Here is a 56,627-nt window from a genome sequence, read left to right as displayed (position 1 = left end):
CTCGACTGGCTGGTCCACCTCACCGGCAGGCAGGTCACCCGCGTGTCGTCGTTCGGCGGGCTCCACCACTTCCGCCCGGAGAACCGTCCCGCCGGGGCCGCCGCCCGCTGCCTGGACTGCGCCGTGGAGCCCACCTGCCCGTACTCGGCCAAGCGCATCTACCTCCCGCTGGCGGGCAAGGAGGCCTGGCCGGTGTCCGTACTCACCGACGACGTCTCGGAGCAGGGCATCCTGGAGGCCCTCAGAACCGGCCCGTACGGCAGATGCGTGTACGCCTGCGACAACGACGTCGTCGACCACCAGGTCGTGAACCTGGAGTTCGAGGGCGGCGTGACGGCAGCGTTCACCATGACCGCGTTCACCCCGTCCCTCCACCGCCAGACCCGGATCTTCGGCACCCGCGGCTCGATCGACGGCGACGGCGACCACCTGACCCTCACCGACTTCGTCACCGGCCGATCGGAGGTCATCGAAACCCGCCCGACCGGCGACGCCACGGCCAGGGGCGGCCACGGAGGCGGCGACCAGGCCCTGATCGAAGCCTTCCTGACGGCCGTCACCGCCAGAGACCCCTCCCCGATCCTCTCCTCCCCCACCGAAAGCCTGCACAGCCACCTCATAGCCTGGGCCGCCGAACACTCCCGCCTAACCGGCACAACCGTCACCCTGGCAGGAACCCCCCGCTGAACGGCGGATCACAGCTCCGTGAAGTACCAGCCCGCCGCGGAGGCCGGGGTCGTGGTCACGCTCGCCGCGCTGGCGGTGCCCCCGGCAGGGGGAGGGCGGCCCCGGCGGTGGCCCACTTCGCGATTCTCATCAAGTTTGACCTTTCTTCCTGAGCCAGGCATCCCGTGCGATGCGCCGCTCCGTACCGGTTCGGCCCCGGTGCGCTCACGCATCATCGCGGTGATCACTGTCACCGACCCGTCGCCCGGCTGTCTCGTCCGCCGGTCCTACAAGTCGGCCGGCGATGGATGCGACCAGCTCGTAGGACCGGCGGCGATCCGCGTGCTCGTACACCGGCGTGGTGATCATGAGCTCATCCGTGCCGGTGCCGTCGAGCACCGCCTGCAGGCGCTCGGCCACAGTGGCCGGACCTCCGACGAGGACGCCGCCGGAACGAGCGGCGATCTCGGCACGATCCTCCTCGGTGTACGAATACGCTGCCGCCTCCTCGGGGCTCGGCAACAGGATGCGCTCCCCCCGCACCCGGCTGAGCACCTTCAACCGGGTGGGACCGGCGAGCCATTCGGCCCTTTCGTCGTCCTCGGCGGCGATGACGGACACGCTGACCAGCGACGTCGGGACCGCGGCGTGCCCCGAGGGCCGGAACCGCTCACGGTAGACACACATGGCCTCCACCGCCGCCCCCGCGTTGAGGTGATGGGCGAAGGCGTAGGGCAGCCCAAGCTCCCCGGCCAGCTCAGCACTCCCGGCCGAGGAGCCCAGCAGCCAGATCGGCGGGACATTCCCCCCAAGAACGGGAATCGCCTTCACCCGCGCGTCCTCGACCGGATCCAGGTAGGCCCGAAGCTCGTCGAACTGCTCGCGAAAGGTCTTCGCGCCCCGCTCCGCCTCAGGACGAACCGCCTCCACGGCCGCCCGAGACCCGCCCGGCGCCCGCCCGAGCCCGAGATCGATCCGCCCCGGATGCAGCGCCACCAGCGTGCCGAACTGCTCGGCCACCACGATCGGCGCATGATTGGGCAACAACACCCCACCCGCACCGACCCGCAAGCGCTTCGTGGCACCGGCGAGATGCCCGACGAGCACAGCTGGAGCGGAGCTGGCCACACCACGCATCCCGTGATGTTCAGGCACCCAATAACGGTGGTAACCCAGCACGTCGGCCAGCCTCGCGAGATCCACCGTGTTGTGCAGCGCCTGCCTCGGCGTGGACCCCCGCACGATCGGCGAGGTGTCCAACACCGAAATCCGCACGCCGACGTGGCCGCACCCGCCCATGCCCACCCTCTCCGCTCACGTCAGGGATTTCATCTCCAACGCCCTGAGCATCCTCACCCGCCGGCCCCACCCGACGCGAGACGACGCCGGGGGCATCATTCTTGAAGTGACGCAGTCCCCCAGCGGACCCCAGCGAATCAGTGCGTGCCACGGAAGGCGTCGGCGTTGCGGGTGCACCAGTCGGCGAAGGTGCGGGGCTTGCGCCGGAGCAGGCGTTCCACGGTGTCAGTGCGGAATCCGGCGATGTCGGCGCGCATGAGGTGGAAGCCTTCGACGATGGCCTCGGCCAGCGCCGGGGGTGCTCCATTGGGGAAGCGGGCGGCGACGGCCTCCTCCGCGGTGGTGACCGCCCGGACCGCGATGTCCCGGCCGGCCGCCGCGGCGAGGATCTTGACCTGTTCGGCGACGGTGAACAGCTCCTCGCCGGTGAGGACGTACTCCTGCTTCTGGTGGCCGTCTGTGGTCAGGGTCAGGGCGGCGACGGCGGCGATGTCGGCGGGGTCGATCGGCGCGTACCGGCCAGGTCCGAACGGATCGAGGACGTAACCCGCCTTGCGGATGGTGGGCAGCCAGTCGAAGGCGTTCGTCATGAATCCTCCGGGCCGCAGGAAGGTGGCCGGGATGCCGGAAGCCCGTATGGCCTGCTCGCGCTCGTGGTGCCAGCGGCCCATGGCGGGCATCGGGTCGCCCAGCACGTTGAACGAGGACAAATGCACGATGTGGGCCACCCCGGCGGACCGCGCGGCGGCGACGGCGTGCCGAGCGTGGTCGAGGCCGATGCCAGGAGTGAGCAGGAACAGCCGGTCGGCTCCGGCGAAGGCGGGCGGCAGCGTCCCCGGATCGCTCAGGTCGGCCACGACCCGCTCGCCGGGCAACGCGGCGGCCCGGGCCGGGTCGCGGACCAGGACGCGGAACGGCACTCCGGCCTCGTCCAGCTCGCGGACGAGCTCGCGGCCGACGTTTCCGGTGGCACCGGTGACCAGTATCATGAGAACCCCAAAATCGTGTACCGGTTAATGATCGAGCGAAACGTTAACCGGTACACGATCTGCTGTCAATCGTGGAGGCCCCGACGTGCCCGAGTTCCTGGACCTGCACAGCAAGGCGTCGAAGGCGCTGCGCGCGGCGGCCGAGGCGGCCGTGCGGCGCCACGGGCTGCACCTGGGACAGGACCACCTGCTCGCGGTGCTGTGGCGGCAGGACGGCAGCACCCCGGGCGAGGTCGCCGCCGCACTCAACGTCACCACCCCCAACGTGGTCAAAGCGGCCACCCGGATGGCCGCGGCCGGCCTGCTCACCCGCCGCCGCGACGACCGCGACAACCGCCTGGTCCGCCTGTGGCTCACCGACACGGGACGCGCCCTGCAAGCACCCATCGAGGAGGAACGGCGGCACCTCGAAGACCAAATCACCGCCGACCTCAGCGAAACCGAACGCGAACACCTCCTCAGCGCACTGGCAAAGATCCACCGCTCGGCGACCGCCCTACTGAACGAAATGTCGTAGCCGACCTGGATGGGGCGAGTAAGGCGCCGTACCTCCCGAGGAACGGAAACGCTGAACCTCTCCTCGAAGCCCGAACAACGGCCCTAACCGTGCGCTCTGGAACGGATGGCCTTGAGCTCGTCGGCGATTCCGGCCGCCGACGAGGCGGGGTCCTCGTGCTCCCAAATACGGATCACCGTCCAACCGGCCTCACTGAGCAGCCGGTCCGTCTCACCATCCCTGGCCCGGTTCTTCAGCACCTTCTCCGCCCAGTAATCCGCGTTCGTCGCGGCTTTGGTGTGGTGCGCAGGACAGCCGTGCCAGAAGCAGCCATCCAGGAAGACCGCAACCTTAGTCTTGGTGAAGACCAGGTCAGCGGTACGGCGAACGCTCGGCGAGGGGCGGATGGAGACGCGATACCTGAGCCCCAGGGCATGAACCGCACGCCGAAGTGCCAGCTCAGGCTTGGTGTCTCGACCTTTGTTGGCCTTCATGCTCTTGCGGACGCCCTCGCTGGACGCGCTAGTCGGCCTTTCGACATACAGTATCGAGATCGCAAACTCCGAAATCAGATCTTGAGTCGCCTGAGGCACGTACAACGATATAGAGCATCGCCAGCGGCCCGCCATCGCGGACGAGGACGTATGGAAATCCCTTGCCGTCCTGGGCGGCATCAGCTAGATATGTGATCTTCCTATGTCTCTGAGGGCATGACATGACCAACGCTCCAATCCCGGGTCTCTACGACTCCCTACTTACCGGCACGCTCGACGCGAAGATCAACGCTTGGCAGCAAGCCGGCCATCTGGTCGAGGTGTCGAAGATCGACGTCGAGGAGGTTGCTCATCTGCTGGGCCGTTTCGTCGGCGAAACGGCAGCGCGGGCCTTCGCTGAGCTAAAGGGGCACCCTGACCGGCAGGTAGCACTGGCCAACCGGTTGCTGGCGCAGCTCACCGAGCCGGAGGCGATCGCGGAAGGGCCGAATCAGCTCCTGTCGATTGTGAAGGACGTTCCGGGGGCGGCTGCTCCGCGTCGGCCAATGACTTCGTTGTCGGAAGCGGCTCTGCTAACCAACGCCCGTGAGGACCCGAACCTGGCGCACGAACTAGCGGCCGAGCTGGCGAGTGCCGACCGCGTGGATTTGCTGTGCGCGTTCGTGAAGTGGTCGGGACTACGCATTCTGGAGAAGCCGCTGGCCGAGCTGCGGCGTCGGGATGTGCCGCTGCGGGTAATCACGACGACCTACATGGGGGCGACCGAACGGCGGGCGCTGGACCGCCTGGTCAACGATTTCGGTGCCGAGGTGAAGATCAGTTATGAGCGCAACTCCACCCGACTGCACGCCAAGGCATGGTTGCTGCGCCGCCACACTGGCTTCGACACCGCCTATGTCGGCAGCTCCAACCTTTCCCGCGCCGCGCTGCTGGACGGGCTGGAGTGGAACGTTCGACTGTCGTCGGTGACCACTGCTCGGCTGCTGGACAAGTTCGAGGCGACCTTCGACTCCTACTGGAACCGGTCCCAGTTCGAGCCGTACGACCCGGCGACCGATGCCGATCGCCTGGATGAGGCGCTGGCCCGTTCCCAGGCGGGCAAGCAGTTGTTCGACATCCCCGAACTGGTGCCGCATCCCTTCGACCACCAGCGCGAGATGCTGGCCGACCTCGACCGGGAGCGCACCATCCATGACCGGCATCGCAACCTGCTGGTTGCCGCGACCGGCACGGGCAAGACCGTGGTAGCCGCGTTCGACTACCGCAACCTGCAGCAGCGGCTGGGCCGGCAGCCGTCGTTGCTGTTCGTGGCGCATCGGCGGGAGATCCTGGCTCAGGCGATGCGCACGTATCGGCAGGTGCTGGCCGTACCGGACTTCGGTGAGCTGCATGTGGGGGAGGAGAAGTCGCGGCACTGGCGGCATGTGTTCGCCAGCGTGCAGTCGCTGACCCGCCGGATCCTGGAGTTCGAGCCCGGGCACTTCGATGTCGTGGTGATCGATGAGTTCCACCATGCCGCGGCTCCGACCTATCGGCAGATCATCAACCATCTGAAGCCGAAAGAGCTGCTCGGTCTTACCGCGACGCCGGAGCGGTCGGATGGTACGTGGGTGCAGGACGAATTCTTCGACCGGCGGATCGCCTCCGAGCTGCGGCTGTGGGATGCGCTGGATGCTGATCTGCTGTGTCCGTTCCACTACTTTGGGATCAACGACGGGACCGACCTGTCCGGGGTGAAGTGGACGCGCGGCTCCTACGAGGTTTCCGCTCTCGACAACGTCTTCACCGGCGACGACGCCCGTGCCCGGCTGGTGTTCAACGCGGTGCGCGACAAGGTGAGCAACCTGGGGACGGTGCGCGGGTTGGGCTTCTGCGTCTCGGTACGGCATGCGCACTACATGGCCGAGTTCTTCACCAAGCAAGGGCTGCCTTCGTTGGCGGTGGATGGAGCGACAGAAGACGGCACCCGGAAGGCGGCGCTTCGAGCGCTCGCGGAGGGGGAGATCAGGTTCCTGTTCGCGGTGGACCTGTTCAACGAGGGTCTGGACGTGCCCGACGTCGACACCCTGCTCATGCTGCGGCCCACCGAGAGCGCCACGGTCTTCCTGCAGCAGCTTGGGCGCGGGCTCCGCCGTACGCCGGACAAGGATGTGCTGACCGTGCTCGACTTTGTTGGGCAGCACCGTAAGGAGTACCGGTTTGCCAACCGGTTCCAGGCGCTGACCGGGTTTTCCCGAGGGCGGCTGGACAAGCAGGCCAAGGACGACTTCCCGCTGCTGCCGTCGGGGAGCCAGATCGTGCTGGATCGGGTGACCAAGGAGCGGCTGCTGGCCGATCTCAAGGTCCAGCTCGGGGCGACGGTAAACATGCTGTCGCAGGAGATCCGCTCTCTGGCGGAGCTGTCGCTCATCAGATATCTGGAGGAGAGCGGCCGCGACGTCAGCGACCTGTACCGCAATCGTCGCTATTGGACCTCGCTGCTGCGCCGTACCGGACTCTTGTCCGGGGAACGCTCGGCACTGGAGGAGGAACTGGGGCGACGCGTCCGCGCGTTGCTGCACGTGGACGACCGAACCCGGGGCGAAGCCTACGCTCGACTGCTGCAGCCGGATGGCCCCCGCTACGCGTCGCTGTCCCCAGCCGATCAGGCCTTCGCCCGGATGCTGTTCTTCTCGTTCTGGCGTGACGGGGGCGCGTTCCCCTCCTATGACGAGGCGCTGGACCGACTCCGCGGCGAGACACCGCTGTGCGATGAGATCAGGCAAGTGCTCGCTTATGGTGTCGACCGGCCACGGTATGTGGCCAAGCCGGTGGAGCTGGATGGCGTACCGCTGGCGGTCAACGCCCGCTACTCCACCGACGAGGTGCTCGCCGCGATCGGCTGGGCCTCGCTGGGTGGCCAGGTGCCCTCCACCATGCGCGAAGGGGTGGCCTGGAGCCCCGCGGCCCAGTGCGACGCGCTCTTCGTCACCCTACAGAAGAACGAGAAGGAATTCTCACCGCAGACGATGTACCGCGACTACGCCCTGACCTCGCGCCTGTTCCACTGGGAATCCCAGAACCGGACCAGCGCTACCTCGGCCACTGGTCGCCGCTACCAGAATCATGTGGCGGAAGGCAGCCACGTGCTGCTGTTCACCCGCGAGCGCAAGGAGAACGAGCTCGGCCACCCCGAGGCATTCGTCTTCCACGGCATGGTCCGCTACGTCCAGCACCGCGGCGAGCGGCCGATGGGCATCACCTGGCGGCTCGATGAGGAAATGCCTGCAGACTTGTTCCGCCGCGCAGCGATTGCCGGATAAGCGGCGCTTCGGCGATCTTGCGGGTCATCTCGGCCAGGGTGGGGCTGGGCTGGGCCTGGTGGGTTTCATCCCCAGGCGGGCCCGCTCAGAGATGAGGGCTGAGACGCTTGGCGATCCCGTCGATGGTCGAGACGAGGGACCTCACCCGACCGCGTGCCGCCTTCGGGCAGAGTGCCGGCGACATGGAAGTGAACATGGGGGACGGTCTGGTGCGCGGGCACCCCGTTGTTCTGCCAGACGGCGATGCCGCCGGGGTCGTAGACGGCTGCGATGGCCCGGGCCGCCCGCCGCACGGCGTTCATCAACTGCTGCTCCTCAGCCGGGGCCACGTCTATGACCGTCGGGCGGTGAGCAATCGGGATCACCAGCACGTGCCCCTGCCCACGCTGCTCACGGGTGACCAGGATGGCGACCTGCTCCCCCTGCTCCAGGACGGTGACGGGGTGCAGGCCGGCGAGGTAGTCGCAAAAGGGGCACCGATCCGCAGGTGGCATGGATAACGCCATCAGGAATGCCTGTAACGGCGCTTCGCGGTCATCGTCGTCGGCCCGTTCGCTCGGCCTGGTCGCGCTGGGCTCTCTGCCGCCCACGTCGGCGGGTCAGGAACCAGCCGATCCCCAGCACGATCAGGCCGAGCGGAGTGCGGGCCAACCAGCGTGCCATCACGAACTTGAGGAACTTCTCCATGGCGGCCACCACCACTGCCCATGAGCACATGGTGGTCCAGGACACACTGGTGGGCGTCGGGGCCGCAGCGCACATTGCGCGGCACTCTCCAGGCCGCGTCCTGGCGGACATCGCCGCGAAGGAGCGGATCCTCCTTCAGTACGAGCGTCTGCGGCAGCGTTGGGAGCAGGGCGAGGGGGCCGACGACGCGACGGCGGGAGCAATCGACAGTCTGGAGAAGGCCCTGCATGCCCTTGCCGCTGCTTACGCGGAACCGGTACCGGTCGCCGAGGCTTACGCCGACGAGCCTTTGTTCTGAAGCCGCCCATCACCGTGCGGACGGTTAGCTCCAGCCGGGAACTGGCGATTCATAACGGGCCATCATCCGACGTCAGGCAAACGTTTATCCGGCCTGCCGCAACTCGTAGGAGACCCGCAGGCAAGAACACGTCCAACTCAAGACATCCCCATGCCGAACCGGAAGACTCCATTCCAACCGCTCACAATGCGATGTCGGCGGACTCGGGCGAGGGTCGGCGCAGATAGGCGGTCTGTCCATCCGACTCCACCCCAACGGCCCCAAGTGGCCGTAGAGGTCATCACATCTCCACCACGCTGGCTGTCTCACTGGGCACGTCGCCCGCTCCCGTGTCCTGAGGGTCTTCTGGTACGGCGGTAACCACCTCTGCCCAGACCACCGTTCCGCCGACCGGCCCTTGGCTTACTCCCCACCGCACCGACATCGCCTCGACCAGCCTTAGACCCCGTCCATCGCAGTCGCTATCACGAGCCTCGCGGGGACGCGGCACGGAGCACGAGCCCTCGTCGACCACCTCGATGCGCGTCAGCGTGTCACCGATCGCCGACACCTCCACGATCACGCACCCGCCCGGCCGCCCCGATCGCGTGTGCGTCACCGCGTTACTGGCCAGTTCGCTGACCACCAGCTGTACATCGTCTACGTACCGATGCCCCGCGGCCGCCAGGATCCGCCCGACGCAGTGCCGCAGCAGCGGAACCGAAGCCTCTACCCCGGGCGCCAGCAGTTCGGCCAGAAGCCGCCGCCCACTCACGACGACACCTTCCGGAGCAGTAGTTGAGCCACGCCCTCGTCAACCGCATCGACCCGGCACCAGGGCCAGCCGTCCCAGGTGTAGACCCATCGCCCTCCCAGCAACGCGGCACGAACCGACGCCTGTTCGGACGGACCCCCTACCATCAGCCTGGCGGATCCCAGGTCCCACATGACCGGCTCCCCCTGGCGCACCAGGGCTCTTTCCAGTCGCGACAAGTGAGCGAGTCGTCGCAGATCGTGGTCGTGGAACGGCATGGCTGCTCCTATCCCCTTGATCGGGATTGTGCACTGAGATACCCGCCTGATCGGGGAGGACTTGCGGGTTGCTGATGCAAGGATGCACATGCCACAGGCGAATATGCAACCGTTGCATCTACACCGTTATAGATTTTCGGTACTCTTGCCCGCATGCCTCCACGGCCACAAACGCCAACGGTCCGCATGCGACGGCTCGCAAGGGAACTGCGTCAGCTTCGGGAAAACGTCGGCCTGTCTCGGGAAGAAGTCGGCGAGATGACCGAGATGAACCGGGCTACGCTCTACAGGATCGAGACGGCTCAGGTTCGGCCCCAGGTCCGCACGCTCCGGGCGTTGATGGGTGTTTATCGGGTAGCCGAGGATCGCCAAGCCGAGCTTCTCGCGATGCTCAAGACGGCACATGAGCAAGGTTGGTGGCAAGCCGCTGCTGAGCTGCCCGAACAGTACGCTACCTACATCGGATTCGAGGAAGAGGCGCAACGCGTACTCAACTACGAATCGTTGTTCCTGCCTGGCATGCTCCAAACGGAGGAGTATGCGCGCGCTGTCACGGTAGGGACCGGGCCCACCCTTCCCGAGAATGAGGTCGAACACCGGGTCGTCGCTCGCATGAGACGCCAGGCGCGACGAGACCCGCCCCTGGCGATCTGGGCGATCATCGACGAGGGCGCACTACACAGGCAAGTAGGCGGTGTTGGCGTCATGCACGCACAGCTCCAACACCTGCTTGACGTCAGCAAAGATCCCAACGTCACCTTGCAGGTTGTGCCCTTCTCGGCCGGCGCGCACCCGGGCATGCGTGGCTCGTTCGCCATCCTTCAGTTCCCGGAAGAACATCACCTCGACATTGTGTACATCGAAACGAGCACTGGTGACCTGTTTCTGGAGAGCCAGGAGGATGTAGCACGATATAGCCTGGAATTCGAGCATCTTCGTGCGATGTCGCATAGTCCTGATGCAACACGTGATCTTATTGCCGAAGTGCTCTCGACTATGAAATGAGGTCCGACTTGGAGAGCAAGGACGTTGATCTGTCACACGCGCAGTGGCGAACCAGCAGCCTGAGCGGAACCAATGGTCAGTGCGTTGCTGTGGCCTTCGTTGACGGCCATGTGGCAGTCCGACACTCCAAAGAACCGGACGGCCCAAAGATCATTTTCACTGAAGCTGAGTGGCTTGCCTTCACCGGAGGGGTTCGGCAAGGCGAATTTGACAGCTAGCCTTGATCTTTCGTGGTCATCGTGTGGTCTGGCCGATCAGGCGGGAGACGGTCGGGTCGAAGGCCACTGGACCAAACAACTCGGGCTGAGCCAGCAGGGCGATGTCGCCCAGGTAGTCCCCGCCCAGGGTGAGGCTACGGCGACTGCCTGCCAACCTCGTACGAATTGTGCGCCGCGGCGGGCCTCGGGGGACAGAATCAGCGAGAGTCCTTGGCTGCGTACTGCTGCTGTGATCCAGCTCTGGAAGGACGTCCTTCAGGGCCGGGCGTGGTAGGGGAGGCCGACGCGGCTGACCAGGTGCGCTCGGCCTCGCGGCGCCTGCGACGGCGGGCGAGGTACCAGCCGAGCGCCAGCGCGACGAGGCCGAGCGGAGTGCGGGCGAGCCAGCGGCCCACCACGAGCTTGAGGAGCTTCTTCATGAGACGGCCACTGCCCGTGACCGCGCGCTCGAAGCGGCAGGTCAGTAGCCGATCTTGCCCACTCCCGAGCCCGCCTGCACAGTGGCCGGGACGGTTGCCGGGTCGTCCAGCGTGTACGGGTAGTAGGTGCGGGGCTCGACCACGGTACCGGCTGTTTCCGGGGTGCCCGAGTTGACGTACAGGTTGCGTCGCTCCACCACGCGCCCCGGCGCGCTCTTGTCGTAGCCGACGTGGATCGGGGGGCGACGCTTTCGAAGTAGTTGCCCTCCACCAGTACCCCGGCGTTCTCTGTTGAGGCCACGCCGTAGAGGGCGTTGTTGCGGTAGTAGTTGTTGAACACGTGTACGGGCTCGGCGAAGCGGACGCGGGGGTGGCGCTGGTAGGTGCCGTCGAAGAAGTTGTGGTGGTAGGTCAACCGCAACCGGCCGGTGTCCTGCGGCCCGGCGTCCTCGTCATGGCTGAGCAGCAGCGTCTTGTCGTGGTCGTGGAACCGGTTCCACGAGACGGTGACGAAGTCCGAGCCGCGCTTGATGTCCACCGCCCCGTCATCGCCGTTGGAGAAGTCGTTGTGGTCGATCCAGACGTGGTGGCTGAACATCTGCACGTTGATCATGTCGTCGGTGGCGCCGGAGAACGAGATGTTCCGGATGATGATGTTGTGCACGGCGTTGGCCGGAGGGGCGGTGATGTCGTCCACCGGCAGCCCGATGGTGAGCCCGCCCCCGACCAGGGCCGCGTTCGCGCCGATCCCGATGATGGTCTTGTCCGAGGCCACGTGATCATTCACCTTCCCTCGCGCCCGGGGCGGGGATGGAGCCCCGGGCGCGGCTCGGGCAGGGGTCAGGCGCCGATCTTGCCGGTGCCCGCGCCCGCCGTGACGAGAGCCTTCACGGAGTTCGGGTCGTCCAGGGTGTAGGCGTAGTACGTGCTCGGCTCCTGTACGGTCCCGCCGCAGTCAGGGGTCCCCGACTCCAGGACGAATACGTTGTTCCGCGCCACGCACCGCCCCGCCGGACCCGCGTACGAGTCGCTCACCGGCTCCTCCACCCGCTCGAAATAGTTGCCCTCGACCACGCACCCGGCGTTCGCCTGGCAGGCCACCCCGACGTCGGTGTTGTAGACGTAGTAGTTGTTGAACACGTGCACCGGCTCCCCGAAGCGCACCCGCGGATTGCGCTGCGGCGTCTGGTCGAACCAGTTGTGGTGATAGCTGACCTTCAACCGCCCCACGTCCTGCGCGGCGTTGCCGTCGTCATGACCGAGCAGCATGTTCTTGGTGTGGTGGTGGGTGTGGTTCCAGGACACGGTGACGTACGAGGAGCCGCGCTTGACGTCGATCAGCCCGTCGTAGCCGGCGGACAGGTCGTTGTGGTCGATCCAGACATGGTGGGAGAACATCTGCACGTTGACCGAGTCGTCCGTGGCGTTCCTGAAGACCAGGTTCCGGATGATGACGTTGTGCACGGCGTTCGCGGGTGGCGAGGTGACCCCGTCCTCGGCGGGCAGGCCGATGTTGAGCCCGCCGCCGGTGATGCCGGAGCCGGCGCCGATGCCGACGATCGTCTTGTCGGAGGCGACGTTGTGCATGCCCGCCGGAACGGTGATCATCCCGCGGACGCAGATGTTCAGCGGCCCGCTCTGGCCCATCGCGGAGATCAGCTCGCTCGCCGTGTCCACCTCGACGGTCGGCCCGCCGGCGCCACCGGTGGTGCCGTTCTGGCCCCAGGCGTTCACCGCGGCGAAGCCGACCGGCGTCCCTGAGGTCGGGCACGTGCCGGGTGGTGGCGGGGTCGGGCTGGTCGGCGGCTCGCTGGGGCCGCCGAGGTCGGTCACGAGCACGTCGTCGTACGAGGCGCTCGCGTAGTAGCCCGCCAGCCCCGCCCGGCCCGAGGCGAGCGAGGAGTCGGTCGCCGAGACGACCTGTACGTTGCCCACGAACCCGCGCAATGACGTACCGAACGCCTCCAGCCGGAGCGTGTACCAGGTGCCCGCGCTCACGGTGGCCGCCGCCGTGGCGAGCGTCACGGAACCGCCGCCGGTGCGCTTGCCCAGCACGACCGAGCCCGCGTTGCTCAGCCCGAGGAAGTAGTAGCTGCTGGTGCTCTGCGCCCGGGCCAGCACCGCGACGTACCGGCCGGAGCCGCTGAACCCGATCGGCTTCACCCGCGCCCGCACCGCCTGGTCCGCCCATCCGGCGCCGGCCAGCGCCCTGGCGTCCGAGCTGGTGCCGGACTGCCGGTAGGCCCTGGAGCCGTCGGTCACCACCGACCAGCTCCCGCCCGACCGTGACCAGCCCGTGGCATCACCGTCCTCGAAGTCGTCACCGAACAGCGTCGCGGCGGACGCGCCGGGCAACGTCCAGACGGCGGTGACGAGAGCCGCGACCAACGCGGCGAGGAGTGTGATCGTCCTGCGTGCTCTACCTGTTCGCACTGGAGCCTCCGGTGCCTTGACCGGGGAGCCCGCCTGTCGGGGCTCCTCACTGCATGTGCTGGTGCCTGTGCGCTCGCGAGCTTCACCCCTTTATGCAACCGATTGTTAGACGCGTCAATGCGGTGGAGTGTGCAGTTTTGTTGCATGTGGCCAGGTCATCACCCTGGCGTGGGATGCACCGGTCCAAGGCCGGGGAAGTGAATCTTGCAAGCGATTGTAAGGCCATCACGGCCGACGAAAGGCCGGTGCCGGCGAGGCTAGCCAGGCAGGCGGCCGGTGGGGGTGAGGGTCGGTGAAGGCTCGCCGGGATCCGGCTCCTGCCGGCCCGCCTGCCCGACCACGATCGTGACAGTGGCGCCCGGCCCGGCACACGTACCCGGCCGGGGGTTCTGGCTGAGCACCTTGCCCACCCGCGACTCGTCCTCCACGACCTGTGCGCTCAACCGGGCCGTGAACCCCGCCGCGGCCAGCGCCGCCTGCCCGTCCTCCTGGGACCGGCCGACGACCGACGGCACCGTGGCGCCGGGGCGTGCCACCGTGAGGGACACCGAGGTGCCGCCCGCGACCCGGCTGCCCGCCTCGGGCCGGCTGGCGAGCACCTGCCCGGCAGGACTGTCCGAGCAGGAACGGGTGACGGCCCCGACGGTGAGACCCGCTCCGGTCAGCGCGGCCTCGGCGGCCTTGCGCTGCATGCCCGTGACGGAGGGCACGGCCAGCCCGGCCGACACCCCCAGCGAGACCCTGCTGCCCTTGTTCACGACCGTGCCGGGAGCGGGATCGCTGCTGAGCACCTGTCCGATCCGCTGCGGCGAGTCGACCTCGCTGACGGTCCCCAGCACCAGCCCGGCCCGTTTCACGGCACTGGACGCCTCCTCACGGTCCATCCCCACCAGCGCCGGGACGGGGACCGTGACCGGGCGATTCACCGGCGGCGTCGTGCTGGGCGGGCGGGCCCGCTCCGGCTCCCTGGTCCTGGTCGGCGTCGAGCTCTCCGACGGAGACTCGGAGGTCACCGGCGCCGGCTGCGTGGGCTGCGCCGACGGCCCGGCCGTCTCCGTGCTCCGCCGGTCCATCGCGGGCACGACCACGGCGAACAGTACGGCGGCCGTCACCAGCAGCGCCACGCTCACCGCGAGGGCCGCCCTGGACCACCTGTGCCCGGAACGCTCCGGCACCGCCACCCCACCGCCGACCCCGCCACTCCCCGACCAGTCAGGGCCGCCCCCAAAGAACCGTTCCTGCGCCACCGGCCCATCCCCGATGCTCTGCGGCCCGGTGGACCGCTCAGACGGCTCGTTCCCCGCCTCGGGCGCCGAGCCGGGCATCCGGTAGCCCCCGGACACGCCGGTGGCCTCCGCCTCGGCCAGCGGTGGCCGCGGTTCGGGCACGAGCGTCGACGGGGCGCGCAGGATGTGCGCCGGCGGCGAGCTCAGCACCTCGGACGGCACGTCGGGCGACTCCCCCAGCAGCTCGAACAGCAGGTCCCTGCTGGTCGGCCGGTTGCGCGCGTCCTTGTCCAGGCACGCCTCCACCAGCGTGCGCAGCCGCCCGTCCAGGCGGCCCAGCTCCGGCGGCGCGGTCAGGATGCGGTGCAGCACCGGCGCCACCGAGTCCTGCCCGAACGGCGCCGTGGCGTTGGCCGCGAAGCACATCGTGGCGCCCCACGAGAACACGTCCGCCGCCCCGGTGACGGCCAGCGCCGTGATCTGCTCGGGGGCCATGTACGCCGGCGTCCCCACCCCGCGACCGCTCACCGTGGCCGCCGCGTCCAGCGCCCTGGCCAGGCCGAAGTCGATCACGCGCGGCCCGTCGGAGCCGAGCAGCACGTTCTGGGGCTTGAAGTCGCGGTGCACGATCCCCGCGCGGTGGATCGCGGTGAGCGCGGTCGCGGTGCTGACCGCCAGCCGCTCCAGCGCGCCGCCCCGCCGGGGCCCGGTGAGCGCGACCTCCCGCTGCAGCGAGGGCCCGTCCACGTATTCGCTCACGATGTACGGCCGGCCCTCGTCGAACCCGGCGTCGATCACCTGGGCCGTGCAGAACCTGGCCACGTGCTTGGCCAGCTCGACTTCCCGTAAGAACGCCGCCCCCTCGTCCCCCACCGGGCCGTGCAGCAACTTGACCGCGTAGGTCTCGCCGTCCCTCGAACCGAGGAACACCGCCCCCTGACCACCCTCACCCAGCCGTCCGGAAAGCTCGTAGGCCCCCAGTCGCCGCGGGTCCCCCGTCCTGAGCGGCTGTGCCGTTGGCACGGGGCGCCTCCCCTCGCCGCCACCCCATTCCTGCTTACTACTGAAAGCAACCGGTGGCGATCAGTCAACGGTGCGCAGGGCAATCGCGGCCTGACCGTGACACAGCCCTGTCAGGACGTACGGGCGACCGTACCGGAATATGTCACTTCGTCCTGACCGTCGCGGATCACGTTGAAGCCCAGCTGGTTCGAGTCGTCCGTCGGGAACATCCGCAGCGTCCCCGGATAGCACTCCTCACCCGAGACCTGGCGGAGGGTGAACACCATGCCGCTGCCGGTCCGCCCGACGCGCCCCGAGCAGTGCAGGTCGGCGCCCCACCGCATGGCCCCGCCGTCGGAGTGCAGCCGCAGCTCGACGGGGAACACCCGGTTCGCCGTGTGGTGCTCGGCCGACCCCGTCCACGTCCCCTCCAATCCGGGACCCTGGGCACCGCGCGACCAGAACACGAACCCCGCCACCGCCATGACCACTCCGAGCACCGCCACCACGATCTGCCAGACCCGCACCCGCCGGCGACGGGCGACAGGGCGGACGACGGCCGGGAAGCTCGTGGTCGGGTCGGGGTCCTCGATCGGTCCAGGGTCGCCCGTCCCCGGACCGAGCGCGGCGATCAGCGCCCGGCCGGCCGCATCGCGGCGCGCGGACGCCGGCCGAGTAGGTGACACGGACCATCCGGTGCGGAGCCCGGACGTACCGACGGGCGGAGAAGCGGGCTCGGCGGACGGGGCGCTGACCGCGGCCAGCGCGCCGGATGACAGCAGGTCACCGTCCTCGACCGCGTCCTGCCCCAGCAGCCGCCGCAGCACCTCCTCCGCGTCCGGCCGCTCCGCCGGCTCCGGCACCAGGCAGTCCTCCACGATCTCGCGCAACCGCCCGCTCAGCTCGCCCAGGTCCGGCTTCCCGTACAGGATCCTGGCCAGCACCTCCTGATAGGTCCCGCCCGTGTACGCGTGCCGCCCGGTGGCCGTGTAGGCGACCGTCAGCCCCCAGGCCCACATGTCGGCCGGCGGTCCTGCGGGCTCCCCGCTGAGCCGCTCGGGCGCCATGTACGCCGGAGTCCCGACCGGGTTCAGGCTGTTGGTGACCGCGGAGTCCACCAGCCGGGACACCCCGAAGTCGATCACCCGCGGCCCGTCGAGCCCGAGCAGCACGTTGCCCGGCTTGAAGTCCCGGTGCACCACCCCGGCCCGGTGGATCGCCCCCAGCGCGGTGGCGGTGCCGATGGCCAGGCGGTCGAGCGAGCCGCCGGTCCGCGGCCCCTGGGCCTCGACGTGCTCGCGCAGCGAGGGTCCTTCGACGTACTCGCTGACCAGATAGGGCCGGTCGCCTTCGAGATCGGCGCCGATGACCTGCGCCGTGCAGAACGCCGCCACCCGCCGGACCGCCTCGATCTCGCCCAGGAACCTGCGCCGCACGTCGGGATCATCCGACAGCGCGGCGTGCAGCAGCTTGATCGCGACCTGCGTCCCGTCCGGCGAGTGGCCGAGGTAGACCACGCCCTGCCCGCCCTGGCCGAGCCTGCGCGACAACCGGTACTCGCCCAGCACCCGGGGATCATCGTCACTGAGCTCGGACATATACCGCCATTATGCCGCCCTTTACCTATAGGCCGCGTACGCGTCCAGGATCGGCAGCACCACCTCCCTGGGACCGCTCGGTAGGGCGGCCACCGCCTCCTCGATGCCGAGGTCGGCGAAATAGTCCAGTTTCTCCCTCGTCGGCCGGGTCCCGAACGGGATCACCTCGGCCATCGGCCGCCCGGCCTTCTCGCATGCCTCGCGCAACGCGGGGAGCGCCGCCCTGATGCCGCTGCCGCCGATCGGCATCCAGCCGGCGGCGTACTCGGCGACGTGGGCGAAGAGTTTCGGTCCCGCCGCCCCGCCGACGTAGACGGGCGGTGGCCCGTTGACGGGCTTGGGCCAGGACCACGAGGGCTCGAACCCGTCGAAGGAGGCCACCTCGTCCCGCCACAGGGCCTGCATCGCCAGCACGTTGCGCCGGGCCACCTCGCGCCGCCGCCGGTAGGGGACGCCGTGGTTCTCGATCTCCTCGACGTTCCAGCCGAAGCCGACCCCGACCACCACGCGCCCGCCCGAGAGGTGGTCGAGGGTGGCCACGGCCTTGGCGGTCACGATGGGGTCACGCTGGGCGGCGAGCAGGATGCCGGTGCCCAGGCGCAGCCGGGTGGTCGCGGCGGCGGCGAAGGACAGGGCGACGAGGGGGTCGAGCGTGTGACTGTACTCCTCGGGCAGCGTCGGGCGGTCGCCGGCCGGGTAAGGGGTGCGGCGCGAGATCGGGATGTGGGTGTGCTCCGGCACGTACAGGGAGTCGAAGCCGCGCTCCTCGGCCGCCCTGGCCAGGTCCTGGACCGGCATGGACAGGTCCGTGGCGAACATCGTGACCCCGAGCCGCATGCCGGCCTCCCCGGTCGTCAACCAAGCGATTGCTCGGCTAAGATTTCCAGAGTACCTTGCAGGAGACCATCCGCGGAAAGAGGTTCCCCGGTGAAGTTTTCCATCTTCCTGAATCCCCAGATTCCAGGCTCTGGATACGCGGCCGAGGACAACGCCAGGGCCAGGCGACCGATCGGGCGGGACACGGAGTCGTACCAGCGACTGCTGCACGAGGTACGCGAGATAGCCGTGCACGCGGACCGGATCGGGTTCGACGCGCTGATGATGACCGAGCACCACTTCCACTCGGAGGGCATGGAGTTCTCCGTCAACCCGCTGATGTTCCTGACCGACCTGGCCGCCAGGACCGAGCGCATCCTGCTCGCCCCGCTCGGGCTCGTGCTGCCCGCCTGGGACCCGATCAGGGCGGCCGAGGACGTGGCGCTGCTCGACCAGTTCAGCAAGGGACGGCTGCGGCTGGGCGTGGCCCGCGGCTACCAGAACCGCTGGATGAACGTGCTGGGCCAGCGCTGGCAGGCCGCCGCCGCGCGCTCGGACGGCTCGGCGAGCGACACGCGCAACTTCGACGTCTTCGGCGAGGTGCTGAAGATCATGAAGCTGGCGTGGACGCAGGAGACCCTCCGCTACAAGTCCGACGTGCTGGACTACCAGGTGCCCTATCCCTACGAGGGCATCGAGGGCTGGCCGGCGCAGGAGTGGACCCGGACGTTCGGCGCGCCGGACGAGCTCTCCGAGGACGGGAAGGTACGGGCCGTCTCCGTCTGCCCCCGGCCGTACCAGGAGCCCCATCCCGAGCTGTGGCAGCCGTTCACCATCTCGGACCGGTCGGTCATCAGGGCCGCGCAGGAGGACATCCTGCCGTGGATGTTCACCCCCAACCCCGACGACCACGCCGCCAAGGCCAAGCTCTACCAGGAGGAGTCCGCCAAGCAGGGCCGCCACTACAAGCTGGGCGAGCACACCGGCATCCTCAAGATCGTCGGGATCGGGGAGACCATGGAGGAGGCCGTCAACACCTTCGGCCGTGGCATCCCCAAGGACTTCGCGGCCTTCTTCGGCCCGTTCGGCTATCTGGAGGTGCTGCGCAAGAAGGACGACGACCGGCACCAGCCGATCTCCCCGGAGAAGGGCGACGCCAGGCGCATGCGGGACGTGGAGATGGCGCTGTTCGGCACCCCGGACGACGTCAAGCGCGGCATCCAGCGCATGCTGGACCGGATGCCCGACCTGGAGTGGTTCGGCCTCTACATGCAGGGGCAGCAGGGGGTCCTGCCGCTGGACACGGTCAAGCGCAACCTGGAACTGTTCGCCACCAAGGTCATCCCGGAGTTCCCATGAAGTTCTGGCTGGGCGCCTCGTTCGTCGACACCGGGCAGTTCGTGGAGCTGGCGCGGGCGGCCGAGCGGTGCGGGTTCGACACGCTGACGCTGTCCGACCACCTCTTCTACGCGGACTTCGCCTCGCCGTACCCGTACTCGCGGTCGGGAAGGCCGCGCTGGGACGCGCGTACGCACTGGCCGGACGTGTGGGTGACGATCGGCGCCATGGCGGCGGTGACGACGACGCTGCGCTTCTCCCCCAATGTCTACATCGCGCCCGCCCGCGACCTGTTCACCGTGGCCAAGCAGGTGTCCACGGCGGCGGTGCTGTCGCGGGAGCGGGTGACGTTCGGGGTGGGGGTGGGGTGGTGCAAGGAGGAGTTCGTCGGGACCGGTCAGGACTTCCACACGCGGGGGCGGCGGCTGGACGCCATGCTGCCGGTGCTGCGCGCGCTCTGGGCGGGCGAGACGGTCACCCTGGACGGCCTGCCGCCGCTGTCGATCTCCCCGACCCCGGCCGGCCGCGTGCCCGTCTACGTGGGCGGTGACAGCGAGGCGGCGCTGCGCCGCGCCGCCAGGCTGGGCGACGGCTGGATCGGCAACCGCATCTACACCGAGGAGCAGCTCGACCCCGTACTGGACACCCTGCGCCGGCTCCTCGACGAGAACGGCAGGACCGGGCCCTTCGACATCATCGCGGGGCTGGCGGTGCTCCCGGACGCGGACACCTACCGCCACTTCGCCGCCAAGGGCGTGACGGGCACGCTCGCCGCCCCCTGGTGGCTGGCCACCCCCGAGGAGAAGTCCCGGTACGGCGAAGGCACCCTGGAGCTCAAGCTCGCCACCATGGAACGCTTCGCCGAGGAGATCATCGCCAAGAGCTAGGAGCCTCCGGCGAGGTTGTTCATGATCCGCCGGAGCATGTCCGTGACCTGCGCGACCTCCTCCGGCGAGAACCCGGCGAAGACCTGGTGGCTGATCCCCCCGAAGACCGGCGGCAGGCTCGGCACCAGCGCCCGCCCCGCGTCGGTCAGCTCGATGACGATCGAGCGCCGGTCCTGGGGATGCCCGACCCGCCGCAGCAGCCCCTTGGCCTGCAACCGGTCGAGCAGCCGGGTCATCCCGGCCGTGTCCGTGCCGAGCCGGCTCTTCAGCAGGCTGGGGGTGCTGTCGCCGCGCGCCGCGTGCAGCAGCAGCGCCGCCTGCTGGGCGGTGAGCCCGAGGGGCGCGAGCCGGCGCTCCGTCTCGGTGTTCAGCTCCCTGCCGACCTGCACGAGCAGCGAACCTCCGCCCAGGATGAGCTCGAACGGCGACTTCGGGTTCTCGGTCATCCCCCGAGGATAGTCGGAGTCCCTGTCCAGGACATTTGCTGTCGCGACAGTTAACGAGTTACAGTCTGGCCCATGGACGACACCCACATCATGATCACGGGAGGCGGAATCGCTGGATTGTGCCTCGCCCACGGCCTGCGGCGGGCGGGTCTCGGCGTCACCCTGTTCGAGCGCGACCCCTCCGCCACCCACCGCCATCAGGGCTATCGCATCACCCTCAAGGAGACCGGCGCGGACGCGCTGCGCGCCTGCCTGCCGGCCCACCTGTTCGACCTGGCCGTGGCCACCTCCATCCGCCCGGCGACCCGCATGATCTTCATGGACCCCGGCCTGCGGCCCAAGTTCGCCAAGGACATCCCGTACGCCGAGCCGGGCGTGACCGGCCTGGGCGTCAACCGGCTCACGCTCAGGGAGGTGCTCCTGACCGGGCTGGCGGAGTCCGTCCGCTTCGGCATGGACCACCGGCGCTACGAGCGGCTGGACGGCGGCGTACGCGCTCACTTCGCGGACGGCCGGAGCGTGGACGGGGACCTGCTCGTCGGCGCGGACGGCGTCGGCTCGCGGGTGCGGGAGCAGCTCCTGCCCGGCGCCGTGGTGGACGACCTCGGCTGGGCCCTCTACGGCCGGACCTGGATCACCCCCGCACTGCTCGCCGCCACCCCGCCCGAGCTGGTCGACTCCTTCAACCGCGTCGTCTCCCCCGGCGGCACGGCCGTCAGTATCGCCACCTGCCGGCCGCTCACCCCGGTGCCCGCGGCCGTCGCCCGGCACGCCCCCGGCGCCCAGGTGACGGACGTCCCCGGCTACTTCTCCTGGACGATGACCGTGCCCGGCCCCCGGCCCGACGGCATGCCCCCCGCCGAGCTGCACCGGCTCGCCACGGAGACGGTCCACGGCTGGCACGAGGGCGTACGGCGGATCGTGGACGCGGCCGACCCAGGGGAGACGTTCGTGCAGCGGCTGCACTCCGCCCGTCCCGTCGAGCCGTGGGACGAGCCCGCCGTCACCCTGGTCGGGGACGCCGTGCACAGCATGAGCCCGGGCCGGGGCGAGGGCGCCAACATCGCCCTGCGCGACGCCCGGCTGCTGAGCGAGGTGCTCGCCGGCGCGACGGCGCAGGGCCGCCCGCCCGGCCCCGCCAAGGCCGGGTACGAACGCCGGATGCTCGACTACGCCTTCACCGCCGTCCAGGCCTCCCGCGAGCACCCCTTCGCCCCCTTCCAGCGCCCGGCGACCGGCTGACAGGCCGGCGGACCACGCTCCGCACCAAGCAGGTCACCGGGGGCGATAGCCTCAACTCGTGCTGGAAAGGATCGCGGCCACCCGATACGTGACCCCGCTGCGTGAGGGCGGATCGCTGCCCGGTGTCGTCGAGGCCGACGACCTGGGCACCTACGTGGTGAAGTTCCGCGAGGCGGGGCAGGGCAGGCGGGTGCTCGTCGCCGAGATCATCGCCGCCGAGCTGGGCCGCCGGCTGGGGTTCAGGACACCGGAGCTCAAGCTCATCCACCTCGACCCGCAGCTCGGCGCGCGCGAGCCGGACGAGGAGGTGCAAGACCTGCTCAAGGCCAGCACCGGCCTCAACCTCGCGGTCGACTTCCTGCCGGGGGCGCTGGGGTTCGAGCCGCTGACCTGGCTGGCGGACCCGGTGTTCGCCTCCAGGGTGGTGTGGTTCGACGGCCTGATCCACAACATCGACCGCAGCTGGCGCAACCCCAACCTGCTGGTCTGGCACCGCGACACGTGGCTGATCGACCACGGGGCGGCCCTCTGGTTCCACCACAACTGGCGCACGGCCGACCCGCAGCGCCCGTTCGACGCCGCCGACCATGTGCTCGCCCCGTTCGCGAGCGAGGTGCCCGCGGCGGGCGCCCACCTGGCCGGGAGGATCACCCGGGAGCTGCTGGAGACCGTGACGGCCCTGGTGCCCGACGAATGGCTCGACGGCGAGCCGGGGTTCGACTCGGCCGGGCAGGTGCGCGCGGCCTACGTCGACCACCTCCTGCGGCGGGCGCACGGGCCGGGCGAGTGGCTCGTCCGTGTCGAGCCGAACGAACGCCGGCCCAAAGAACCCGGGCCCCAGGAGCGCAGGCCGGGGCCGGGCTCCGTCGGCGAGTTCTGGCGGGGAGGCGCCCGATGACCAAGGACGTCTACGAATACGCGGTGATCCGCGTCGTGCCGCGGGTGGAGCGGGGCGAGCAGATCAACGCGGGCGTGCTGCTCTACTGCCAGCCGCGCGGCTACCTGTGCGCGCGGGTCGCGCTCGACCCGGTCCGGCTGCGCTGCCTGGACCCGGGCGCCGACGTGGACGCCGTAAGCCGGGCGCTCAGCGCCTACGAGCTGGCCTGCGGCGAGGAGCCCGGCCCGCTGGCGGCGGAGTCGCTGGGCGGCAGGTTCCGCTGGCTGACGGCGCCGCGCAGCACGATCGTGCAGTCGGGCCCGGTGCACGCGGGTCTGACGGCGGACCCGGACACGGAGCTGGCCCGGCTCTTCGACAAGCTGGTCCGCCTCTAGAAGAGCACCGACATGAATGTGTCGACCTCGCGGAAGCCCACCTTGCGGTAGACGGCCCGCGCCGAGAGGTTGAAGTCGTTGACGTAGAGCGATACCACGGGGGCGAAGCAGCTCAGCGCGGCCTCCACCACGGCGGCCATGCCCGCCGCGGCGTGCCCCCGGCCACGCAGCTCGGGGGCGACCCAGACGCCCTGGATCTGGCAGGCATGCGGGGTGACGGCCCCGACCTCCGCCTTGAACACCACCCGCCCGTCGTCGATGCGGGCGTAGGACCGGCCGATCCTGATCAGCTCGGCCACCCTGGTCCGGTAGAGAGCGCCGCCGTCGCCGAGGTTGGGCGAGACCCCGACTTCCTCGGTGAACATGGCCACGCACGCCGGCAGCAGGACGTCGAACTCGTCCGGCCGCACCCGGCGTACCAGCGGATCGGGCGCCACCGGCGACTTGCGCGAGGTCGCCATGACCGGCTGGGCCCAGCGCACGGCGCGGGCCCGGCCCCAGTGCGGCTCCAGCCGCTCCCAGAGCAGGGAGACCGCGTCGACCTGCCCCACGATCGACGAACAGCGCCGCCCCTGCTTGCGAGCCCGGTCGGCGAACGCGTGCACCGCCTCGGGACCGGCGTTGACCGGCACCATGTTGGCCCCGGCGTAACAGAGCGACACGAGGCCACCACGCGGCCCGAACCCCCACATCTGCCCGCCCAGCCGGGCCGGGTTGAGTCCGACGGCCCGCACCCGTGAGGAGACGAAGACGTTGGCGACCGGATCGGAGTCCAGCAGGGCGAGAACCTCGTCCCGGTCGCTGTCATCGAGCACGCGCGACGCCGATGTACGCAGCATCACATGGTCAGACTACGCGAAGGGTTACCGATTGGCTCATCCGGCACAGCCCACAGTAACCCTTTCTTGACGTCAGATCCCCGGCACGACTCCGAGGACCCCGAGCAGGCCCGGCAGCGGCTGCTCACCGGCCATGCGGGTGGCCGGTCGCGGCTCCGGCGTCGGCGCGCAGGACACGTCCCGCCGCGGCAGCGTCCCGTCCTTCAGGTACGCGCCCAGCCACCGGTCGATGCACTTGTTGCCCACCAGCGACACACCGTGGTTGCCGCCCCGGTCCACCACCATGCGCGCGCTCGGGAACTGCTTGCGCATCGACACCGCCCCCCGGTACGGGGTCGCGGCGTCACCCCGCGACTGGATGATGAGGATCGGCGGCAGTTGCGACGACCCGCGCACCTGGACCGGCTCGCCGCCCTGGACCGGCCAGAAGGCGCAGGGGGCGTTGAACCAGGCGTTCGGCCAGGTCAGGAAGGGCGCCCGAGGGTGCAGCCGGGTCATGTCCGTCCGCCACCGCTCCCACCGGCGCGGCCACTGGGCGTCGCGGCACTGCACGCCCAGGTAGATGGCGTAGCCGTTCTCGTCGTCGGTGTCCTGCTTGCCGTGCTTCTCCCACATCGCCCGCAGGCCGCGTACGTCGCCCTCGCGCACGTACGAGGACCAGGCCTCGGCGAAGTCCGGCCAGACCCTGTCGCTGTAGCCGGCGATGGTGAAGGTGTCGTCCAGCTCGCTCGGGCCCACGAGGCCGCCGGCGGGGTGGTGGCGCAGCCGGTTGCGCATGGCGTAGTAGGCGAACGACGTCTGCGAGGCGGTCTCGCCCAGCTTGTAGACGGAGTTGTGCCGGGCGGTCCAGGCGAGGAAGTCGCGATGGCGACGTTCGAAGGACTGGTCCTGCCTGAGGTTGGACTTGTACCAGACGGCGGTCGGGTCGACGGTGCTGTCCATGACGAGCCGCCTGACCTTGCCCGGGAAGAGCGTGGCGTAGACGGCGCCCAGGTAGGTGCCGTACGAGTAGCCCAGGTAGCTGATCTTCTCCTCGCCCAGGGCGGCGCGGATGGAGTCCATGTCCCTGGCGGAGTTCTCGGTGGTCAGGTGCGGGAGCAGCCAGGCCCAGAAGTCACCGCACCGGTCGGCGTACTCTTGCGCCCTGCCGAGCAGCACCCGCTCCTCCTGCGGGCCGCGCGGCACGGCGTCGGGCCGCGGGGCCTTGTAGTAGACCTCCGGGTCCACGCAGTGCACGGCCGGCTCGCTCCCGCCGACCCCCCGCGGGTCGAACCCGACGACGTCGTACCGCTCGCCGAGCCCGTCCGGCAGCTGCGTGGACACGAACTCGGTGAGATTCCGCCCGGCCGCGCCCGGGCCGCCCGGGTTCACCAGCAGCGTGCCCAGATGGTTGGCCTCTCTGGGCACCTTCGCCCTGACCCGGTTGAGCGCCAGCTTGATCGTCTGCCCCATGGGCTCGCGATAGTCGAGCGGCACGGTGAGCGTCGCGCACTCGATGTGGGCCGCCACCGCCTTCCCCGGCACCCGGGGACACGCCCCCCAGACCGGCGGCGCCGGCGCCTTCCCCGACTGAACCGCCACCGCGGTCCCATCCGCGCTCACCAACCCGGCCACGAGCACGACGATCCCGGCGACAACCCCAACGACCCGCTTCACCAGGCCCCCCTCCACGTCATAGGACTTGCGATGCTGCCGCGATGACCGGGGCACGACGTCGGGTATGAGGAAAGGCTTGCCAATTTGTAATCGCACTATTGCATGGAGTAACCGGCCCTGCCGATCGTCACGAGCGCGCTCGGAGCCACTCCTCCCGGGTGATCGCGTACTCGACCTCACCCAGCTCGCTGCCGGGAAGGGGATCCTCCCAGTCCAGGTGGAACGTACGGACGTGCCGCAGGCCGACGGCGGCCATCGTCGCGCGGGAGGCGGCGTTGACCGCCATGGTCTCGGCGAAGACGCGGGTCAGCCCGAGGTCCTCGAACCCGTGCCGGATGAGCTCGCGAGCTCCCTCACTGGCCAGTCCCCGGCGCCAGCAGCGGCGCAGGAGCCGGTAGCCGAGCTCGGCCTGCCCTTCGACCGGGCCCTGGTCGGCGCGTACCGGTGGCTCCAGGATCCACCAGCCGACGAACCGCCCCTCCACGAGCCCCGCCCAGAACCCCAGCCCCGCGACGTGGTCCGCGACCGCGAGCCGCCGGGGATGGATGACCTCGACCTCCTCACGGCTGCGGGCACGGCCGTTGCCGAGGTAACGCATGACCTCGGGATCGGAGTCCAGCTCGATCTCGTACTCGAGGTGCTCGTCGGACAGCGGGACAAGATCGATGCGGTCGGTTCGCAGTATCGCCTGAGACATGGGAGGCATTGTCGTGCCCGGCCGGCCTGCCGGTCACCTGGGTTTTCCCGGCGCGGCCCGCCCCCCGAACTGCCGCTGGCAGCGTTGATCGAATGCGGTTACCGTGATGTCGAGATCACGCACATGGCTTCGGCGATCGATCTGGAGGAGTCTCCATGAAACTCAAGCGAGGGGTTTTAGCGGCGGTCCTGACCGCCGGAATTCTCGCGGCCGGCGCGGCCCCGGCGCACGCCATTCCTCCTCCCCCGCCAGGGGGCGACATCCTCATCGTCTACAGCTACTACAGCGGAGAACAGGTCATCGGACAGCGCTGGTTCGGGTGCGGCAATCCTCCGGGCCAATGGGGAGACGTGACGGGCACCCCGAAGGTCTTCTTCACACCCTGCTGAGCCAGGCGCGCATTTGCGGGGGTTCCCCTCGTTACCCAACCGACGTTTGATCATCCTCGTGATCGCTGACTAGGGTTTGGACCTCTTCGTTCCAAGCCCTGGTCGGCTCATTCCCGAGGATCTTTCTTGCGCCGTTATCGCTTCGGCAGGATCGCCGCACTGCTCGCGGCCGCTTACGTGGTCGTGGCCGTCGCGTTCGGCGTCCTCGCGCTGGTCACCGGCGACCCCACACTGCTGCGCAGCCTCGTCTTCGGCGACTTCGAGGAGGAGCTGCTCCCCTACGTGTGGTGGGTGGAGCTGCTCGTGGTCGCGGTCGCCGCCGTGCAGGGCTGGGCCTTCTGGCAGGCGTTGCGCGGGCGGCAGGTGGGCGAGCCGGCCGACCGGAGCAGGCGGGTCAGGCTACTGCGCGCGGCCCTGTATCTCACCGTTGCCTTGGTGGTGCTGTACCCGATCCCGGGCATCCCGTTCTGGTGGTTGTCCGAGCTACCCGCCTATCTGCTCCAGGCCGCCATCGTCTGGCTGTTCTTCCTGGTTCTGGCCGGGGTCCTGCCCCGATGGGTACGGCTGGTCGCGCTCGTTGCCGGCCTGCTGGACGTCGTTCTCGAAGCGGTCACCATGGCGAGCTTCGCTTTCGAGCTGACCCCGACGAACCTCTTCGGCAGCCTGCCGCTGCGCGAGGTCGTCCACCTCCTGTGGCTGGTGCCGGTCCTGGTCGGGCAGGCCAGGGACCCTCGCTGGAGCCGAGCCACCGTGGGGCTGGGCGTGGTGGCGCTGTTGTGGTCGTTCTTGTTACCGGGTTCGTATGGCTACGTCACGTTCGGCGGCGGGCTCAACTACACCGAGCTGGCGCGTTCGTTGCTGAGCGCTCTGTCTGTCTTCGCCCTGGTGTGGATGGCCCGCTCCGCCCACGACCTGGGCGGGCCGCTCCCCGGCCCCACCGCGAGGGTTCCCTCACCGCCGGCGGCGCGGCGACCGTGGCCGCTCGCCGCCGTCGCCGTGGCGCTCCCCCTGATCCCCGCCGCCGTCAACCTGGCGAACGGCATGCCGGTATGGATCGGGCCCAGAGGCGCCATCGAGAGCTTCCTCCGCCAGAGTGCGGGCGAGTTGATGGACCCGCTGTGGATGCTGGCGGACGTGCTGGTCGGGGTCGGCGCGCCCGCCGTACTGGTGCTGGTCGCGGTCATACACCGGACCAGACGGCTGCTGCGCGCCACGATGCTGGCGTTGTCCCTCACCGCCGTGCTGGGGCTCGTCTCCACGGTCACCGCAGAGCCCGCACCTGACTGGCTGACCATCCCCGAGTGGGCCGAGCAGCGGCTCGGCCTCTACCAGGGGCTGTTCCCCCAGGACCAGAACGGCCGGCTGATCTTCGGCCTCTCCCCTCTCTGGTACAGCGCGGCCCTCGCCGCCTCCGCCCTCGTCCTGTTCTTCCTGTACGCCGCCCCGCCCACCGCCCGCATGCGGCGGCACGTCCTGGTGACGGCGCTCGGCACGTCCGTGGTGCTGTGCTTCCTGCCGGCCGCCGACCATTCGTCCGGCCCGGTCACCACGGCCGCGGACTGCACGCCGCCGGACCCGTACATGCTGCCGGAGCCGCCCCCGCCGCCGACGGGCCCGCGCGCCTTCATCTGCGCGGTACGCGAACAACAGGCGCTCCAGCTCGCCGCCACCACCCCCGACCATGTGCTGCTGGCCCACGGCCGCCGCCTGTGCGGCGTCTACACCCGCAAGGACCCGGCCGAGGTGGCCAAGGTGGAGGCCCTGGAGAAGGTGAGCATCAACCAACTCGAAGGAGCACTCGCCGGGATCTGCCCGTCCGCCGACACGGCCGTCAAAGCCAGGCAGGCAGCGCAGGACCGCGAATTCGCGGAGTCGACGCGGAGGAACGGCGCAAGTGCGACGCCACCCCGCGCCACCGTCCGCTCATCAAGCCCGCCCGGGCGACCAGGCTCAAGGAGCCGGAGTGGCCCGAGGCGGGGCTGGAGCTGTACAAGCCGACGGACGACGGCACCGTGGACAAGCCGATCAAGGAGAACGACAGCCTGGTCAACGTGGACACCCGTCACGTGTGGGTGGGCATCCATCCCGACTGGCACGTCTGCGTCACGCTGGAGACGTACACGCGCCGCCCGCCGGTCGAGGTCAAGGGCTGGGACCACGTGGTCGAGGTCGGCTATGACAGCCCCACCGGCCAGATAATCTTCATGGACGACCTCAGCGGCACCAGCCTCCCCGACCTGTCACTCAACGGCCGCAAAGGCCACTACCGCATCCGCGTCCACTACGCCTGGTTCCCCTGGAAGGGCGAGCCCCTCGGCACCCAACGCCTCCTCCTCATGGCCTACCCAGCCCCAGGCGACAAGGTCACCACCTACCGCCAACCCCCCAAGAACCGCTGAACAAGCCTTCAGGAGGGACGGCGCCGGGCCTTGGCCGCTCCCCCCGCCAGGTGATTCGCGCAGCATTCGACCGCACCGCTGCGGAACAGGGCGTACGACCGGTTGTGGCCCACCGGGCGAACGACCAACCCCAGGTCGGCCGCCTTCTCCAGGATGAGCGGCGCGTCGGACTCCCGATAGCGTCCGGCTGACACCTCTGTCTTGAGCACCTTCTTGGGATCCACGACCCGGCCGGTGTCCTTGCCTCGAAACTTGGCGGGAACCGACCACGACGCGGCGAACGCGCTCAAGGCCTCGGGAAAGAGCAGCAACCAAGCCTCGATCTCGGCAACGGCCAGAACGTAATGGGCCGTTCCCGTCCGCATGGCCGCCGCCAGAGCCTTCTCGACCCGCTCCTGGATCACCGGATGCCGGTCGCTGTCCACGCCGTCGAGATCCTCGTGCACGAACACGCAGGCGACCTCCGCCTCTTCCAGTACGGCCCGCGCGCGTATCTTGCTCGCCAGCGTCTCAGCCCGGGCAGCCAGGGTGCCGCTGCTCGCCGCGTGAAGCGTGGGCTTGTCGTTGATCTCGACGATTCGGCCGCGCATGTCCGGGCACCACTGCTCCAGCAGTACCCGCATGCTGCGCCGGTCGTTGCGGTCCTCACCGGCGAGAACGACGATCGGCTTCCGTGTCGCCTTGACACGAGTGCCGCCGCGACGGCTCACAGATCACCACCCAACGCTCCCGAGAACCAGAGTTCCCCGAGCGGAAGCCCTTCGCTGGCACGGACTATGTTCTCGACCATGCTCCTGGAGATCGCCGGAATCAGCGACGAGCCGTCATCGCGGCGCTCGCACACGATGAGCTCCTCCGGTTTGAGCCGATCGGCCAGCGACGGCGAGTGGGTGGCGATGACGAACTGCGTCTTCTCCCCCGCTTCGCGCACCCGCTCGACCAGCAGTTCCAACGCCTGCGGGTGAAGCCCGTGATCGATTTCCTCCACGCAGGTCAACGCGGGCGGGTGCGGGTCGTGCAGCATGGCGAGCAGTCCCAACAGCCGCGTGGTCCCATAGGAGGCGTCCGACAGGGGCGTGGGCTCGCGTAGCCCCCGCTCCCGCAGCATCCCGAGCACGGTGGGCTGGCCGGCCAGCCTGACGTGGTCGAACTCGATGGCCTCCAGTTGGGGCAGTACCTCAACCGCGTCGGCCTGCAACCGCTGCCACACGTCCGGCTCGTTCGCGCTCAGCCAGAGGAGGAAGGTCGAGAGGTTGGAGGCGTCATTCGCGATGCCCTCGCCGCTTCTGAGCGGCGCCGGAGTGGGCCGCGCCGCCGCGCGAACGTCCACGTCGAAGATCCGGAAGCCGCGGATGAGCCCCGCGACCTGAGCCGTGACCGGGCCGAACTTCTCGTCACTCAGCCTCGGCAGCGTCGACAGCCCGCTGCTGCTCGGTTGAATCCCGATCTCGTCAACATCTCCGGACCCGCCTGAAAGATCTGCGGGACCGGACGAGTACAAGATCCGGCTGGTGGCTGACCGGCCCAGGACCGTGATCGTCCGCGTCCTGGACCGGAAGGTCTCCTCCCTGGCAAGAGGGAGCCCTGTGATCCGCAGGTCGTACTCGTCCTGCCCGCCCTCGGGCTGCGACCAGGCTCCCCTTATCCCGATCCGCAAGTATTCAGCCGGTACGGCGCCGCCGTGGAAGACGAGACGCTCGAATCCACCACGTTGGTCCAGGGCCGGGACAAGATCCGTGTGCACGATGTCGGCCAGGAACCGGAAAACTTCCAGCACATTCGTCTTGCCCGCACCGTTCGGCCCCACGAGCACGTTCACCGGCCCGAGTGGCAAGGTGACCTGCCGCAGGCTGCGGAAGTTCTCCACCTCCAGTGAGGACAACCGATGATCCGCCACCCTGCTCACCCACTCCATGGTTCGCATGCCTTCGCCGACTCCAGCGGCAACAAGGCTACGCGCGCGCCCGCCGTCCACGTTGCAGCGCTCACCCAAGCCACGGGCTCGAAGGATCTCGTCCAGAGGGCGGACGGGAGCGTTGCCCGCCCAGGGTTCCAGCCGGGCTCGGGCCTGGGTGAGCCGGTCGGTCAGGCGGGCCGCGCCTTCCCGGGCGCCCCCGCCCAGATCCCCCACGCTCGCCACTTCGCCCGCCATCTCCTGACCGACTCCTCCTGTCAGGACGACGCCGAGCTCATCGTCGCCGAACTGGCCACCAACGCGATCCGGCACCCCAGCAGCAGCACCGCCACGTTCATCGTGGAGATATCCCACACCACCACCGTGATGACCATCGCCGTCTGCTCGGTCTCCGCTGTCCGTTCGGGGCCGAGCGCGGGCCGGGGGTGGCTGTCGTCGCCGCGAGCACCGGGGAGGTCGGGTATGACGGCGACGACGCGTCAGGGCACCGGGTCCGGGCCAGGATTTGTCAGCCGACCACGACCTGAGGGGCGGAGTCGTCGTCCAGGTCGATCTCGACGCCCATCTCCTCGGCCAGTCGCATGGCCTCCTCGATCAGCGTCTCCACGATCTGCGACTCCGGCACCGTCTTGATGACCTCGCCCTTGACGAAGATCTGGCCCTTGCCGTTGCCGGAGGCCACGCCGAGGTCCGCTTCCCGAGCCTCGCCGGGGCCGTTGACGACGCAGCCCATGACGGCCACCCGGAGCGGGACCTTCATGCCCTCCAGACCGGCCTGGACCTGGTCGGCCAGGGTGTAGACGTCCACCTGGGCCCGGCCGCAGGACGGGCAGGAGACGATCTCCAGGCCGCGCTCGCGCAGCCCGAGGGACTCCAGGATCTGCGTGCCGACCTTGACCTCCTCCACCGGCGGGGCGGAGAGGGAGACGCGGATCGTGTCGCCGATGCCCTCGGCCAGCAGGGCGCCGAAGGCCACCGAGGACTTGATCGTGCCCTGGAAGGCGGGCCCGGCCTCGGTGACGCCCAGGTGCAGCGGGTAGTCGCACTTGGCGGCGAGCAGCCGGTAAGCGTTGATCATGACGACCGGGTCGTTGTGCTTGACCGAGATCTTGATGTCCCGGAACCCGTGCTCCTCGAACAGCGAGCACTCCCACAACGCCGACTCGACGAGGGCCTCGGGCGTGGCCTTGCCGTATTTCTGCAGCAGGCGGGGGTCGAGGGAGCCCGCGTTGACGCCGATGCGGATGGGCACCCCGGAGTCGGCCGCCGCCCGGGCGATTTCCCCCACTTTGTCGTCAAATTTCTTGATGTTTCCGGGGTTCACCCGCACCGCCGCGCAGCCCGCCTCGATGGCCGCGAACACGTACTTCGGCTGGAAATGGATGTCGGCGATGACCGGGATCTGGGACTTCTTGGCGATGATCGGCAACGCGTCGGCGTCGTCCTGCGACGGCACCGCCACCCGCACGATCTGGCACCCGGACGCCGTCAGCTCCGCGATCTGCTGCAACGTGGCGTTGATGTCGGCGGTCACCGTGGTCGTCATGGACTGAACCGAGACCGGGGCGTCCCCTCCGACGGGCACGTTGCCGACCATGATCTGACGGGAGTGGCGGCGTTCGGCGAGCGGCTTCGTGCGTACCGTCGGGATGCCGAGACTTACAGAAGACATTTCAACCCTTACTGTGACGACGCTTTCCAGTTTAGGTAGTCAGTGGCGGGGTCCGGCTGTGAGCTCCGCCGCACGGGCACGTGCCCAGGCGTCGGCCGCCAGCACTTCCTCGACGGACGAGGCCGGGGTGACGGCGTGGTCCTCCACGACCTTGGCCACCGTGTCGACGATCCCCAGGAACGGCAGCTCACCCCGCATGAACGCGTCGAGACACGCCTCGTTGGCGGCGTTGTAGACGGCGGGCGCGGTGCCGCCCGCGCCGCCCACGTGCCGGGCCAGCGCGACCGACGGGAACGCCGCGTCGTCGAGTGGCTCGAACGTCCACGTGTGCGCGGTGGTCCAGTCTATGGCCCGTGCGGCGCCAGGGATGCGGTGCGGGTGGCCGAGCGCCAGTGCGATCGGCAGGCGCATGTCGGGCGGGCTCGCCTGGGCGACGGTGGAGCCGTCGACGTATTCGACCATGGAGTGGATGACCGACTGCGGGTGCACGACCACCTCGATCCGGTCGAACCCCAGCTCGAACAGCAGATGCGCCTCGATCACCTCCAGCCCCTTGTTGACCAGGGTGGCAGAGTTGATCGTGATCGTGGGACCCATCGACCAGGTGGGGTGCGCCAGCGCCATCTCGGGCGTGACGTCGGCCATCTCCTCGCGCTTCATCCCCCGGAACGGCCCGCCGCTCGCGGTGACCACCAGCCGCTTGACGCTCGCGGGGTCGTAGTCCTCGGGCCCCGAGGCCCACAGGCACTGCTGCAGCGCCGAGTGCTCGGAGTCGACCGGCAGGATCTGGCCGGGCTTGGCCAGCCGCTTGACCAGCGGCCCGCCGATGATCAGGGACTCCTTGTTGGCCAGCGCGAGGGTGCGGCCGGCTTCGAGCGCGACCAGCGTGGAGGTCAGCCCGAGCGCGCCGGTGATGCCGTTGAGCACCGTGTCGCACGGCCACCCGGCCACCTCGGCGACTCCTTCAGGACCCCCCAGCACCCTCGGCCGGGCGCCGTGCGCGGCCAGCGCCTCTCTCAGCGCGGGCACGGCGGCGGCGTCGGCCACCGCCACGACCTCGACCCCGAACTCGGCCGCCTGCCTGGCCAGCAACTCCACCTTGCCGCCGCCGGCCACGAGCCCGGCGACCCGGAAGCCGTCGCGGTTGGCGGCGATGACGTCGAGGGCCTGGGTGCCGATCGAGCCGGTGGAGCCGAGGACGACGACGGAGCGGAGGATCTCTGCATGCACCTGTCCATTGTCCCCGCTGGCGGGTGTACTCGGGCACGCGGCATCGGACATCTCAAAATCACTTTGCTTATGTGACACCAGATAACAGAGTCAATTTATGCCGGAATATCCCCATATCCGAATGCGCAAAGCCTGAGAAATCCGTATCTTACCGCCGCTACCTTCCAACCCCCGGGTCCCGGTTTTTGGGAGGTACGTAATGCACCGCAGATCAGCCCTGCTCCCCCTCCTCACCCTCGCCACGGCGAGCGTCACCCTGTTCGCCGCGGGCGGGGCGCGGGCCGAGGCGGCCGGGCGGCCGAAGCCAGTGCAGCACGCGGCCGCGGATTCGGCGGCCGAACGGCGGCAGGTCACGACGTACTGGACCGAGCGGCGGATGGAGGCGGCCCAGCCGCTGGACGCGCCCGCCCCCGACGGGGTGGCGAAGCCCTCCCAGGGCACCCCCTTCACGGCGCCGCCCACCGGCGCCCGCGGCGGCGGCCTCGAACCGTGGGCGGCCAGGAGCTCCGGCGCGGCGTGGACCGGCGGCGGCGCCGTCACGCGGACCACCGGGCGGATCTTCTTCACCACGCAGGGCAGGAACGCCTCCTGCTCCGGCACGGCGGTCACCAGCGCGAACAAGAGCGTGGTGCTGACCGCCGGCCACTGCGTGCGGCTGAACGGCGCCTTCCACACGAACTGGGTCTTCGTCCCGGGTTATGCCGCCGGCCGGCGCCCGTTCGGCACCTGGCCCGCCACCCGGCTGCTGACCACGCGGCAGTGGAACGCGAGCGAGGACGCCAACTTCGACGTCGCCGCCGCCGTGGTGGCGCCGCTGGAGGGCAGGACGCTGGTCGACGTCGTGGGCGGCCAGGGCGTGGCCTTCAACCAGCGGCGCAGACAGCAGATGTACGCCTTCGGCTATCCGGCCGTGGCCCCGTACGACGGTTCGAAGCTGGTCTACTGCAACGGCCGGACGTTCGACGATCACCTGCTGACCGACGACCACGGCCTTACGTGCGACATGACCGGTGGTTCGAGCGGCGGTCCGTGGCTGCTGAATTTCAACGCGTCGACCGGCCTCGGCACCCAGAACTCCGTCAACAGCTTCAAGTACAATTCCACCCCCGACTGGATGTTCGGCCCATATTTCGGAAACGAGGTCCAGTCCGTCTACCAAGCCGCTCAGAGCACCAACGCACTCTGAGGAATTTACCGAAAGTAGTCACAAGAACACATCTCGTGGTGCACACTCGGGGGCCATGACCTTGAGCACCCCCCTGCTCGCGGCCGCCTCGCTCCTGGCGGGGCTGATGGGTCCCGCCCTCGCCGGCGCGACGCCCGTACCGCAGCAGGACGCCCCTACCGCACCATCCGTGGGCACCGAGATCGTCGAGCACGTGGTCGCCGGCGGCACCGCCGAGTTGCGGCGCGTGCTCGACTACTGGACCCCCCGGCGCATGGCCGCGGCCCTGCCGATCAGTCTGCTGGAGACCGTGACCGGCGAAGGCGGCCTCCTGGGGGGTCTCCTCGGCCGGCACCCCGACGCCGGGCGCGGAATCGGCAGCGGACTCGGCAGCGGACTCGGCCCCGTCGTGCCGCGGCACCAGGCGGCGGCCAAACCGGAGATGAACACCGTCGGCTCCCGCTGGATGACGGGCGGGCTGGTGGCCAGGACCACGGGGCGGGTGTTCATGACGGTGGCGGGTGCCGACTTCGTCTGCTCGGCGAGCACGATCAAAAGCGCCAACCGGGACGTCGTGCTCACCGCCGGGCACTGCGTCAAGGACGGCGCCGGGGAGTGGGCCGCCAACTGGACGTTCGTCCCCGGTTACGGAGCCGACGGCGCACGGCCCTACGGACACTACGTCGCCCGCCGCATGTTCGTCGCCGGGCCGTGGTCGCGCAGCGGGGACGACAACTACGACGTGGGCATGGTGGCGCTGGCCACGTCCGGCGGCAGGCACGTGGCCGACGCGGTGGGCACGCAGCAGATCGCGTTCAACGCGCCGCGGGGCGGGCAAGCGTTCGGCTTCGGCTACCCCGCCGACCCGCCGTACGACGGGAGCCACCTGGTCTACTGCGCCGGGCGGCTGAAGGACGACCCCTACGGGCAGACCCGTGACCAGGGCCTGGGCTGCGACATGACCGCGGGATCGAGCGGCGGCCCGTGGATGACCAAGTTCGACCCCGCCACCGGCAGGGGCACGATCACGTCGCTGAGCAGCTTCAAGTACAGCGACGACGGCCGCACGATGTACGGCCCGTACTTCGGCGACGCCGCCAAGGCCCTGCTGGCCAGCGCGGAACGTGCGTAGGTCCCCGGCGACCACTCATGGCCCGCCGACCTGAGTGGTCGCCGGGAAAGGTCAGAGCGACAGCCCCGTCACCACCATGACCTTCTCGTACGTGTAGTCCGCCATGGCCGAGTGCAGGCCCTCGCGCCCGATCCCCGAGTCCTTCACCCCGCCGTACGGCATCTGGTCGGCCCGGTACGACGGCACGTCACCGATGATCACGCCACCCACGTTCAGCTCCCGGTTCGCCCGGAAGGCCGCGTCGAGCGAGCGGGTGAACACCCCGGCCTGCAGGCCGTACTTGGAGTCGTTGACCGCCGCGTAGGCCTCGTCGATCGAGGCCACCGGCTGCAGGATCATGACGGGGCCGAAGACCTCCTCGCAGGCCACCTTGGCCGCGTGCGGAACGCCGGCCAGCACCGTCGGGGCGAAGGTGGTGCCCTCGCGGGTGCCGCCCACGAGGAGGCGGGCGCCGGCGTCGACCGCCTCCTGCACCCACCGCTCGACCCGCTCCGCGGCGGCCTCCGAGACCAGCGGTCCCACCTGGGTCTTCTCGTCGGCCGGGTCGCCCGTGACGAGGCCGCGGACGGCCGGCAGCAGGCGCTCGACGAAGGCGTCGTAGACCGGCTGCTCGACGATCACCCGCTGCACGGCGATGCAGCTCTGCCCGGCCTGGTAGTTGGAGTAGAGCGCGATGCGCTGGGCCGCCCAGTCGAGGTCGGCGTCGGCCAGCACGACCGCCGCCGCGTTGCCGCCCAGCTCCAGCGTCACGTGCTTGCGCGGCACCTGGTCGGCGATGGCGTAGCCGACGGGCGCCGAGCCGGTGAACGACACCACCGGCAGCCGGGGGTCCTGGACCAGCACGGAGGCGCGCTCGTTCTCCACCGGCAGGACCGAGAACATGCCCGCGGGCAGGTCGGTCTCGGCCACCAGCTCGCCGAGCAGCAACGAGGACAGCGGCGTGGCCGGGGCGGGCTTGACGATGACGGGCGCGCCGACGGCGATGGCCGGGGCGACCTTGTGTGCGACCAGGTTCAGAGGGAAGTTGAACGGCGTGATCGCCAGCACGGGCCCGTACGGGACCCGCGTCACGTATGCCAGCCGCCCGGCCGCGGCGGGTTCGGTGTCGAGCCGCTGCACCTCGCCCGACCAGCGGCGGGCCTCCTCGGCGGCGAACCGGAACGTGGCGACGGCCCGGCCGGTCTCGCCGCGCGCCCAGAAGATCGGTTTGCCGTTCTCGGCCGTGATGAGCTGGGCGATCTCCTCGGACCGCTCGGCGATGCGGCGCGAGATGTGGGCCAGCGCCTCGGCGCGCACGTGCACGGGCAGCGCCGCCGCCTCCGCGGCCACCGCGTGGGCGGCGGCGACGGCCTCGGCGACCTGGGCGTCAGTGGGCACGGAGTGCCGCCCGACCTCGCGGCCGTCATGGGGGTTGGTGACTGTGAGCTCGGATTCCCCGGTCGCTGGGCGGCCGGCCAGCCAGAAGGTACGCACGTCCATACCCAGACGTTATGCCAAGCCGAAGGTCGGGGAATCACACCACAGTGCACAACACTCACACCAGGACTCACCGTTAAGTACAAGCTCTGGTGTATACCCACGATGTAACGGAAGTAGACCTAATTCGGGATGTTTACCATGCGGAGTGGTTTGAGGGATCTCCGCCCTGGCTAAGTCATCGGGTGCGGGTCTCCAGCGCGGTGGGCCCCCGATCTGAGAAAGGCGTGGGCCCCGTGACCGAACGACGTGAGGTCACAAGGACGCATAGATCCTTGGCCAGCAGGGAGGTCTCATGACCTCGGCGCCGTTGGGACTGCAGGGCGCCTACCTCCTGGGTGAGCGAGCCAGCCATGACGAGCTTCGCTCCAAACTCCTCGACGTGGCGGTCAACCTGCTCGAGTCGGACGGAGCCGACAGCCTGACCATGCGCAGGATCGCCGCCGAGGCCGGGTGCACGACGACCGTCATCTATACGATGTTCGGCAATCGTGAGGGCCTGGCGGAGGCGCTTTATCTGGAGGGTTTCGAACGCTTCCGCCGGTTTCTAGAATCGGTGCCGCAACGGCGCAATCCCCTGGAGCACCTGACGGCGCTCGGTCCCGCCTACCGGCAGGCGTGCCTGTCCGAGCCCGGCTACTACAGCCTGATGTTCGAACGGGCGATCCCCGGCTTCGAACCCAGCGAACGTGCCAGGACCCTGGCCCGCGCCGCCCTCAACATCCTCGACCGGGTGATCGCCGACTGCATCTCGGCCGGTTACCTGGCCCCCACCCAGCCCCGCAAGATCGCGGACGCGCTCTGGGCGGCGGCCCAGGGGGCGATCAGCCTGGAACGCGCGGGGCACCTGCGCGACGACCGCACGTACGAAGCGGTCACGACGGCCACCATCCGCTGCTACCTGGCGGACAAGCAGGACTGAGCCCGGCCCGCCACACGCGCACGGCTAGCGGCGGCGGGCGGCCTCCAGCGCCAGCCACAGCTCGGCGCGCACCCCCGGATCGTCCAGGTCGCGGCGCAGCAGCTCGGCGACGCGTCGCATGCGGTAGCGCAGGGTGTGCCGGTGCACACCGAGCCGCTGCGCCGCCGCGTCCCAGTGCCCGTTGCTCTCCAGGTACGCGTGGAGCGACTCGACCAGGTCGGCGCGGGAGCCGTAGCGGGTGAGCGGGGCCAGCAGCGCGGCCGAGAACGCCCGGGCGGCGTCCGGGTCCAGCAGCCCGAGCAGCCCTTGACCGGCCAGCTCCCCGAACCGCACCACCCCGGCGGCACCGCCTGACGTGGCGCCCGGGGGGTGGGCCCGCCCGGCCGCCTCCAGCGCCCGCCCCGCCTGGTCGATCGCCGCCCGCAGCCCGGCCCAGCCCGACGGCAGACTGATCCCCACCGGCCCCTCTACGACCCGCGCGACCCTCTCCGCCCCCCGCTCCGCCACCAGCGCCACGGCCCTCGGCCCCGTGCCGACGGGGAGCCCGGAGCCGACCGAACCCCCGGAGCCGACCGAAGCCCCGGGACCCACCGACGACCCGTGCCCGGCCGACAGCCCGGGCCTGGCCGACAGCCCGGGACCGAGCGGTGCTGTGAACGCGTGCGCCGCGAGGGCCTCGGCTGCCTCGGCCGGGACCGCGAGCACCACGAACGGCTCTTCGGGCAACCTGTCCCCGAGCGGCTCCAGCACGGCGCGCGCCTGCTCCTCCGCCCCGGCCAGCAGCAGCTCCAGCACGGCGGCGTGAACGCGCAGCTCCGCTGCCCGCTGGGCGCCGCCCTGCTCCACGGCCAGCGTGAGCAGCGAACCGGCGGCGTTGATCACGGTGTGGGTGACGGGCGAGAAGGCGTGCCTGGCCCCGACGGCGAAGAAGCCGCGCGGCCGCACCCCGCCGCCCAACGGCTGCACGACGATGTGCTCACCGGGCCCCGACAGCGCCAGACTCGCGGGCAACCGCCCGTCAAGGACCCCGCGACCGTCGTCCCACCGAGGCTCTCCGACGTCCGGGAACCGCTCGCCGCCCACGGACTCGGGAAGACGCCCGTCCCGCACGTCGTCCGGGACGTCGGGGTGATGACCGGTGTGGGAGAGACCCTTGCCAGGGGCGTCGGGTTGGCGGCCCGTGTGCGAGGGACCCTTGCCCGGGGTGTCGGGGTGGCGGCTGGTGCGCAGGCGGGTGAGTTCGGCTGTCACCGCCTCCGTCCTCGCGTCGCGGGTCGCGTGGCGGGGCGCGCCGGTCTCGTCCAGCAGCGCCGCCCAGCCGCCGACCTCCTTGGCCAGCCGGTCGATGACCGCGTGCATGCCCTCCGGCCGCAGCGCCGCCCGCGTCAGGCGGCCCTGGGCGGCGAAGGCCCGGCTGATCTCCTCGTACTGCTCGGCGGCCAGCAGTTCGCTCACCGTCTTGCCGATGGCGATGAACGGCGTCTCCCGCGGCACCTCCAGCAGCGGCAGCCCGGCCGCGTCGGCGGCGGCGATCAGCGCGGCGGGCACCTCCTCGTGCGAGACGCCGACGCCGAAGCCGAGCCCGGCCACGCCGCGCGCCACCAGGCGGGCGACATATTGTGACAAGTCGCCTTCCATCCGCATGCCGGTGGTCAGCAGCAGCTCGTCACCCTCCAGGAACGGCGTCGGATCCGCCAGCTCACTGACCGCCACCCACCGCACCACGGCGTCCAGCGCACCCCCGCCCGATGCCCCCGCCGAAGCCCGAGCGGACAGCCCAACCGACGTCCCGCCCGACGTCCCGCCCGACGTCCCGCCCGACGTCCCGGCCGACGTCCCGGCCGACGTCCCGTCCGACGTCCCAGCCGACGTCCCGGCCAGCGGCCGCAGGCCCATGCGGCGCGCTACGGTCTGCAGCGAAGGCGGCATGCGATTTTTGTCCATTCTGGCGAAGGCGACCCTACCCAGTGTGACATATCGACGTATCGGCGCAGTTCGGAGCCCGCCGTAGCGTCGGAGCCATGAGCATTCCCCAGGAGCGGCGCGTCGTGACCGCGATCCCAGGCCCCAAGTCGCAGGAGCTGCTGGCCCGCAAGCAGGCCGCCGTCCCGCCCGGCATCGGCGTCACCCTGCCGGTCTTCGTCACCCGCGCGGGCGGCGGCGTGGTGCAGGACGCCGACGGGAACTCCCTCATCGACTTCGGCTCCGGCATCGCCGTCACGAACGTGGGCAACGCCGCCCCCAAGGTCGTCGAACGCGTCCAGAAGCAGGTCGCCGACTTCACCCACACCTGTTTTATGATCACCCCGTACGAGTCCTACGTCCGGGTGTGCGAGAAGCTCAACGAGCTGACCCCGGGCGACCACGAGAAGCGTACGTTCCTGGTGAACTCGGGCGCCGAGGCCGTCGAGAACGCGGTCAAGATCGCCCGGCACGCCACCGGCCGGCAGGCCGTCGTGGTGTTCGAGCACGGCTACCACGGCCGCACACTGCTCACGATGACGCTGACGGCCAAGAACATGCCGTACAAGCACAGGTTCGGCCCGTTCGCGCCGGAGGTGTACCGGGCGCCGCTGGCCTACCCGTTCCGGTGGCCGGGCGGGCCGGACAACTGCGCGGAGGAGGCAGCCGCGCAGGCCATCGACATGATCTCCAAGCAGCTCGGGGCCGAGAACGTGGCCGCCGTGGTGCTCGAGCCGATCGCGGGCGAGGGCGGGTTCATCGTGCCGGCCAGGGGGTTCCTGCCGCGGATCGCCGAGTTCTGCCGGGCCAACGGGATCGTGTTCGTGGCCGACGAGGTGCAGACCGGCTTCGCGCGTACCGGCACGTTGTTCGCGTGCGAGGACGAGGGTGTGGTGCCGGACATCATCACCACCGCCAAGGGCATCGCCGGCGGCCTGCCGCTGGCCGCCGTGACCGGGCGCGCCGAACTCATGGACGAGGTGCACGTCGGCGGCCTCGGCGGCACGTTCGGCGGCAACCCGCTGGCCTGCGAGGCGGCGCTCGGCGTGCTGGAGACCATCGAGGAGGAGGATCTGGTCGCCAGGGCCCGGCGCATCGGCGACATCATGCTCCCCCGCCTCAGGGCGCTGCAGGAGCGCTTCGGCGTGATCGGCGACGTGCGCGGCCGGGGCGCGATGATCGCGATCGAGCTGGTCGAGCCGGGCACCAAGGAGCCGAACCCGGCCGCCCTCCAGGAGATCGTCAGGCGCTGCCACGCGGAGGGGCTGCTGGTGCTGACAGCGGGCACGTACGGCAACGTGCTGCGTTTCCTGCCGCCCCTGGTCATCCCCGAGCACCTGCTGGAGGAGGGTCTCGGCATCCTGGAGAAGGCGATCGCCGCCCTCTAACACAAACCCCACTAGATCGGGCATCCGGCTTGCGGCTGGATGCCCGATTTTGTTGGTGTAACTACCGTCACCAGGGAAGAGAATTCACTCTGACTTGACGTTGAGCTAGCGGATCACAGCCTCAGTCAGGGTTATAACGGTTCCGACGTACGGATGGGCGATGGCTGCTGGGAGCGTGATGAACTGGGGTCCGACCAGATCGGCGCGGAGCATGTTGACGTTCGACCCTGAGGGCCTGACCTGGGCCCAGCTCGACGGCGACGCCTGTGTCGTCTGCCAGAAGAGATGGCCACGACCGCGCGTGCGCGTCGGGCGGCTGCCCGACGACTCGCCGGTCCTCGCCTGCGGCGACTGCGCCGAGGCACTCCAACCCGCCCCGCTGGCCACGGTGGTGGCCTTCCCGACCCGCTAGAGACCCACCCCCGCCCGGCGGCAAGCGAGACGCCCCGGGACGGGGGGAAGGCCCGGGGCGTCTCTGCGGGTCGCGCTCAGCGGGGGATGGGCGCGACCGCGGCACGGTCAGGTCTGGGACTGCGGCGCCCACTCACTGGGCGAGCGTGCTCCACCGTTCGGCCCAGGCGGCATAATCAGTGCATTCCCCGTCTTCCGCCCGGCAATCCCCGGGTGGCCTGACGGCGAAGGCGATCCGGTCGAGCCGCTTGTCGTCGCCGACCCCGTAGGTCTCGCACATCACTCTGGCCCGGCCCTTGCACGCCTTGCCGTTGGCCGGGGCCATACCGACCCACGCGGCGGCGTCGCGCTGCGCGTCGGGCGCGGTGACCCAGTCGAGCCAGCGGTAGGCGCAGGTGGTGTCGGGGAGGTGGGCCCCGAGCATCCAGGAGTCCACCCATCCGGTGGTCTCGGCCGTCCGCACGGCCTTCACCGGCAGGCCCGCCTCCTTCAGCAGGAGGCGGTAGTAAGGAGTGGCCTGCGCGTAGTCGAGCGCGCCGGTGGCGAAGCCCTTGACCAGGTCGATCGGGCTCCGCCAGTAGGAGCGGTGCTTGTGCGCCTTCAGCAGCGCGATCGTGTCGTCGAGCCGGCTCTCGGTGAGCTCGAAGGGGTCGTCGAGGGATCCGGCGGCCATGGCGGCGTCGGCGATCGTCAGCGGGCTGTCCTCGAGTGCGGCCCGATCGGTCTCGAACGCCTGCCGCAGGCTGCCCTTGACCCTGGTCGAGTCGTAGAGGAACTCGTGGGACGCCCACAGGTAGGGCACGCCGTAGACCCGGCCCGACACCTTGGACATGTCGCGGAAGCGCTCGTCGATGTCGTCGTAGCCGGCGATCTTGGCCGGGTCGAGCGGCTGGACCTGCTTGGCCGCGATCAGCTCGGCGGCCAGGACGGGCCCGGCCGAGATCACGTCGTAGGGCTGCTTGGCCAGCTCAGCCATGTCCGCCGCGGTCTCCACGGTGTCGAGCTTGGCGATCCGGCAGCCGGTCTCCTTCTCGAACGAGCCCACCCAGTTGACCCGCGAGCTGATGCCGCCGTATTCGGCGTAGCCGCGGTAGGTGAGGATGCGCAGCGTGCCGTCACTCTGTGTGGCGCTCGGCGAGGGGGTCGGCGTCGGTGTGGGGCTCGCCGCGCCCATGGTGGCGACCAGCGTGGAGATGGCCACGACGGTGGCATGGGCACGACGAGCTTTCACGATCAAGAGCTTACCGGTGACTCGGGCGGGGCCTACTTGTTGGTCGGGAAGCCCAGGTTCACCCCGCCGTGCGAGGGGTCGAGCCAGCGCGAGGTGACGACCTTGCCGCGGGTGTAGAAGTGCACGCCCTCGGTGCCGTGCACGTGCGTGTCGCCGAAGAGCGAGGACTTCCAGCCGCCGAAGCTGTAGTAGGCCATCGGCACCGGGATGGGCACGTTGATGCCGACCATGCCGACCTCGACCTCGTTCTGGAAGCGCCGGGCCGCGCCGCCGTCGTTGGTGAAGATCGCGGTGCCGTTGCCGTACAGGCCGTCGTTGATGACCTTCAGGCCCTCCTCGTACGAGCCGACGCGCACGACGGACAGCACCGGGCCGAAGATCTCCTCGGTGTGCGTCCTGGAGCCCACGGGGACGTGGTCGAGCACGGTCGCGCCGAGCCAGAACCCCGACGTCTCGCCCGCCCTGCCGCCGCCGAGCACCGCCGCCTCGCGGCCGTCCACGACCAGCTTGGCGCCCTCCTCGACGCCGAGGTCGAGGTAGGAGGCCACCTTGTCGCGGTGCGCCGCGGTCACCAGCGGCCCCATCTCGGACTTCGGGTCGTCCCCCGGGCCGAGCACCAGCTTGTCCACCCGCTCGACGATCTTCTGGACGAGCTCGTCACCGATCGGCTCCACGGCCAGCACGACGGAGATCGCCATGCACCGCTCGCCCGCCGAGCCGAAGCCCGCCGACACCGCCGAGTCCGCCACCAGGTCGAGGTCCGCGTCGGGGAGCACGAGCATGTGGTTCTTCGCGCCGCCGAGCGCCTGCACCCGCTTGCCGTGCGCGGTGCCGGTCTCGTAGACGTATCTCGCGATCGGGGTGGAGCCGACGAACGACACGGCGCGCACGTCCGGGTGCTCCAGCAGCCGGTCCACGGCCGCCTTGTCGCCCTGGACGACGTTGAACACGCCGTCGGGCAGCCCGGCCTCCTGCCAGAGCCGCGCCATGAGCAGCGACGCCGACGGGTCCTTCTCCGACGGCTTGAGCACGAACGCGTTCCCGCACGCGATGGCGACCGGGAACATCCACATCGGCACCATGGCCGGGAAGTTGAACGGCGTGATCCCGGCCACGACGCCCAGCGGCTGGCGGATCGAGTAGGAGTCGACGCGGGTCGAGACGCCCTCGGAGAAACCGCCCTTGAGCAGGTGGGGGATCCCGCAGGCGAACTCCACGACCTCCAGTCCCCTGGCCACCTCGCCGAGCGCGTCGGAGTGCACCTTGCCGTGCTCGGCGGAGATCAGCGCGGCCAGCTCGTCGCGGTGGGCGTACATGAGCTCGCGGAAGCGGAACAGCACCTGCGTCCGCCTGGTCAGCGACGCGTCCCGCCACTCGGGGAAGGCCGCGGCGGCGGCCGCCACGGCCTCGTCCACGTCGGCCGCCGAGGCCAGCGCCACATGCCCGCTGACCTCGCCGGTCGCCGGGTTGAAGAGCTCCGCGGTACGGGAGTCCCCGTCCCGCGCGGCCCCGTTGATCCAGTGCTTGACGGACTTCACTGTCCCGCCGCCTCCGCGTTGATGATTTCCAGGACGTTGACGATGATGTCCAGGCCCTCCGTGGCCTCCTCGACCGTGAGGGTGAGCGGCGGGGCCATGCGGATGGCGTTCCCGCCCAGGCCGCCCTTGCCCGCCAGCAGGCCCGCCTTCTTCGTCTCCTCCATGAAGCGGGCGGCCTGGGCCGGGCTCCGCAGCTCGACGGCGAACATGAGCCCCTTGCCGCGCACCTCCTTGACGACCGGCAGCCGGGCCGCCGCCGCCTTGAGCCCGTCGATGATGATCTTCCCGGTACGGGCGGCGTTGCCCTGCAGGTTGTGGTCGAGCACGTAGTCCAGGGTCGCGTTGGCGGCGGCCATGGAGATGGGGTTGCCGCCGAACGTGGACAGGCCCACGGCGTGCGGGGCGTCCATCAGGTCGCCGCGCGCCACGACGCCGCCGACGGCGAACCCGTTGCCCAGCCCCTTCGCGAACGTGATCATGTCGGGGGTCACGCCGTGGTTCTGGATGCCGAAGAACGCGGTGCCGGTGCGTCCCCAGCCGGTCTGCACCTCGTCCGAGATGAACAGGATGCCCTGCTCCGCCAGCACCTCCTGGTACCTGGCGAACAGCCCGTCGGGCGCCATCGTGAAGCCGCCCACGCCCTGGATCGGCTCGGCGATCAGCGCGGCCACGTCGTTGGAGACCGAGGTGGCCAGCACGTGGCGCAGGTCCTCCACGCACGCCTTGATGTAGTCGGCGTCCGTCATGCCCTGGAACAGGCTCAGGTGCCGGTCGGTGCCGTGCAGGAAGTGCACGTTGAGCGGGGAGAGCGAGCTGTTCTTCCACGACCGGTTGGCGGTGACGCTGATCGCGCCGAAGCTGCGCCCGTGGTAGCTCTGCCGCATGGCGAGCACCTGGTCGCTCTTGCGCGCGTACGTCGCCAGGAGCAGCGCGGTCTCGTTGGCCTCGGTCCCGGAGTTGGTGAAGAAGACCTTGGCGTCCGGGATGCCGGAGAGCCGGACGATCTTCTCGGCCAGCTCGACCTGGCCGCGCAGCAGGTAGGCGGTGCTGGTGTGCACCACTCCGGTGGCGAGCTGGCGCTCGACGGCCTCGCGCACTTCGGGCACGTCATAGCCGATCATGTTGGTCAGGATGCCGGCGAAGAAGTCCAGATAGCTCTTGCCGTCGGCGTCGATGACGCGGTTGCCCTTACCGCTGACGATCTCGATGGGCTCGTTGTAGTTGAGGCTCACCCAGTTGGGGATGACTGCCCTGTGGCGCGCGAGTAGCTCCGACATGTTACTGAGTATCCCGTTTCCCGACTTGGTCGTCCTACCTTCAGATTGATGCCGTGGCGGCAGAATCCCTTACACCCTGCAAACTACCCGCCACCCCGGCGACGTGGCACCCCTAGGGGTTCTCCCGTGCGCCCGGAGGCGTAGGGATCGGCGCGCCGCTACCTCCGCGGAAGCACCTCAGATGCCGCCCGGAGGCCGACGCCCCGGACCGGCCCCGTCGACGACGATCGGTGCATCGCAGACGAAGGAGAGATCGAGATGACCGTCACCGTCGACCGCCGCCCCGAGGCCCCGCCCGGGCCGCCCAAGCTGGACCGCGACGGGCTCCGCCGGGCCCAGCAGGAGACGATGGACACCCCGCGCATGGACTACAGCCTGCTCGCCAGGATGATGTTCAAACCCGTGGACCTCTTGTACGGCAAGCCGGGCTCGTACACGAAGTTCGCCATGCTGGAGATCATCGCCCGGGTGCCGTACCAGGCGTGGGAGCGGATGGGCTATTGGGCCGTGCACCGGCACGCGGGCCGCTCCGCGCTGGCCAGGAGGGTGTTCGAGCGGATCGTGGAGGCCCGCGCCGACCAGGACAACGAGCAGTGGCATCTGCTGATCATGCAGGATCTGGTGCAGCGCGCGGGGCAGAGGCAGTCGTGGCTGACGCACAAGGTCGCGCCGTGGTTGATCGCGTTCTTCTACTACCACGTGTCGTGGGTGCTGTTCCTGGTCAGGCCGGACTGGAGTTACCGGCTCAACGCCGAGTTCGAGGACCACGCGGAGCACGAGTACATGACCTTCGTGGCCGAGAACCCGGACCTGGACTTCGTGCCCGACCCCGGCACGTACGCGGCCGAGTACGGCCGCCACCGCTCGGTGGCCGACCTGCTCCGGCAGATCGGCCACGACGAGCGCACCCACAAGCTCGACAGCCTGGAGCGCATGCGGGAGCCCCGTGTCCGCTAGACAGAGGTGTTCTCCGGGCTGCCCTCGGGCTCGGGCACGGCGACGGCCGGCACCGGGCGCAGCACCGCGAGCGCCAGCAGCGCGGCGGCCACGCTGAACCCGGCGCCGACCCAGGACCCGACGTGCACCGCGGTGGTGAACGCCGCCTTGGCGGGCTCGACGATGCCCAGCGCGAACGCCGTGCCGATGGACTCCTGGGCCCCCGCGGGCGCGTCGGCGGGCATTGAGGAGGTGAACACCCCGGCCAGCACGCTGCCCAGTACGGCGATGCTCAGGGCGAGCCCGACCTGCTGGACGGTGTCGTTGAGGGCCGAGCCGACGCCGGCGTGCTCCATCGGGATCGCCCCCATGAGGGAGGCGTACGCGGACGGGCCGGCCAGCCCGCCCCCCGCGCCCATCAGCACCAGGGCGAACATCAGCGGCAGGTATCCGGTCGTGGTCGCCATCACCACGAAACCGCCGGCCATGACGAGCAGCCCCCCGCCGACCAGCACCCGGTTGCTCACCTTCTTCCCCAGCCCGGCACCGATCCCGTTGAACACCACCGCGGCCGCCGCCTGCGGCAGGATCGCCACCCCGGCCTGCAGTTCGCCGTAGCCCAGCACGAACTGCAGGTACTGGGTGAGCATCAGCATCACCGCGCCGGCCCCGAACGACATCAGCAGGATGGAGAACGAGGCGCCGCTGAAGTTGCGGTTCGCGAACAGCTGCAGCGGCAGCATCGGATGGTCGGAGCGCCGCTCCCAGATCACGAACGCGGCCAGGGCGACCACGGCCAGCGCGATGATGAAGGGGTTCCATTCGCGCTCGATGATGACGTACACGGCAGAGGTCAGGCCGATGATCGACAGCACCACGCCGACCGGGTCGATCTTCCGGCCGCCGCCGCGCGTCTCGGGCATCAGCGCGTACGCGGCGATGACGGCCAGCACCGCGATCGGGATGTTGAGCAGGAAGACCGAGCCCCACCAGTAGTGCTCCAGCAGGAAGCCGCCGAGGGTCGGGCCCACGACCACGCCGAGCATCGCGACGCTGCCCCAGATGGCCATGGCCTTGCGCCGCTCCTCCTCGTCGAAGACGGTCATGAGGATCGACAGCGTCGAGGGCATCAGGACGGATCCGCCGACGCCCATCAGGGCCCGGGCGCCGATCACCTGCCAGGGCTCGGTCGCCAGCACCGCCAGCAGCGACGCGCCGCCGAACAGCACCAGGCCGATGACCAGGAACCTTCTGCGGCCGTACCGGTCGGACAGGCTGCCTGCGGTGAGCAGCAGCCCGGCGAAGACGAGCACGTAGGCGTCGAGGATCCACTGGATGTCGGAGGGGGTGGCGCCCAGCTCCTCGATCAGGGAGGGGATCGCCAGATTGAGCACGGTGCCGTCCACGGTCAGCACCAGCAACGAGAGGCACAGGACAACGAGCACCCACCAACGACGGGGGTCTCGTACAGTGTTCGAGTTCACTCGCACACTGTACGACGATCCTCGCACGGTGTGCGAGTAGTTTTATCCTTGTGCCTATGAGCAAGTCGTTCACCTCCGTCTGGCTCCGCGAGCCCCGCAAGGCCACCACCCCGGGGCGCAGTCGCGAGGAGATCGTCCGCGCCGCCCTGGAGCTGCTCGACGAGGAGGGCCTCGGCGGGCTGAGCATGCGCAAGCTCGGCGCCAAACTGAGCGCGGGCGCCACCAGCCTCTACTGGTACGTCGCCAACAAGGACGAACTGCTCGAACTGGCCTACGACGAGGTGTGGGCCGAGATGATCGTCCCCGACCCCGACGAGGTGGGCTGGCGCGAGGCCGCCTCGGTCCTGGCCTACGGCATGCGCCAGGCCATGCTGCGCCACCCGTGGTCGGCCGACCTCCTCGGCCGCCTGCCCGCGCTCGGCCCGAACGCGATGCACGTGGCCGACAAGATGCGCAGGCTGTTCAAGGTGGCCGGGTTCTCGGGCCTGGACATCGACTTCGCCAACTCCACGCTGACCGCCTACGTCTTCGGCATGACGATCCCGGAGGTCGCCTGGAACGCCGCGATCGGCGTCGAGAACTACGACCCCGACGAGATGCGCGCCTCGGTCACCAAGGCCGCGGCCCAGTTCCCCGACCTCCTGGAGCGCATGCACATGGACTCCTACGACGATCCGCAGGCCGTCCGGGCGATGGCCTTCGACTTCGGCCTGGTGTCGGTTCTCGACGGCCTTGAGCGGCGGCTGGCGGCGTAGCAGGATCCGGGCATGAGCGCTTTCCGTGCAGCCCGCGACTTCCTCCTCGACGCCGACCCCGCCACCGCCCGCCGTGACTTCCGCTGGCCCGGGCTCGGGGATTTCAACTGGGCGCTCGACTGGTTCGACGGGGTCCTGGCCGCCGAGACCCCCGACGCCGTCGCCCTCAAGATCGTGGGAGCGAGCGAGGCCCGTTTCACCTTCGCCGAGCTGTCGGCCCGCAGCAACCAGGTCGCCAACTGGCTGCACTTGCAGGGGGTGCGCCGGGGCGACCGAATTCTGCTCATGCTGGGCAACCAGGCCGAGCTGTGGGAGTCGCTGCTGGCCGCGATGAAGCTGGGCGCGGTCGTCATCCCGGCCACGACGCTACTGACGGCCAAGGACGTCGCCGAGCGGATCGAGCGGGGCGGCGTCTCGCACGTGATCGCCGAGGCCGCCGACGCGGCCAAGTTCGGGGCCGGGGAGTTCACCAAGATCGCGGTCGGTGACGCCTACAACTGGCTGCCGTACCACGAGGCGTACGAGGCGGACGAGCGCTTCACCCCCGACGGGCCGACCCGGGCCGGCGACACGCTGCTGCTCTACTTCACCTCCGGCACCACCTCACAGCCGAAGCTGGTCGAGCACACCCACGCGTCCTACCCGGCCGGGCACCTGTCGACGATGGCCTGGATCGGGCTCAGGCCCGGTGACGTGCACCTCAACGTCTCCTCGCCGGGGTGGGCGAAGCACGCGTGGAGCAACGTGTTCGCGCCCTGGAACGCGGGGGCCACCGTACTGATCCACGACTACCGGCGTTTCTCCGCGCCCGCGCTGCTGGAGGTGCTGCGGGACGAGCGGGTCACCACGTTCTGCGCGCCGCCGACCGTGTGGCGCATGCTCATCCAGGAGGACCTGGCGGCCTGCGAGTTGCCCCTGCGCACGGCCGTGGCCGCCGGGGAGCCGCTCAACCCCGAGATCATCGACCAGGTGGCCAAGGCGTGGGGCATCACGATCAGGGACGGCTACGGGCAGACCGAGACCACCGCCCAGATCGGCAACATGCCGGACGAGCCGGTCAGGCCCGGGTCGATGGGCCGGCCGCTGCCCGGCTACGAGGTCGTACTGATCGACCCGGTGACCGGCGAGCAGGGCGACGACGGCGAGATCTGCCTGCCGCTGGACGATCGCCGCCCACTTGGCCTCATGTCCGGATATGTCGGCGGGATCGGCGAGGCGATGCGCGACGGTTTCTACCACACGGGCGACGTCGCCACCCGCGACCAGGACGGCTACATCACCTACGTGGGCCGGACCGACGACGTCTTCAAGGCCAGCGACTACCGCATCTCGCCGTTCGAGCTGGAGAGCGTGCTGCTGGAGCACGCCGCCGTCGCGGAGGCGGCCGTGGTGCCCGCCCCCGACCCGGTGAGGCTGGCCGTGCCCAAGGCGTACGTGACGCTCGTGCCCGGGTTCGAGGCGGACGAGGCGACCGCGCGCTCGATCTTCGAACACTGCCGCAGGGAACTGGCGCCCTACAAGCGGGTGCGGCGGCTGGAGTTCGCCGAACTGCCCAAGACGATCTCCGGGAAGATTCGCCGGGTGGAGCTCCGGGTGCGCGAACCGCGTAGGGAATTTCTGGAGGAGGATCTTAATCCGTGACAAAGCGTAAATCGGTGCATGAGCGTTCTTACAGGTTGATCGGCTAGGCTCTGCCCCGTGTTGCCCACCATCGCCGACGTCCTCGCCCTGGAGACCGTACGCCGGGGCAGCCCGCGCGTGGTCGCGGGCGCCGACCGGCTCGACACCAGGGTTCGGTGGGTGCACGTCGGCGAGATCGCCGACATCGCCCACCTGCTCCGCGGCGGCGAGCTGGTCCTCACCACCGGGGTCGCGCTCCCCGAGGATCCCGAGAAGCTCGGCGACTACATCGGCGAGCTTTCCTCGGTCGGCGCCTCCGGCCTGATCGTGGAGCTGGGCCGCAGGTTCGTCCGCGAGTTGCCGCGCGCCGTGGTCAAAACGGCCGAGGAGCACGGCCTGCCGGTCATCGTGCTGACCCGGGAGACGCCGTTCGTGCAGATCACCGAGTCCGTGCACGCCCGGATCATCGACATCCAGCTGGAGGAGCTACGGGCCTCCGAGCAGCTCCACGAGGTCTTCACCGAGCTGTCGGTGGAGGGCGCCTCGCCCGCCAAGGTGCTCGCCCAGGTGGCCCGGCTGTCAAGCCGCCCGGTGCTGCTGGAGAACCTCGCCCACCAGGTGCTGGCCGCCGAGTCCGCCGGGCGCGACGCGGGCACCCTGCTGGCCGGGTGGGAGACCAGGTCCAGGGCGGTGGCTCCGGCGCAGCGCACCGCGTACGATCCCGCCTCCGGCTGGCTGGTCACCACGGTTGGGGCGCGCGGGCAGGACTGGGGGCGGCTGATCCTGCTCTGCGACACGCCCCCGACCCCGCGCGACATGGTGCTGGCCGAGCGCGCCGCCACCACGCTCGCCCTGGGCCGGCTGCTGGAGCGCCACCAGGAGTCGCTCGAACGCCAGGCGCACGGCACGATCATCGCCGGCATCCTCACCCACGCCTACGCCGACCCCGACGAGGCCGCCGCCCGCGCCCGCGCCGTCGGCGTGCCGCTCACGGGCCGCAAGCTGGTCAGCGTGGTGATCCGGCCGACCGATCCGATGGACCAGGCCCTCGACGGGCAGGCCCAGCTCGGCGAGCTGGCCGAGGCGACCGCCGCGGCCTGCCGCGACGCGCGGCTGCCCGCCCTGGTCGGGGCGCTCGACCAGGAGCGCGTCGGGGTCCTGCTGCCGCTGCCGCCGCGCACCCAGGCCGAGCCCGCGCTGACCACGCTCTCGGAGCGGCTGCGCGTGCTGTGGCGGCCGGGCTCGGCGTTCGTACTGGCCGCCGGCTCGGTGGTGGAGTCCATCAGGGACGTACGCCGCAGCTTCCTGGAGGCCGAGCAGGTGGCCGACGTGGCGGTGCGCCAGCCGGACGGCCGGGCCTTCTACCGGCTGCCCGACCTGCGCCTGCGCGGGCTGCTCCACCTGCTGCGCGACGACGCCCGGCTGCAGACGTTCGCCGAGCGGGAGCTGGGCCCGCTGCTCGCGCACGACGCGCAGCGCGGCGGCGATCTCACCCGGATCCTGCGCATCTACCTGGACTCCGGGCGCAACAAGGCGGTGGCCGCGCAGAAGGCGCACCTGTCCAGGCCCGCCTTCTACGACCGGCTGCGCCGCCTCGAACGCATCCTCGACACCGACCTCGACGACGTCGAGTCGTGCCTGTCCCTCCACGTGGCGCTGCTGGCCCTGGAGTCCTTCCGCCGCGACAACCGCTGAGGCTCCCGCCGCCGTCCCCGCCGTCGTCCCCGCCGTCGTCCCCGCCCGTCGTCCCCGCCGTCGCGCCGGGAGCCTCAGAACGCGATCCCGATGGGAGCCTCAGAACGCCATCGCGTGGCGTACCTCGTCGAGTGTGGCGACCGCCCGCTCACGGGCGCGCTCGTTGCCCTCGGCGAGGATGCGCCTGGCCTCGGCCTCGGTGAGCTCGGCGCGGCGGCGCCTGATCGGGCGCAGGAACTCGTTGACCGCCTCGGTGGTCAGGCGCTTGAGCGCGGAGGCGCCGCCGTACCCGATCTCCTCGGCGAGCGCGCGGGGCTCTCGGCCGAGGCAGAGGCCCGCCAGCGTGAGGAGGTTCGCCACTTCGGGGCGGCGTTCCTCGTCGAAGGTGATCATCCGGTCGGAGTCCGTACGGGCCCCGCGGATGAGCGCGGCCGTCTGGTCCTCGGTGGCCGACAGGGGGATGGCGTTGCCGCGGCTCTTGCTCATCTTGCCGCCGTCCAGGCCCTTGAGCAGCGGACGCTCACCCATCATGGCCTCGGGCACCGGGAACACCTCGCCGTACCGCTCGTTGAAGCGGCGCGCCACCAGCCGCGTCACCTCGACGTGCGGGAGCTGGTCCCGGCCGACGGGCACCAGCGTGCCCTTGCAGAACAGGATGTCGGCCGCCTGGTGCACCGGATAGGTGAACATCAGACCGCTGACCGCCTGCTGCGAGCTGTGCGCGATCTCGTCCTTGACCGTGGGGTTGCGCTGCAACTCGGCCACCGACACCAGGCTCAGGAACGGCAGCAGCAACTGGTTCAGCTCCGGGATCGCGCTGTGCCGGAAGATCGTCACCCTGGCCGGGTCCAGACCGACCGCCAGGTAGTCGAGGAGCAGCTCGGTGATGTTGCGCTGGATCGCGCCGGGCCGGTCGCGATCGGTGATCACCTGGTAGTCGGCGATCAGTACGTACATGGGGCAGGTGTGCTGGAGCCTCAGCCGGTTGGCCAGCGAACCGAAGTAGTGGCCCAGATGCAGCGGCCCGGTCGGGCGGTCACCGGTGAGCACGACGTCGTTCATCGGGGTTGTCTCCTTGGAGGTCATGCCGTCCCGGAGCGAACCCGCACGTCAGGTGGGCCGTCTCAGGGACGGCCCGTGCATGGGGAATCAGCGGCCGTCTGTCGGCCGCCACCACATGCAGATACGTGACATAGGCAAAGAGTATCCGATCACGATGTCAATCTCGTAACCTCTTGACCGGATCGGCGCGTTCGCCTGCCTCAGAGACCTTGATCTCGCCACGATGGTGCGGTCCCTGTACCGCCCTCTGGAGAATCCATGTCTCGACGCACCATCGCCGGCGGCCTGGCCATTGCCGCGGCACTGACGCTCACCACGTTGCCCGCCACGGCGGAGCAGCAGGCGGTGCGCTTCCCGACTGCCAAGTTCCCCCTGGGCACCCGGGCCGCACCGGCCAAGACCCTGACCGCCGTGACCCAGGGCATCGACCTGTACGACGTGAAAGCCGGCACGTCGACCGACGGTTACACGGTGACCGTACTGCTGCCGAACGGCAAGGACGCCGGCTCGCTGACGGCGGCCGAGACCGCGGCCGCCGCGGTCGAGGCGGCCGGTGAGGCCGCTAGCGTGCAGGAGGTGGTCCGGCCGGGCGTCGCCGACGCCCCCTCCCAGACCATGTACATGGTCCGCGTCGGCCTGTGGTCCTTGAAGGACAAGAAGAAGGCCGAGGAGAAGGCCAAGGAGCTCAAGGACGCGGACCTGAAGGTCAAGGTCGACTACCTCGGCGACGACGGGCTCGACACCACCGGCCCGTGGAACGCCAAGGTCGTCATGATCGACGCGAAGACGTTCCGCGGCTCGTACGCCGCCTCGGTGGGCGCCAGCGTGGCCAAGCGGGAGACCGTCTCCTCGATGGCCAAGGCACGCAAGGCGGTGGTCGGCCTCAACGGCGGCTTCTTCAACATCCACACGGCCGTCGAGTTGCGCGGCGAGCCCGTCGGCGCGTCGGTGGTGGGCGGCAAGCTGCTGAGCGAGGCCGTACCCGGCCGCTCGGCGGTGGTCCTCAAGGGCCGCAGCGCGCGGATCACCGAGATCGAGACGATCGTCGTCGTGACCTCGCAGGACGGCCAGCAGATCGCGGCCAACGGGGTCAACCGGGCCGCCGCGACGGACGAACTGGTCCTGTACACGGAGGAGTACGGAGCCAAGACGCCCACCGGCGGCACCGACGCCGTCCTCGACGCGAACGGCAAGGTCGTCGACCTACGTGCCTCGGGCGCCACGGTGCCCGCCGGGGCGCGGGTGCTGCACGGCAACGGCCTGGCCGCCGACTGGATCAACCAGCACGCCTGGGAGAACTGGACAGTGAAGGTCGACACCAAGGTGATCGACCTGCGCGCCAAGCAGCCCATCGCGCTGACCCCGGACGTGAACGTCATCGCGGGCAGCGTCGGCCTGGTGCGCAACGGCAAGGTGAAGATCACGGCCAAGCGGGACGGACACGACTCCATGAACATGATCCTCCGCCGCCACCCGCGCACCCTGCTCGGCACGACCAAGAACGGCAGCCTCATCCTGGCCACCATCGACGGCCGCAAGCCCGGCCAGACGATCGGCGCGAACTTCGTGGAGGCCGCCCAGTTCATGCGCTGGCTGGGCGCGGTCAACGCCATCAACCTGGACGGAGGCGGCTCCACGGCGATGGTGGTGTCGGGCAAGGTGGTCAACAAGCCGTCGGACGGCAGGGAGCGCGCCATCGGCGACGCCCTCCTGGTCCTTCCCCAGTAGTCCCGACCACCTCACCGTCCCCACAACCGGGCACCGGCCGTCCCCCGACCGGTGCCCGGTCCCTTGTGACGCAGGACCGGTCGGCAAGCGCATGAGAAACGCTCAGGCGAGCTACCGCCGGGTGGTGACGGCCTCCGAATGACCGGGACCCGCCACCGCCAACAGCTCGCGTGCCGCCGCCGTGCCACCCGCCCCGCCTGTCCAGCACTTGAGGTCGGCCCGCGACCGCATCCCGCAGCTTTCCCACCCACCGGGCCGACTCTTGGCGGTTGATCAGGGTGGAGTTGATCAGGCTGGAGGGGCACTCCGGGCTGTCAATGCGTTCGCAGACGGACGGCAGTCCGCGCTCTCGCTCTGATCACGGGCCGCCCCGAGATCCCCCGCCTGGCCGATCCACTGGGCAAAGCTGCGGCGAGTGGCCAAGGTGTCCGGGTGCGCGGCCCCCGCAACCGCCCACAACCCCACCAGCGAAAACCCGACCCACGCACAACACAAGAAAAGGCCCCACGCACCACACGTGAAGCCTCACCAACGCAAAAAAGGGGGGCTCGACGCCCGAAGCGTCGAACCCCCCAAAAGATTGTCCGGCGGCGACCTACTCTCCCACACCCTCCCGAGTGCAGTACCATCGGCGCAGAGAAGCTTAACTTCCGGGTTCGGAATGTAACCGGGTGTTTCCTTCCCGCCATAACCGCCGTAACCCTCCGAAACAGCCTGTTTGCTGTCTCAGAATTGCCTAGTGGACGCGAGCAAAAACTTGAAAGTCTGCTTTGTGGTCAAGTCCTCGGCCTATTAGTACCGGTCAGCTCCACACGTTACCGCGCTTCCACCTCCGGCCTATCAACCCGATCATCTACCGGGAGCCTTACCCCATCACTGGGAGGGAGACCTCATCTCAAGGCGA

Annotated in this window: 51 protein-coding genes, 2 rRNA genes and 1 pseudogene (1 of these 54 running past the window's edge); 24 read left to right on the top strand and 30 right to left on the bottom strand. The window is 69.9% G+C overall.

Translation table 11 applies throughout. The annotated features are described in order from the left end of the window. Positions 1-687: the 3' portion of a Gfo/Idh/MocA family protein gene (locus BLS95_RS50495; RefSeq protein ID WP_090946774.1), read on the top strand. 540 nt of this gene lie to the left of the window's left edge; the window shows 687 of its 1,227 coding nt (coding positions 541-1,227); its start codon lies beyond the left edge, outside the window; it ends in the stop codon at positions 685-687. A 204-nt stretch (positions 688-891) separates the two neighbouring features. Here the strand turns inward: BLS95_RS50495 and BLS95_RS50490 are convergent, their stop codons facing one another. Then, a complete protein-coding gene (locus tag BLS95_RS50490; protein ID WP_245765771.1) occupies positions 892-1,941 on the bottom strand; it encodes an LLM class flavin-dependent oxidoreductase in 1,050 nt (349 codons plus the stop codon). A 161-nt stretch (positions 1,942-2,102) separates the two neighbouring features. Next, the gene (locus BLS95_RS50485; protein WP_090946772.1) at positions 2,103-2,954 is read right to left on the bottom strand and encodes an NAD(P)H-binding protein; all 852 of its coding nucleotides are present in this window, start codon (positions 2,952-2,954) and stop codon (positions 2,103-2,105) included. 85 nt (positions 2,955-3,039) lie between these two features. Here BLS95_RS50485 and BLS95_RS50480 point away from each other — a divergent pair, with 85 nt between their 5' ends. Further along, positions 3,040-3,471: a MarR family winged helix-turn-helix transcriptional regulator gene (locus tag BLS95_RS50480; RefSeq protein ID WP_090946771.1), complete on the top strand. Its 432-nt coding sequence runs from the start codon at positions 3,040-3,042 to the stop codon at positions 3,469-3,471. 83 nt (positions 3,472-3,554) lie between these two features. On the opposite strand, the gene BLS95_RS50475 is transcribed toward BLS95_RS50480, so the two are convergent. Continuing rightward, on the bottom strand, positions 3,555-3,995 hold the full coding sequence (locus BLS95_RS50475; RefSeq protein ID WP_281250140.1) for a very short patch repair endonuclease: 441 nt from the start codon (positions 3,993-3,995) through the stop codon (positions 3,555-3,557). Positions 3,996-4,165: 170 nt separating this feature from the next. Here BLS95_RS50475 and BLS95_RS50470 point away from each other — a divergent pair, with 170 nt between their 5' ends. Next, positions 4,166-7,246, top strand: coding sequence for a DEAD/DEAH box helicase (locus BLS95_RS50470; RefSeq protein WP_090946770.1), 3,081 nt, complete (start codon positions 4,166-4,168; stop codon positions 7,244-7,246). Positions 7,247-7,311: 65 nt separating this feature from the next. Here BLS95_RS50470 and BLS95_RS50465 read toward each other — a convergent pair whose 3' ends face one another. Both BLS95_RS50465 and BLS95_RS56495 read right to left on the bottom strand, forming a co-directional pair. Further along, the gene (locus tag BLS95_RS50465) at positions 7,312-7,740 is read right to left on the bottom strand and encodes an HIT family protein (RefSeq protein ID WP_176993846.1); all 429 of its coding nucleotides are present in this window, start codon (positions 7,738-7,740) and stop codon (positions 7,312-7,314) included. A 40-nt stretch (positions 7,741-7,780) separates the two neighbouring features. Then, entirely contained in the window at positions 7,781-7,933 is a 153-nt protein-coding gene (locus BLS95_RS56495) for a DUF6203 family protein (protein WP_176993845.1), read from the bottom strand. On the opposite strand from BLS95_RS56495, the gene BLS95_RS50460 reads away from it, so the two are divergent. Continuing rightward, a complete protein-coding gene (locus tag BLS95_RS50460; RefSeq protein WP_143044252.1) occupies positions 7,932-8,231 on the top strand; it encodes a DUF6221 family protein in 300 nt (99 codons plus the stop codon). The genes BLS95_RS56495 and BLS95_RS50460 overlap by 2 nt on opposite strands. A 280-nt stretch (positions 8,232-8,511) precedes the next feature. On the opposite strand, the gene BLS95_RS50455 is transcribed toward BLS95_RS50460, so the two are convergent. Further along, positions 8,512-8,985 (bottom strand): ATP-binding protein, encoded by a 474-nt coding sequence (locus BLS95_RS50455; RefSeq protein WP_218136412.1) that lies wholly within the window; start codon positions 8,983-8,985, stop codon positions 8,512-8,514. A gap of 410 nt (positions 8,986-9,395) precedes the next feature. On the opposite strand from BLS95_RS50455, the gene BLS95_RS50445 reads away from it, so the two are divergent. After that, on the top strand, positions 9,396-10,247 hold the full coding sequence (locus tag BLS95_RS50445; protein WP_090946766.1) for a helix-turn-helix domain-containing protein: 852 nt from the start codon (positions 9,396-9,398) through the stop codon (positions 10,245-10,247). Continuing rightward, a complete protein-coding gene (locus BLS95_RS50440; protein ID WP_090946765.1) occupies positions 10,244-10,465 on the top strand; it encodes a DUF397 domain-containing protein in 222 nt (73 codons plus the stop codon). The genes BLS95_RS50445 and BLS95_RS50440 overlap by 4 nt, the downstream gene beginning before the upstream one ends. A 16-nt stretch (positions 10,466-10,481) precedes the next feature. Here BLS95_RS50440 and BLS95_RS56490 read toward each other — a convergent pair whose 3' ends face one another. The 7 genes and pseudogenes from BLS95_RS56490 to BLS95_RS50415 all read right to left on the bottom strand — a co-directional run bounded on the left by BLS95_RS56490 (position 10,482) and on the right by BLS95_RS50415 (position 17,980). Further along, positions 10,482-10,619, bottom strand: coding sequence for a hypothetical protein (locus BLS95_RS56490; protein ID WP_176993840.1), 138 nt, complete (start codon positions 10,617-10,619; stop codon positions 10,482-10,484). A 43-nt stretch (positions 10,620-10,662) separates the two neighbouring features. Continuing rightward, complete coding sequence (locus tag BLS95_RS60115; protein ID WP_143044251.1) at positions 10,663-10,884, bottom strand: DUF6203 family protein; 222 nt, start codon at positions 10,882-10,884, stop codon at positions 10,663-10,665. Between the two features lie 214 nt (positions 10,885-11,098). After that, positions 11,099-11,659, bottom strand: a pseudogene (locus BLS95_RS60110) (pectate lyase family protein); the annotation flags it as partial. A gap of 65 nt (positions 11,660-11,724) precedes the next feature. After that, a complete protein-coding gene (locus BLS95_RS50430; protein ID WP_218136409.1) occupies positions 11,725-13,317 on the bottom strand; it encodes a pectate lyase family protein in 1,593 nt (530 codons plus the stop codon). A 257-nt stretch (positions 13,318-13,574) separates the two neighbouring features. After that, positions 13,575-15,566, bottom strand: a complete 1,992-nt coding sequence (locus tag BLS95_RS50425; protein WP_090946764.1) for a PASTA domain-containing protein — start codon at positions 15,564-15,566, stop codon at positions 13,575-13,577. Between the two features lie 110 nt (positions 15,567-15,676). Beyond that, positions 15,677-17,143, bottom strand: coding sequence for a serine/threonine-protein kinase (locus BLS95_RS50420; RefSeq protein WP_090946763.1), 1,467 nt, complete (start codon positions 17,141-17,143; stop codon positions 15,677-15,679). A gap of 21 nt (positions 17,144-17,164) precedes the next feature. Continuing rightward, complete coding sequence (locus BLS95_RS50415; protein ID WP_090946787.1) at positions 17,165-17,980, bottom strand: TIGR03619 family F420-dependent LLM class oxidoreductase; 816 nt, start codon at positions 17,978-17,980, stop codon at positions 17,165-17,167. Between the two features lie 90 nt (positions 17,981-18,070). On the opposite strand from BLS95_RS50415, the gene BLS95_RS50410 reads away from it, so the two are divergent. Both BLS95_RS50410 and BLS95_RS50405 read left to right on the top strand, forming a co-directional pair. Beyond that, positions 18,071-19,318: an LLM class flavin-dependent oxidoreductase gene (locus BLS95_RS50410; RefSeq protein WP_090946762.1), complete on the top strand. Its 1,248-nt coding sequence runs from the start codon at positions 18,071-18,073 to the stop codon at positions 19,316-19,318. After that, positions 19,315-20,184 carry a TIGR03619 family F420-dependent LLM class oxidoreductase gene (locus BLS95_RS50405; protein WP_090946761.1) on the top strand — a complete coding sequence of 290 codons (870 nt, stop codon included), beginning with the start codon at positions 19,315-19,317 and terminating at the stop codon, positions 20,182-20,184. Before BLS95_RS50410 ends, BLS95_RS50405 begins: the two co-directional genes overlap by 4 nt. Here the strand turns inward: BLS95_RS50405 and BLS95_RS50400 are convergent. Continuing rightward, positions 20,181-20,630: a MarR family winged helix-turn-helix transcriptional regulator gene (locus BLS95_RS50400; protein WP_176993844.1), complete on the bottom strand. Its 450-nt coding sequence runs from the start codon at positions 20,628-20,630 to the stop codon at positions 20,181-20,183. The genes BLS95_RS50405 and BLS95_RS50400 overlap by 4 nt on opposite strands. A 72-nt stretch (positions 20,631-20,702) precedes the next feature. On the opposite strand from BLS95_RS50400, the gene BLS95_RS50395 reads away from it, so the two are divergent. Genes BLS95_RS50395 through BLS95_RS50385 form a run of 3 tightly spaced genes read left to right on the top strand, consistent with a single transcriptional unit; the run spans position 20,703 to position 23,144 of the window. Then, a complete protein-coding gene (locus tag BLS95_RS50395; RefSeq protein WP_143044250.1) occupies positions 20,703-21,872 on the top strand; it encodes an FAD-dependent oxidoreductase in 1,170 nt (389 codons plus the stop codon). Between the two features lie 58 nt (positions 21,873-21,930). Then, positions 21,931-22,770, top strand: coding sequence for a HipA family kinase (locus BLS95_RS50390; protein ID WP_090946758.1), 840 nt, complete (start codon positions 21,931-21,933; stop codon positions 22,768-22,770). Further along, on the top strand, positions 22,767-23,144 hold the full coding sequence (locus BLS95_RS50385; RefSeq protein WP_090946757.1) for a DUF3037 domain-containing protein: 378 nt from the start codon (positions 22,767-22,769) through the stop codon (positions 23,142-23,144). The genes BLS95_RS50390 and BLS95_RS50385 overlap by 4 nt, the downstream gene beginning before the upstream one ends. Here BLS95_RS50385 and BLS95_RS50380 read toward each other — a convergent pair. The 3 genes from BLS95_RS50380 to BLS95_RS50370 all read right to left on the bottom strand — a co-directional run bounded on the left by BLS95_RS50380 (position 23,141) and on the right by BLS95_RS50370 (position 26,336). Beyond that, positions 23,141-23,983, bottom strand: coding sequence for a GNAT family N-acetyltransferase (locus BLS95_RS50380; protein WP_090946786.1), 843 nt, complete (start codon positions 23,981-23,983; stop codon positions 23,141-23,143). The genes BLS95_RS50385 and BLS95_RS50380 overlap by 4 nt on opposite strands. Positions 23,984-24,055: 72 nt before the next feature. Further along, a complete protein-coding gene (locus tag BLS95_RS50375) occupies positions 24,056-25,639 on the bottom strand; it encodes an alpha/beta hydrolase (RefSeq protein ID WP_090946756.1) in 1,584 nt (527 codons plus the stop codon). Between the two features lie 127 nt (positions 25,640-25,766). Further along, positions 25,767-26,336: a GNAT family N-acetyltransferase gene (locus tag BLS95_RS50370; protein WP_090946755.1), complete on the bottom strand. Its 570-nt coding sequence runs from the start codon at positions 26,334-26,336 to the stop codon at positions 25,767-25,769. A 155-nt stretch (positions 26,337-26,491) separates the two neighbouring features. On the opposite strand from BLS95_RS50370, the gene BLS95_RS55135 reads away from it, so the two are divergent. From BLS95_RS55135 to BLS95_RS56485, 3 genes are all read left to right on the top strand, one after another. Further along, positions 26,492-26,725: a DUF6289 family protein gene (locus BLS95_RS55135; protein WP_143044249.1), complete on the top strand. Its 234-nt coding sequence runs from the start codon at positions 26,492-26,494 to the stop codon at positions 26,723-26,725. 126 nt (positions 26,726-26,851) lie between these two features. After that, complete coding sequence (locus BLS95_RS50365) at positions 26,852-28,924, top strand: hypothetical protein (protein ID WP_090946754.1); 2,073 nt, start codon at positions 26,852-26,854, stop codon at positions 28,922-28,924. 5 nt (positions 28,925-28,929) lie between these two features. Continuing rightward, the gene (locus BLS95_RS56485; protein WP_090946753.1) at positions 28,930-29,124 is read left to right on the top strand and encodes a hypothetical protein; all 195 of its coding nucleotides are present in this window, start codon (positions 28,930-28,932) and stop codon (positions 29,122-29,124) included. A gap of 8 nt (positions 29,125-29,132) precedes the next feature. Here BLS95_RS56485 and BLS95_RS50355 read toward each other — a convergent pair whose 3' ends face one another. The 4 genes from BLS95_RS50355 to dxr form a co-directional block, all read right to left on the bottom strand. Continuing rightward, positions 29,133-29,834: a hypothetical protein gene (locus tag BLS95_RS50355; protein ID WP_176993842.1), complete on the bottom strand. Its 702-nt coding sequence runs from the start codon at positions 29,832-29,834 to the stop codon at positions 29,133-29,135. Next, positions 29,831-31,276: an AAA family ATPase gene (locus BLS95_RS50350; RefSeq protein ID WP_245765769.1), complete on the bottom strand. Its 1,446-nt coding sequence runs from the start codon at positions 31,274-31,276 to the stop codon at positions 29,831-29,833. The genes BLS95_RS50355 and BLS95_RS50350 overlap by 4 nt, the downstream gene beginning before the upstream one ends. 271 nt (positions 31,277-31,547) lie before the next feature. After that, entirely contained in the window at positions 31,548-32,711 is a 1,164-nt protein-coding gene (gene ispG, locus BLS95_RS50345) for a flavodoxin-dependent (E)-4-hydroxy-3-methylbut-2-enyl-diphosphate synthase (RefSeq protein ID WP_090946752.1), read from the bottom strand. Positions 32,712-32,750: 39 nt separating this feature from the next. Next, positions 32,751-33,941 carry a 1-deoxy-D-xylulose-5-phosphate reductoisomerase gene (gene dxr, locus BLS95_RS50340; protein ID WP_245765768.1) on the bottom strand — a complete coding sequence of 397 codons (1,191 nt, stop codon included), beginning with the start codon at positions 33,939-33,941 and terminating at the stop codon, positions 32,751-32,753. Positions 33,942-34,140: 199 nt separating this feature from the next. Here dxr and BLS95_RS50335 point away from each other — a divergent pair, with 199 nt between their 5' ends. Both BLS95_RS50335 and BLS95_RS50330 read left to right on the top strand, forming a co-directional pair. Further along, positions 34,141-35,127 carry a trypsin-like serine peptidase gene (locus tag BLS95_RS50335; RefSeq protein ID WP_090946750.1) on the top strand — a complete coding sequence of 329 codons (987 nt, stop codon included), beginning with the start codon at positions 34,141-34,143 and terminating at the stop codon, positions 35,125-35,127. 55 nt (positions 35,128-35,182) lie between these two features. After that, positions 35,183-36,238, top strand: a complete 1,056-nt coding sequence (locus BLS95_RS50330; RefSeq protein ID WP_245765767.1) for a trypsin-like serine peptidase — start codon at positions 35,183-35,185, stop codon at positions 36,236-36,238. Between the two features lie 51 nt (positions 36,239-36,289). Here BLS95_RS50330 and BLS95_RS50325 read toward each other — a convergent pair whose 3' ends face one another. Beyond that, positions 36,290-37,717, bottom strand: coding sequence for an aldehyde dehydrogenase family protein (locus BLS95_RS50325; protein ID WP_090946749.1), 1,428 nt, complete (start codon positions 37,715-37,717; stop codon positions 36,290-36,292). 292 nt (positions 37,718-38,009) lie between these two features. Between BLS95_RS50325 and BLS95_RS50320 the strand changes: the two genes are divergently transcribed. Beyond that, entirely contained in the window at positions 38,010-38,636 is a 627-nt protein-coding gene (locus tag BLS95_RS50320; protein ID WP_090946748.1) for a TetR/AcrR family transcriptional regulator, read from the top strand. Positions 38,637-38,660: 24 nt separating this feature from the next. Here BLS95_RS50320 and BLS95_RS50315 read toward each other — a convergent pair whose 3' ends face one another. Beyond that, positions 38,661-40,412: a PucR family transcriptional regulator gene (locus tag BLS95_RS50315; protein WP_425434803.1), complete on the bottom strand. Its 1,752-nt coding sequence runs from the start codon at positions 40,410-40,412 to the stop codon at positions 38,661-38,663. 245 nt (positions 40,413-40,657) lie between these two features. Between BLS95_RS50315 and gabT the strand changes: the two genes are divergently transcribed. Then, complete coding sequence (gene gabT, locus BLS95_RS50310; protein ID WP_090946747.1) at positions 40,658-41,986, top strand: 4-aminobutyrate--2-oxoglutarate transaminase; 1,329 nt, start codon at positions 40,658-40,660, stop codon at positions 41,984-41,986. Between the two features lie 178 nt (positions 41,987-42,164). Next, positions 42,165-42,398: a hypothetical protein gene (locus BLS95_RS50305; RefSeq protein ID WP_245765766.1), complete on the top strand. Its 234-nt coding sequence runs from the start codon at positions 42,165-42,167 to the stop codon at positions 42,396-42,398. A gap of 132 nt (positions 42,399-42,530) precedes the next feature. Here the strand turns inward: BLS95_RS50305 and BLS95_RS50300 are convergent, their stop codons facing one another. The 3 genes from BLS95_RS50300 to BLS95_RS50290 are packed head-to-tail and all read right to left on the bottom strand — an operon-like array spanning position 42,531 to position 46,443. Then, positions 42,531-43,628, bottom strand: coding sequence for an extracellular solute-binding protein (locus BLS95_RS50300; RefSeq protein ID WP_143044248.1), 1,098 nt, complete (start codon positions 43,626-43,628; stop codon positions 42,531-42,533). Positions 43,629-43,660: 32 nt separating this feature from the next. Continuing rightward, positions 43,661-45,166, bottom strand: coding sequence for a CoA-acylating methylmalonate-semialdehyde dehydrogenase (locus BLS95_RS50295; protein WP_090946744.1), 1,506 nt, complete (start codon positions 45,164-45,166; stop codon positions 43,661-43,663). After that, positions 45,163-46,443, bottom strand: coding sequence for an aspartate aminotransferase family protein (locus BLS95_RS50290; RefSeq protein WP_090946743.1), 1,281 nt, complete (start codon positions 46,441-46,443; stop codon positions 45,163-45,165). Before BLS95_RS50290 ends, BLS95_RS50295 begins: the two co-directional genes overlap by 4 nt. Positions 46,444-46,701: 258 nt before the next feature. Between BLS95_RS50290 and BLS95_RS50285 the strand changes: the two genes are divergently transcribed. Then, a complete protein-coding gene (locus tag BLS95_RS50285) occupies positions 46,702-47,400 on the top strand; it encodes an alternative oxidase (RefSeq protein WP_090946742.1) in 699 nt (232 codons plus the stop codon). Here BLS95_RS50285 and BLS95_RS50280 read toward each other — a convergent pair. Further along, entirely contained in the window at positions 47,397-48,863 is a 1,467-nt protein-coding gene (locus tag BLS95_RS50280; RefSeq protein WP_090946741.1) for an MFS transporter, read from the bottom strand. The genes BLS95_RS50285 and BLS95_RS50280 overlap by 4 nt on opposite strands. A gap of 56 nt (positions 48,864-48,919) precedes the next feature. Here BLS95_RS50280 and BLS95_RS50275 point away from each other — a divergent pair, with 56 nt between their 5' ends. Genes BLS95_RS50275 through BLS95_RS50265 form a run of 3 tightly spaced genes read left to right on the top strand, consistent with a single transcriptional unit; the run spans position 48,920 to position 52,933 of the window. Further along, positions 48,920-49,618, top strand: a complete 699-nt coding sequence (locus BLS95_RS50275) for a TetR/AcrR family transcriptional regulator (RefSeq protein WP_090946740.1) — start codon at positions 48,920-48,922, stop codon at positions 49,616-49,618. Between the two features lie 12 nt (positions 49,619-49,630). Next, on the top strand, positions 49,631-51,259 hold the full coding sequence (locus BLS95_RS50270) for an AMP-binding protein (RefSeq protein WP_090946739.1): 1,629 nt from the start codon (positions 49,631-49,633) through the stop codon (positions 51,257-51,259). A gap of 57 nt (positions 51,260-51,316) precedes the next feature. Beyond that, positions 51,317-52,933 (top strand): PucR family transcriptional regulator, encoded by a 1,617-nt coding sequence (locus BLS95_RS50265; protein WP_090946738.1) that lies wholly within the window; start codon positions 51,317-51,319, stop codon positions 52,931-52,933. Positions 52,934-53,032: 99 nt separating this feature from the next. Here BLS95_RS50265 and trpS read toward each other — a convergent pair whose 3' ends face one another. Further along, positions 53,033-53,995: a tryptophan--tRNA ligase gene (gene trpS, locus BLS95_RS50260; RefSeq protein WP_090946737.1), complete on the bottom strand. Its 963-nt coding sequence runs from the start codon at positions 53,993-53,995 to the stop codon at positions 53,033-53,035. Positions 53,996-54,253: 258 nt separating this feature from the next. On the opposite strand from trpS, the gene BLS95_RS50255 reads away from it, so the two are divergent. Continuing rightward, positions 54,254-55,723 carry a phosphodiester glycosidase family protein gene (locus BLS95_RS50255; protein ID WP_090946736.1) on the top strand — a complete coding sequence of 490 codons (1,470 nt, stop codon included), beginning with the start codon at positions 54,254-54,256 and terminating at the stop codon, positions 55,721-55,723. A 582-nt stretch (positions 55,724-56,305) separates the two neighbouring features. Here the strand turns inward: BLS95_RS50255 and rrf are convergent. After that, positions 56,306-56,422 (bottom strand): 5S ribosomal RNA (gene rrf / locus BLS95_RS50250). Between the two features lie 73 nt (positions 56,423-56,495). Beyond that, positions 56,496-56,627, bottom strand: a 23S ribosomal RNA gene (locus BLS95_RS50245); the annotation flags it as partial.

The organism is Nonomuraea jiangxiensis, from assembly GCF_900099965.1.
GTDB lineage: Bacteria > Actinomycetota > Actinomycetes > Streptosporangiales > Streptosporangiaceae > Nonomuraea > Nonomuraea jiangxiensis.
Note: the sequence above shows the minus strand (reverse complement) of the source record. Positions and strands in the feature narration are given on the sequence as shown.

Excerpts from the sequence above, each read along its gene's own strand:
- BLS95_RS50305 (WP_245765766.1), top strand. The coding sequence starts at position 42,165 with ATGAACTGGGGTCCGACCAGATCGGCGCGGAGCATGTTGACGTTCGAC.
- BLS95_RS55135 (WP_143044249.1), top strand. The coding sequence starts at position 26,492 with ATGAAACTCAAGCGAGGGGTTTTAGCGGCGGTCCTGACCGCCGGAATT.
- BLS95_RS50395 (WP_143044250.1), top strand. The coding sequence starts at position 20,703 with ATGGACGACACCCACATCATGATCACGGGAGGCGGAATCGCTGGATTG.
- BLS95_RS50335 (WP_090946750.1), top strand. The coding sequence starts at position 34,141 with ATGCACCGCAGATCAGCCCTGCTCCCCCTCCTCACCCTCGCCACGGCG.
- BLS95_RS60115 (WP_143044251.1), bottom strand. The coding sequence starts at position 10,884 with ATGAAGAAGCTCCTCAAGCTCGTGGTGGGCCGCTGGCTCGCCCGCACT.
- BLS95_RS50350 (WP_245765769.1), bottom strand. The coding sequence starts at position 31,276 with ATGGCGGGCGAAGTGGCGAGCGTGGGGGATCTGGGCGGGGGCGCCCGG.
- BLS95_RS50285 (WP_090946742.1), top strand. The coding sequence starts at position 46,702 with ATGACCGTCACCGTCGACCGCCGCCCCGAGGCCCCGCCCGGGCCGCCC.
- trpS (WP_090946737.1), bottom strand. The coding sequence starts at position 53,995 with ATGAACGACGTCGTGCTCACCGGTGACCGCCCGACCGGGCCGCTGCAT.
- BLS95_RS50330 (WP_245765767.1), top strand. The coding sequence starts at position 35,183 with ATGACCTTGAGCACCCCCCTGCTCGCGGCCGCCTCGCTCCTGGCGGGG.
- BLS95_RS56495 (WP_176993845.1), bottom strand. The coding sequence starts at position 7,933 with ATGGAGAAGTTCCTCAAGTTCGTGATGGCACGCTGGTTGGCCCGCACT.
- BLS95_RS50270 (WP_090946739.1), top strand. The coding sequence starts at position 49,631 with ATGAGCGCTTTCCGTGCAGCCCGCGACTTCCTCCTCGACGCCGACCCC.
- BLS95_RS50290 (WP_090946743.1), bottom strand. The coding sequence starts at position 46,443 with ATGTCGGAGCTACTCGCGCGCCACAGGGCAGTCATCCCCAACTGGGTG.
- BLS95_RS50470 (WP_090946770.1), top strand. The coding sequence starts at position 4,166 with ATGACCAACGCTCCAATCCCGGGTCTCTACGACTCCCTACTTACCGGC.
- BLS95_RS50445 (WP_090946766.1), top strand. The coding sequence starts at position 9,396 with ATGCCTCCACGGCCACAAACGCCAACGGTCCGCATGCGACGGCTCGCA.
- BLS95_RS50255 (WP_090946736.1), top strand. The coding sequence starts at position 54,254 with ATGTCTCGACGCACCATCGCCGGCGGCCTGGCCATTGCCGCGGCACTG.
- gabT (WP_090946747.1), top strand. The coding sequence starts at position 40,658 with ATGAGCATTCCCCAGGAGCGGCGCGTCGTGACCGCGATCCCAGGCCCC.
- BLS95_RS50275 (WP_090946740.1), top strand. The coding sequence starts at position 48,920 with ATGAGCAAGTCGTTCACCTCCGTCTGGCTCCGCGAGCCCCGCAAGGCC.
- BLS95_RS50405 (WP_090946761.1), top strand. The coding sequence starts at position 19,315 with ATGAAGTTCTGGCTGGGCGCCTCGTTCGTCGACACCGGGCAGTTCGTG.
- BLS95_RS50325 (WP_090946749.1), bottom strand. The coding sequence starts at position 37,717 with ATGGACGTGCGTACCTTCTGGCTGGCCGGCCGCCCAGCGACCGGGGAA.
- BLS95_RS50320 (WP_090946748.1), top strand. The coding sequence starts at position 38,010 with ATGACCTCGGCGCCGTTGGGACTGCAGGGCGCCTACCTCCTGGGTGAG.
- BLS95_RS50415 (WP_090946787.1), bottom strand. The coding sequence starts at position 17,980 with ATGCGGCTCGGGGTCACGATGTTCGCCACGGACCTGTCCATGCCGGTC.
- BLS95_RS50460 (WP_143044252.1), top strand. The coding sequence starts at position 7,932 with ATGGCGGCCACCACCACTGCCCATGAGCACATGGTGGTCCAGGACACA.
- BLS95_RS56485 (WP_090946753.1), top strand. The coding sequence starts at position 28,930 with ATGGACGACCTCAGCGGCACCAGCCTCCCCGACCTGTCACTCAACGGC.
- BLS95_RS50385 (WP_090946757.1), top strand. The coding sequence starts at position 22,767 with ATGACCAAGGACGTCTACGAATACGCGGTGATCCGCGTCGTGCCGCGG.
- BLS95_RS50370 (WP_090946755.1), bottom strand. The coding sequence starts at position 26,336 with ATGTCTCAGGCGATACTGCGAACCGACCGCATCGATCTTGTCCCGCTG.
- BLS95_RS50465 (WP_176993846.1), bottom strand. The coding sequence starts at position 7,740 with ATGCCACCTGCGGATCGGTGCCCCTTTTGCGACTACCTCGCCGGCCTG.
- BLS95_RS50440 (WP_090946765.1), top strand. The coding sequence starts at position 10,244 with ATGAGGTCCGACTTGGAGAGCAAGGACGTTGATCTGTCACACGCGCAG.
- BLS95_RS50485 (WP_090946772.1), bottom strand. The coding sequence starts at position 2,954 with ATGATACTGGTCACCGGTGCCACCGGAAACGTCGGCCGCGAGCTCGTC.
- BLS95_RS50380 (WP_090946786.1), bottom strand. The coding sequence starts at position 23,983 with ATGCTGCGTACATCGGCGTCGCGCGTGCTCGATGACAGCGACCGGGAC.
- ispG (WP_090946752.1), bottom strand. The coding sequence starts at position 32,711 with ATGTCTTCTGTAAGTCTCGGCATCCCGACGGTACGCACGAAGCCGCTC.
- BLS95_RS50400 (WP_176993844.1), bottom strand. The coding sequence starts at position 20,630 with ATGACCGAGAACCCGAAGTCGCCGTTCGAGCTCATCCTGGGCGGAGGT.
- BLS95_RS50420 (WP_090946763.1), bottom strand. The coding sequence starts at position 17,143 with ATGTCCGAGCTCAGTGACGATGATCCCCGGGTGCTGGGCGAGTACCGG.